The sequence below is a fragment of the Acinetobacter sp. genome (assembly GCF_039596015.1).
Taxonomy (GTDB): domain Bacteria; phylum Pseudomonadota; class Gammaproteobacteria; order Pseudomonadales; family Moraxellaceae; genus Acinetobacter.
In genome coordinates, this window is record NZ_JBCNKN010000003.1 from 115344 (window position 1) to 173014 (window position 57671).

Genomic DNA, 57671 nt, shown 5'->3' on the forward strand with positions numbered 1-57671 from the left:
TTATGTTGTCAGTATCGAAGATGAAAATTCTCCTCGACTAAAAAAATTCTTGAGCCAAACTTTTTTTCAAGGCAACAATCCAACTTTTACTAAAGTTGGAATTAAAGGCGCAGAGTTGAATGCAAAAGAATATTTTGAGCTGGCAGTTAAAGGGCGATCTAAACCACTTTCTCCAAATATGGTGGGATGTACGCTTTCACATTTAGAAGCATTAAAAAAATTTTTAAAAACAGATGATCGATACGCATTAATTTTAGAAGATGATGCAATTCTTCCAGATAATTTTTGTGTTGAAAAATTAGAACAAGAATTAAATCAGATGCAATTGAGTCCCCAATTTTTATTTAGTATTGGTGGTATTCAAATGAAAGAATGCCGTAAAGTACGCGGTGAAATTAAAAAAGAGCAACTATTAAATACACCAGTGCTTGAGGTACATCCCGATTTTTATCATCGTATTTGTTATACGGTTTCTTATATTGTAGACCGTGGAATGGCACAAGTATTACTTGAGTATCACAAAAAACTACGTGCCGCAGATGATTGGCGCTATATTCCAGATCTTTATCCAACGTCTAAAATTTATATGGCATTTATTGTAGAGCATCCTATATTAGAATCAGGAAAACAAGACGCCTTTTTTAGTACGATTGAGACAGAGCGTTCAGGTTGTTGTGATGTGCCTGTTAGTAAGTATGGAACATTTTTAAGATATAGTATTAGTAAGTTCTTTAATAGAAAGTATCCACTGTGAGAATTTTATTTTATATATAGTATATCTATCAATTAATTTTGATATTGTTATTTTATAAAAGGTAGTATGTGAAGAAAATTGTTTTAATTGCTAATTCTGATGATATTAAAAATATTAATGACGTGATTGATGAGGGTGATCTTATTGTAAGATTTAATGTTCCTAGCTCTGAAAACATTAATAGAACAGGGGGAAGAACAGACATCTTATTTTTAGCGAATACTGTAGACTTAATGGAAGATCGGCTTATTGAAGGTAGTAAATTTTTAGAGTATTTAAATGGTTTAACTACTGTTGAAATAGTTTTTTCTTATGAAGATAAACTTATAAAGAAAATCAACCCATTATGCAAAGTTGTAAATAAGATTTTTTTTATTAAATTTAAAAAATTTATAAATAATTGGGATAATTCAAAATATATTTCTTTTTTTAAAGAGAGAAATATTAATGTAGAAGTTGTACCAGAGTGTGTTTATTGGGATGCTCAAATAAAGTTGAATTTAGAGGGTACTTCATTTATTGTTAGCTCTGGACTTTTAGCGACATTATTTTTCTTAAATTCTGAAAAATATAAAGATTTTGATATTTATTTACATGGATTTACTTTTGAAGGGTGGTGTGGACATGCTTGGAGTAAAGAAAAGCATTATATTCTTCAATTACTAGAAGATAATAAGATTTATTTTTTTGATAAGAAATAAATTTTTATGTAAGTGTATAATTGATAAAAAAGATAACCCTAAACACTAAAGATAGTATTTATATGTGTCTACATTGAAAATTTTAGTATTCTAATCGAATGGTAGTGAACTACTTATACAAATATATCAAAAATTAGTATAATTATAACGATTTATAATTTTTAAGTATTGTGTATGTTGACGGTTTTTGGTTTCTATACAAATGATTGGCAGTCTATCCTACAGATGAAGAGTTTGTACGTTGAAAATTTATATTATTTTAGGAAAAATTTAATAAAGTTGTTCAAAATTTTGGGAAGAAATTATCAATTCATATAATAAAGTTGTAGAATGTTACAATATAATTTGGGTTGTAAAATTGTAACCATACTATTTGATAATCTATTCTGGAAACATCATCTTAGCTACGATTTTATTTTTATCTCATTTGATCTTCATCTTAAAGCAATATAGTACCTTGAGATGGAGTTGGGCATATGGGTTTTTATGTTTGAGCAGAAATACCATTCTATAAAATGGTTAATATTTAGAAGTAAAAGAGGGGTGTGAAAATGACTTCATTAAATTTACCTATAATCCATGCTTTATGGATAGGGACGAAATTAGGTCCGATTTCTCGAAGTTGTCTTTCATCTTTTATCATGAGAGGACATGAAGTTCATCTACATTCTTATGGTGAAATTGAAGATATCCCTTATGGCGTGACAAAGGTCGATGCGAATAAAGTTATTCCAGAAGATAAAATAATTAAACATAATAAAACAGGTAGTTATGCTTTATTTTCTGATATTTTTCGTTATGAATTAATGCGAAAAGTGGATGGAATTTATGTGGATTGTGATGTTTATTGTTTGCATCCATTAACAATTCCAGAACATGGCTACGTTCTGGGATTTGAGGATGAAAGTTTAATTAATGGTGCTGTGTTAAGAATACCTGAGGATAGTATCCTTTTGCGGAGTCTGTTAGATGCTGCATATAGCTCTAAATTTATACCTCCATGGTATTCGAGTAGTCGTAAAGTTAAATTAAAAATAAAGAAATTCTTTGGTAAGGGAAAGAATATTGCTGATATGCCTTGGGGCGTAATTGGTCCTAGAGCAATTACACATTATGTTCATGATTATGATCTAATCAAAAAAATACAACCTATTGATATTTTCTATCCAGTTCATTATCAGTCTATTCATAAATTATGTGATTCAAACCTGACCATTCAAGATGTTATAAGTTCAAGAACATTGGCTATACATTTATATAATGAAGTATTAAGAAAAGTTGATTTAGAAAAGATAGATCCAAAATCTATATTGGCTAGATTATTAAAGAATGAAATATAGGAATAAAAGTTCAGATGATTAAGGTTGGACTAATTGTAGATGAATTCTTTGGTGGTGCGGGTACTGCATTCGGCGGTTATGGTTTTTTAGCGCGGAAATATATTGCCAAATATATACCTAATCAGGAGATTCAAATAGATGTTTTGCTAGGAAAAGGTAAAAGAAAGCTTTTTGTAGAAGAATATAAAGTTGATAATATAAGGGCTTATCGTTTACCAAGACGTAAATGGTTTGCAAAAAGATGGTTAAGAAAAAAAAATTATGATATCTATTTAAGTATTGAGCTTACAGACAGTTATATTCTAATGAATGAGCCAGATAAAAATAAAAAGCTAATCTTATGGATACAAGATCCTAGGCCTAAATATGAATGGGATGAAATTGGTACTGTGAAGTTATTTCCAGAATATAACTATTATAATCAGGATATTTATGACTTAGTACATGCTTGGTATAAGCAGGATCGTGTGAGATTTATATCTCAAGGATATTTTCTTAATCAGAAGGCCATTGATTTATATGCTTTAAATAAAGATATTGATATTCAGTATGTGCCAAATCCTATTGAAATAGATCATGATTTTCATGTTGAAAGTTTTCAGAAGAAAAATACAATTATCTTTTTAGGTCGAATAGAATCAGTTAAACGAGGTTGGTTGTTTTGCGAAATTGCTAAGAGAATGCCTAATTATGAGTTCTATGTTTTGGGTAAAACTCATCGTGAGCAAAGTAAAAACTCAGAAATCATGTCGGATTACTATTCTATTCCAAACTTACATTTTGTTGGACATGTAGAGGGTGATGAAAAGATAAGGTACTTAAAAGAGGCAAAAATATTAGTTAATACTTCAATTCATGAGGCATTGCCTATTTCTTTTTTAGAGGCTCTATCTTATGGTACGTTATTAGTAAGTAATAGAAATCCTGAAGATCTAACCTCGAAATTTGGTATTCATGTCGGCGATGTATTGGGAGATGGCTTCGATAAAATAGATCTTTATGTTAATGCTATTAATAAACTATTAACTAATGAGAATATCAGGGCTGAATTATCTCTAAAAGCTATTGAGTACATTAAGCAGATTCATGATATATCTAAAGTTATACCAACATTAAGAGAAATTATTCTTGATGAAGTGAAAGAGATAAAATTATAAACTTCTATAAAAATGAGCTGTATAAGGCTCATTTTTATCTATCCGCATTACCCTTCAGTACCATATAAATTAAGGCACAGAAAATAAGCAGGGCAGCAGAAAGGCTGCTGATACAAAAGTATAAAATACGTTGGTATGTGGTGAAGTTCATTAGCTCATTATGAATGATATAGTTCATAACAGCCCATTGTACTAATGAGAATACAATGACAACTAACGAACGTCGGCGTACTTCTGGGCGCATTGCCATGGCCATTTCCTATATCAAAAATGCAGCTTATTATGCCACTCTTGGTTACCAATCTCAATTGGACAGATCATTTTTACAGGTGCAATTTTATGTTTTTATAATATCATATTGAATAAATATTCAACATTCCCTGCATTCTGCGAAAACGCTTATATGACCAAATGTATTGACTAGGTGAAATATTAATCATTTTTTCAATGCTGGCATTGAGATAATCGACCGAAACTTGAAGGTCTGTACTCGAGATCTCGCTAGACAGCGGTTGACAGACAACATTGAATTGAGATGAAGAATTGCGTAGGCAACTCGCACTCAGCACAGCGCACTGTGTTCGACCTGCCAATTTAGAGAGTAAGGTTGTGCTGAGAACCTGATGACCAAAGAAAGATGCCTCTATACCCCCCGATGCTTTAGGTAGATGATCAGGTAAAATAACGGTAAGTCCACCCTGACGCAGATGCCGAATAATATCTCTGACGCCATGCATATTTGTCGGGACTAAAACGGCATTAAAACGCTCTCGGGCTTCAAGAATGAAGCGGTTGACGGCATTATTTTTATTGGGCTTGTACATAATCATAGGAGCGGCATGTACATTGAGCCAAGCGTTTAATAGTTCCCAGCAGCCTAAATGGGCAACCACAATAATTACCCCTTTTTTTTGGGCAATCGCATCAGTTAAATAATGTTCACCTTGAATAGATTCAATTAAATTTAAACTGTAACTTGCAGGCATACCCCAACATTTTATAGATTCGATATAAGTTAGACACTGGCTTTTTAAAGTGTCACGAAGTAAATGATGCAGTGCCTGAGCTGGTAAATGAGGGTAAACAAGTTTTAAATTGGTATGACTAATGCGCTTCATTGAAGACGGAAAATAGTACAAAAAGAATGCAATAAATAAGGCAATGTATCTTAAAACGGATAATGGCAGCCATGCAAAAAATTTAAGGAGAAGATTCATAATTTTATCACTGCAATAGCGCCTGAAAAATATAAACAATTGATTAATAAAATTATTTAAATAATTCTACAATAAGTCGAAATTAAAACTGAGACAATAAAAAGCAATGGAGGGATTTAAAATCAGAGTATTAATGTTTACAACGAAATGAAAATCAAGTGCGTAAAGAGGGAATAAAAAACACCCTAACATTAGAACAAAGATATTCCAATGATTAAGGTGTTTTAAATTGAAGCGAAATGTTAAAAATTAAGCTTCTTTTTTCGCTTGTTCGCGTAAACGAATGCCCAAGTCACGAAGCTGGTTTGCTTCAACTGGTGCTGGTGCTTGAGTCAATGGACATTCAGCAGTTTTGGTTTTCGGGAACGCAATAACGTCACGAATAGAAGACGCACCTGTCATAAGCATAATCAAGCGGTCTAAACCAAATGCCAAACCACCGTGAGGAGGCGCGCCGTAACGAAGTGCATTTAACAAGAAACTGAATTTTTCTTCGGCTTCTTCATCAGAAATGCCAAGCGCTTCAAAAATCGCTTTTTGCATTTCTAATGTATAAATACGCAGTGAACCACCACCAACTTCTGTACCGTTTAACACCATGTCATACGCAACAGAAAGCGCTTCGCCTGGGTTCGATTTTACATCTTCAACAGAAGATTTTGGTAGGGTGAATGGATGGTGAACAGAAGTCCATTTGCCATCGTCAGTTTCTTCAAACATTGGGAAGTCAACAACCCAAAGCGGTGCCCACTCACATGTTGCAAGGTTCATATCGTGACCGATTTTGACACGAAGTGCACCCATCGCATCGTTTACAACTTTGGCTTTATCTGCACCAAAGAACACGATGTCGCCATTTTCAGCGCCAACACGTTTTAATAGGTCAAGCACGATTGGCTCGATAAATTTAACGATAGGAGATTGAAGACCTTCAATGCCTTTTTCAAGTTCATTGACTTTGATGTATGCCAAACCTTTCGCGCCATAGATGCCAACAAACTTGGTGTATTCATCAATCGCACTACGTGGCAAAGCACCAGCGCCCGGTACACGAAGTGCCACAATACGACCTTTAGGGTCTTTTGCTGGACCTGCGAATACTTTGAATTCAACATCTTGCATTAAATCAGCAACGTCAACTAATTTTAATGGAATACGTAAGTCTGGTTTATCCGATGCATAGTCACGCATTGCTTCGCTATATGGCATGCGTTGGAATTTATCAAACTTAACACCAAGCAATTCGTTAAATAATTTAACGGTCATGCCTTCCATTAAATCCATAATGTCATCGTCATTTAAGAACGATGTTTCAATGTCGATTTGAGTGAATTCAGGTTGACGATCTGCACGTAAGTCTTCGTCACGGAAACATTTTGCAATTTGGTAATAACGATCAATACCGCCCACCATCAACAATTGTTTAAACAATTGTGGTGATTGTGGAAGTGCGTAGAAGCTACCATTTTGTACACGACTTGGAACTAAATAGTCACGTGCGCCTTCTGGTGTTGCACGCGTCAAAATAGGCGTTTCAACGTCTAAGAAACCGTGATCATCTAAGTAGTTACGGATCAAGTTGGTTACTTTAGAACGGAAACGTAAGCGTTCTAACATTTCTGGACGACGGATGTCCAAGAAACGGTATTTTAAACGATGTTCTTCTGACACGTTGATGGTGTCATCATTCAGTGGGAATGGTGGAGTTTCAGATTGTGCAAGCACTTCAATGTCTTTGCCCAATACTTCAATCTGACCACTGACCATATTCGCATTTTCAGTGCCTTCGTAACGACGACGTACACGACCTGTAATTTTTAATACAAATTCTGAACGTGCTTTATCTGCTGTTGCAAATGCTTCTGGGGTATCAGGGTCGATGACAACTTGCACAAGACCATCACGGTCGCGCATATCAAGGAAGATGACACCGCCATGATCGCGGCGACGGTGTACCCAACCGCAGAGAGTAACTGTTTGATCAATTTGAGCTTCTGTTAAAGAGCCGCAGTAATGAGTTCGCATCATGGCGTACTAAGTCCAACTTCTATTCTTTAAAATCTGATAATAAATTAAGCGTTGCCCTTAAAGTTTAGGCGAACACTTATGCTTGAAAACACTCAATTATGCCTTTTTAGGGCTATTCGCTCAAGGATTAGTTCAAAAAAGCAAGTAAAAGCTGCCGATTAATGGTTTTAATTGTTGCGATCTTGGGCTGAAATATATAAAAATCATTTATTTATTGGTTTTGCAGTGGTTTGAATTTTCAGGTTAGATTCCTAAATTTATGCATTGATGAATGCTTTTTTTCAGCAGTATTTAAATAAATTGAAAAAATGACTTGCCTTGGTTTTGATTTGTTATGTTATATTATAACTAATTTGATTGGGGTAGAGATATCATGTCGGGGTATAAACATTGGTGGGCGCTTTCGTTACTCCCACTTTGCATTCAGCAGGTCATGGCAGATCAGGTTGCATCTCCCGCAACGTCTGATTTACCGACCTTAGTGATTCATGCACAAAAACAGAATGGATCACAGCTCAATAGTACGGCAGGCGATCACAAAGTGACGCAGCAGCAGTTACTTGAAGGGGCAACAACGATAGGCAATGCCTTGAATGGTCAGGCTGGTGTTTATACGGCACAGTATACGGGCGGAGTGAGTCGTCCCGTAATGCGTGGGCAAGATGGTGCACGGGTGAAAATCACTCAAAATGGTGGAGATGCACTGGATGTATCATCGGTTTCACCAGACCATGCGGTTACGGTTGATCCAAACTCTGCTCAGGAAATCCAGATTTTAAAAGGCCCTGAAGCATTGTTGTACAGCGCGGGTTCAGTGGGTGGACTGATTAATGTCGTAGATGACAAAATCCCAAGTCAAATGCCAGAAGGCGGTTATACAGGTCGTGCTGGTGTCCGTTATAACTCGGGAAGTGATGAGTTACTTTATTCGGGAAATGCCACCATCGGTTTGGGGGATCAGTTTGCCTTACGTTTAGGTGGTTTGAAGCGTGATGCAAATAACTATATTTTGCCGAAAGATTTACAGCAAAATGACCGTCGTCAGGACAGTACTTTTGCCGACTCGAAAGACTACAATGCGGGTTTATCGTGGATTTATGACCGTGGTTATACTGGTGTTTCATTTAGCCAACGCCATGATAAATATGGGATCCCTGCCGATAACGAACTGTATGGCACGTGTGAACGTGTAGGAAATACGCTTGCCAGTTGTGGTACGGGTGCAAGTGGTGGAGATGACGCACAAGGTTGGATTAACCTGAAAGAAAAGCGTTATGACTTTAAAACTGAGTTGAATGATCCTTTTGCAGGGTTTAATAAACTGTCTGCTCAGGCGAATTATACCGACTATCAACATACAGAAATGGCTGGGGATACACCAGATACCACGTTTAAAAGTAAAGGTGCAGATGCTCGTATTACTTTAGCCAATAACCCTTGGGCTGGTTGGTCAGGGCAGATCGGGACGCAATTTACCCAACAAAAATTGCGTATCGAAGGTGATGAGTCATTGATGAATCCGAACACCACCAAAAAATATAGTTTATTCGCACTTCAACAAAAACAGGTCGATAATCTGAATTTTCAGGTGTCATCCCGTATAGACCATCAGACGATTAATATTGACTCGAACCAGAAAGATTATCGTGGAACGGCATATTCTGTAGCAGGGGCGACCAGTTGGGAGTTTATTCCAGACTATAAATTGTCACTCACTGCATCGCATCAGGAACGCTTGCCTGTGGCTCAAGAGCTATATTCTGATGGTAAACACATGGCGACCAATACCTATGAAGTGGGCGATGACACTTTAAGTAAAGAGAAATCAAACAATCTTGAGTTGGGTTTACACTTTGATAATGATCGTTTGAAATACAATGTCAGTGTGTTCCACAACTGGTTTGATAACTTCATTTATGCCCGTACTTTGGATCAGTTTGATGACTTCCGTTTAATCCAATATAGCCAAGTCAAAGCTCGTTTTTATGGTGTAGATGGTGATGTGAGCTATCAATTCACACCTGTTTGGAAAGCAGGTTTGTTTGGTGACTATGTGCGTGGAAAACTGGATAACGCAGGCAATGCACCTCGTATTCCGGGTGGGCGTTTAGGTACACGGATCAATGCCGATTTTGGTGATGGTTATAGTGCAGATGCAGAGTATTATCATGTGTTTAATCAAGATGATATTGCCAATTATGAAACTGACACCAAAGGCTATAACATGTTGAATTTGGGCTTGGCCTATAGTGGTAAAGTGAATAGCAAAACAGGCTATCGACTTTATGCAAAAGCCAACAATGTGTTAGATGCTAAAATTTATCAACATGAATCATTCTTGGCGAATGTGCCACAGGTTGGACGTAACTTTACTGTTGGGGTCGATTTTAATTTTTAAATTTTCTCTCCTTTCGTGTCGGGTATCATGCTTCCCATCACTAAATTACTCTTGAAAAACTTGAAGAGAAAACCTAGCCTGAGTGTATTGGACTAGGTTTTTTTTTATGCGTATATTTCAGCGATTACATCAAAAATTAAATTGGTCAAAGCGCCGCTATTTAGGGTTGGTGATTGGTGCATTGGTGGTGGGTTATGTGTCATCTGCAATTTATCAGACTCTAAAACCGTTACCGCAAGGACTCGATTTTACAGGCAAACTGCGCCCGACACAGGTGCAGTTTATTGCAGATCAGACGTATCTGGATGCTCTGGGGAAACAACAGCAGGATCATCATATTTTTGATGAAATGTTGTCTTTGATTCAGCAAGCTCAGCATACCATTGTGCTCGATATGTTTTTGTTTAATGCCGAAGTGGGTGATTCTAAACAAAGCCATCGTGCATTGATGCAGGAATTGACCCAAGCATTGATTCAAAAACGAAGCCAAAACCCGAGTATTGATATTCAGTTGGTCACTGATCCGATTAACTCGGTTTATGGCGGAATTGCCCCAGAACAATATCGCCAGTTGCGTCAGGCAGGGGTGAGTGTCATTGAAACCAATTTAGTACCGTTACGTGCCTCTAATCCTGCATGGTCTGGTTTTTGGTATTTATGCTGTCAGGATATTGGCAATAATCCTGAAAAAGGCTGGTTGTATAATCCTTTTGGGAAAGAAAAAATTACCTTACGTAGTTATTTTTCTTTGTTTAATTTTAAGGCAAATCATCGTAAAACCCTTGTGGTGGACACGGTTGATGGCTGGAAAGGTTTGGTGACTTCAGCAAACCCGCACGATGGCAGTTCACGACATGACAATGTGGCGCTACTGGTTTCGGGGCAAACCGCAGTGGATGTGTTAAACAGTGAACAGCCTGTGGCATTAATGTCAAAAGCAGATGAGTTTCCAGCAGTGATTTTAGGTGCTGAACCAGACAACAAACAGTTACCACAGGCACAAGTACTCACAGAAAAAGCCATTTATCGCACAGCATTAAATATCATTGATCAGGCACAATCGCAGGATCGGTTAGACCTTGCTATGTTTTATTTGTCTGAGCGACAGATTATTGAATCGCTTAAACAGGCAAAAAAACGTGGGGTTAGCATTCGGTTATTACTTGATCCGAACAAAGATGCATTTGGTCGCCAAAAAAATGGCATTCCTAACCGTCAAGTTGCATCAGAGTTACACGATGCAGGTGTTGATATTCGCTGGTGTGATACGCATGGCGAGCAATGTCATAGTAAAATGTTGTTGAAACAAGGCAAAAGCAATAGCGAACTTTTGGTTGGCTCGGCTAACTTTACTGCTCGAAACTTGAAAAACTATAATTTAGAAACGGATATCCATGTGGTCGGTGCACCATCGCAACAGGTATTTGCAGATGCATCTGCTTATTTCAATACTGCTTGGTCAAACCAAAATGGTCGGCAAATGAGTGTGGATTATGCAAAATATGCAGATGATTCAAAACTCAAATATGCTTTGTATCGTTTTATGGAATGGTCAGGGTTGTCGACTTTCTAACTCTAGCTTTATATAAATTCTGAGGCTATAGCGTTACGACGGAGTTTTACCTAGTTTGCTTCTAAACTTGGAGCTTATCCCTTATCGTGATTTTGTATAAAACTGGCAAGGTGGTTGGCGACATGGATGTTGCCGTTTCACTGTGTGGCAAGGAAGCCACATCAGTGGAACTGACCTCTCAAAAGTGAGGCATTAGCCTATACAAAAGAAATTAGAACATCACTGTAAGTAAAGGCTGTACTATAAGTTCTATTTAAGACGCTGGCGGAATTAATTGATCCAGTGCTTTGTCATCTAATTTTTCCAATTCACTCAAATCAGTTTTAATCTTCCATTGAGACTCGTCATCTACAGGGGTAGGCAAACGCCCTTCAAGCCAGTCACAGACGACATCTGGCGAAAAGTCAGGATGGTTACATTGAATCACCCAAGCCAAAAAGTCTTTAGCTTCTCCATTCATATATGGCGGTGGAGAAACAGGCAAAAACTGTGTCGGCAGGCGTTCATTGGTCGAAATATAATTGAGCACATGTCCAAGTTCCTGCACCGTTTGCCATGCAAGAGGATGTTCGATGTTGATATGAAATTTAAACCACCACGCATGTTCACCATCTGTACCATGTGCCACGATACGTTGTTCCTGAACACTTGGTACTTTGCTAAAAAACTGATAAAGCCGTTCAAAATTTAATTCAGACACAGCAATCGACCTCAGCATGAAAATGTTGATTTTAGCATAGGGAAGGGGTGTTGATGTTTCATTTCTAAAGGGTGTTATACGCTCAATATGAAGAGGTTAAAGTATTGTAAGGTAAGTAATTAAAGTGAATAAATGTTTACCTTTTGTTCAACTTCTCCTGATACAAATTCTTCATATTCCCTTTATAGTCATTACAAACTTTAGCAATGATGTCGATTTTATTCATGGTTTATCCTGAACTGTCGCTTAATCTAGTTCCAGATCCCGATAAAAGGAATACCATATGAAAAAGCCTCTTATTTTTGCACTTTCAGGTCTTATGTTAGGTATGTCAGCGACAGCTATGGCTGATGACCATTGGAGACATGATCATGATGCACCACGTTGGTCGAATTCTGACCGTGGTCATCACGGTGAATATGTAGTATTTAAACGTGGCGATCGTATTCCTGTCGAATACCGCAGTAGCCGCTACTATGTGTCAGACTGGCGTGCGCACCGTTTGTATGAACCACCGCGCGATAGCCGCTGGATGTTTGTGAATAACCACTATGTATTGGTGTCCCGAGATCATTTCGTCCGTTATGTTCGATAAAGACACAAAAGCAGGCTTCAAGCCTGCTTTTTTTAGCATGTTTTAAGCCAGTTCATCATCCTGAGGCTGTAATTTTCTACTCGGTGCTTCATTTTTTTCTTTAATGGCAGACGGGTAATGCCATGAAGAATAACGCACGATAAAAATTGCCAAAGACAAAATAAGAATCGAACCTGTGACAATGATCAAATCAAGTGATGCTTTATGGTCATGCTGAATAACGGAAATGAGCAGGCGAGTGAGCGCCGTGATGGCGACATAAATGAGGAAGCGAACGGGCATGTGATTGGTTTTGAAATAAATCCCCACCATTGCACCAAGTTCTAAGTAAATGAAAAGTAATAAAATATCGTCAATGCTGGCGTACTTTTTTTCGGTAAAAATATCGAATGTCGTGTGTACGGCAGACCATGCAATCATACAGCCGATAATAAACAGTGCAAGGTAATGAAAACTTTCAACTGCAAGGTTTCCAATACGGTCTAAAGTTTGCTGTAGCTTTTCAGTTTTATCTTTATAATCAGACATCTGGCTGGCTCTCATGATGCTGTAGGTATAGAGATATCATCATGCCGATGCATTATGTCAAAGTAAAGTGATCTGAATGAATAAATCATGAAAAGCAAACAGACCCAGCGGTAATGAGCCGAGTCTGTTTGGTTTTAAGTGTTCAATGTGTCTAGTTTTGTTGGGTAAAGTATTCGGCACTAAATTGCATGATTGTGTCTGACCCTGCACGAATACGTGTAAAACGTGTGTTTAAGTCAGGTAAGATTTTTTCACAATAGTATTGAGCCAAAAGCAATTTATTTTGATAGAAATCGCCAGCTTGGTTTTGTGCTGCTTTGGCAATTCGCGTAAACATATAAGCAAAGCTCAATAAACCAATCGCATGTAAATAATCGACTGCTACACCGTTTGAAAAATCTGGATTTTCTTGTGCTTGCTCTAAAATAAATTGGGTAATCGCTTCGACTTCGGTACATGCGTCTAGGGTACAGTCTTTGATATATTCTAGTTCAATATCAAGGTCTTGCACAAAGTTACAGATTTCTGCCGTATATTCGTATAAGGATATGCCTTTATCTTTAATGACTTTGCGTCCAATCAGGTCTTGCGATTGAACGCCGTTTGTTCCTTCATAGATTTGGGCAATGCGTAAATCACGTACACATTGTTCCATACCCCATTCGGCAATATAACCATGTCCGCCAAAACACATTTGCGCATCAATAACGGCATTAAATGCGGTATCGGTTAAAAATGCTTTGGCAACGGGGGTTAGCAAGGCAACACGATGGTTGGCTTTTTTGACTAACTCTGGGTCATCTACAAATTTAGTGATGTCAAGCTGCTGACCAACATACACGGCAAAAGCCCGAGAGGCTTCATTGTTGGCACGGGCATTGAGTAACATGCGACGTACATCACCATGTACTAAAATGCTGTCCGCTGCTTTGTCAGGTTGTTGTGCACCTGTTGCACTGCGTCCTTGTAGGCGGTCAGTGGCGTATTGGGCTGCATTTTGATAGGCAAATTCAGAAGCGCCGAGTCCTTGAATACCCATCGATAAACGCTCGTAGTTCATCATCACAAACATGGCAGCCAAGCCTTCATTTTCTTTGCCCACCAGAAAACCTTTTGCTGCATCGAAGTTTAAGACACAGGTTGCAGAGGCTTTAATGCCCATTTTATGTTCGATGGAACCTGCACTGACTGCATTGCGTTCGCCCAACGAACCATCTTCATTGACCAGATATTTGGGAACAATAAACAATGAAATACCACGTGAACCCGCAGGGGCGTTTGGGGTTTTTGCTAGTACAAGGTGGATGATGTTTTGTGATAAATCGTGTTCACCGCCCGTAATAAAAATTTTGGTGCCTGTGATTTTGTAGCTATCATCTGCATTGGGTTCGGCTTTGGTTTTAATAATGCCGAGGTCTGTTCCTGCATGTGGTTCAGTCAGGCACATGGTACCTGTCCATTCACCAGAATAGATTTTAGGTAAATAGGTTTGTTTTTGCTGTTCCGAAGCGTAGCTGTTCAGCGCCATGCCTGCGCCAACAGAAAGTAACGGGTAAAGCATAAATGCGGGGCTTGTTGCAAAAATCATTTCATCGGCAAGTACGGTGAGCATTTTTGGCATACTTTGCCCACCCCAACGCTCATCTGCACCTAGACCAATCCAGCCACCTTCGGCATATTGCAAAAAAGCATCTTTATAACCCTTCGGTGTGGTGACTTCACCATTTGCATAATGTGCGCCTTCTTCATCGCCTGAACGGTTAATTGGTAGCGTGACATTTTTTGCAAATTTTGCCATTTCCTCCAAAATTGCCTCTGCCGTGGCAGCATCAATATGTTGCAGTTTTTGATGGCTTTGCCAAAATTTTTCTGCATTGAACACATCATTTAAGATAAAGCGCATGTCTGCGAGAGGGGCATTATAGATTGGCATGGAAGTTCACCTTTTTTATCTATTCCGTGAGTATTATTTAATTTTGTTTTTACTTTAGCACTGAGGATTTATTTATATCTTAAAACATGTTTGTTTCAAGGTTTCAAGATATTTCATAACCTCAAGACCCTGCTAAAGCCAATCATCTTGAGGTTAATTGTAACATTGGATTAGAATGCGAAATCTGCTGCATCTAACTGCATCAGTGGCTCTAAACCGCCCGCAATAATGTCAACATGGGCACGTGTTCTAGGTAAGATTTTCTTAAAGTAGAACTCGGCTGTTTTGAGTTTTGCCTGATAAAACGCGGTTTCAGTTGTGCCTTCAGCCAATTTTTGTTGCGCCACAGCCGCCATGCGTGCCCATAAATACGCCAAAGTGACATAACCCGAATAGAATAGGTAATCCACCGCAGCAGCACCAACTTCATCAGGGTTTTGCTGTGCACGTTCTGCAATTTGGGTGGTTAATTCTCCCCATTCTTTGAGGTGCTGACCCAATTGTGAGGTGTAGTCTTTGAGTTCTGGATGATTGGCGTTTTCCTGAATAAATCCAGTCATAATTTTGCTAAATGCTTTGAGCATTTCACCTTTACTTTGCAGGACTTTACGACCTAATAAATCTAACGCCTGAATTTCGGTTGTGCCTTCATATAAACATGCAATACGGGTGTCACGTACAATTTGTTCCATGCCATGTTCAGAAATAAAGCCATGCCCACCAAACACTTGCACACCTTTATTTGCTGCTTCATAACCTGTTTCAGTCAAGAATGCTTTGGCAATTGGGGTAAGCAATGACAAAATATTGTCGGCATCTTGTTGCTGTTGTTCGGTTGCGCCACGTTCCACAATATCGGCATAAAATGAAAGCAGATACACTAATGCACGACCACCTTCAGCAAAGGCTTTTTGAGTGAGTAACATGTTGCGTACAGCAGGGTGAACAATAATTGGGTCGGCTTCTTTTTCTGGTGCTTTTGCGCCAGAAAGTGAACGCATTGCAAGGCGTTCTTTGGCATAGGTCAATGCCCCCTGAAAAGAGGATTCCGATGCAGACAGTCCTTGTACGGCTGTACCGATACGTGCGGTGTTCATGAAGGTGAACATGCAGTTGAGTCCACGGTTTTCAGGGCCAATGAGGAAACCTTTTGCCTGATCAAAATTCAAGACACAAGTGGCATTACCATGAATCCCCATTTTGTGTTCAATCGAACCACATTGAATGCGGTTACGTTCGCCTAGACTACCATCATCATTGACAAGGAATTTTGGCACAATAAATAGCGAAATGCCTTTTGTCCCTTTAGGTGCATTTGGCAAACGTGCCAAAACGATATGAACAATGTTTTCAGCCATATCATGTTCGCCTGCCGAGATAAAAATTTTCTCGCCAGAAATGGCAAAGCTACCGTCTGCATTGGGTTCAGCCTTACTGCGGATGATGCCCAAATCTGAACCTGCCTGTGATTCAGTCAGGCACATGGTACCTGTCCATTCACCTGAAACCAGCTTTGGCAAATAAGCATTCTTTTGTTGGTCAGAGCCATGATGTTCGATGGTTCTGACGGCACCATGTGATAAGCCTGGATACATGCCCCAAGCCCAGTTTGAACTACCGACCATTTCAGAAATCACGGTTGCCAACGAATTCGGTAGGGCTTGCCCGCCGTATTGTTCTTCGGCAGCGAGTGAAGGAAAGCCCAGTTCGATATATTTTTGATAGGCTTCTTTAAAACCTGTTGGGGTGGTCACAACGCCATTGTCCCATTTACAGCCTTCACGGTCACCGACTGCATTTAACGGTGATAATTCATGTTCACAAAAGTCTGCAGCAGCATCTAGGTATTGATCTATGAGTTCACGACTTACGGTATCCTGAAAAGCAGGCAGTTGAGCATAGTGTTGCTCTGCATTTAATAATTCATGTAATACAAACTGCATATCGCGTAAGGGTGCTTTATATTGTGGCATGTTTGCTTCCTCTTGCTCTGGTTTTTTGTCCAGTTTTAAATGTCCTAAATATTGGCAAAACGTGTGTTTGATAACACATCAGTTATAATTACATCGTGCTACAAGAACGTGTCAGGGACAAGAGCCTAGTCGTTGTTTCTGTGTGACTGTAAAGTCAAAAAATATTGGGAATAATGCTATAACTTATGAATATTTATTCAGATTTTGTGCTTTGTTTTCGGTATTTTAGTCAACCAGGCTATGCATGGTCGAATGACCAATGCTGCTTAAAATAAAAAACCACTTTTCTTGTTGGGGAAAAGTGGTTTTTTATGTTTAGAACACAAATATGGTGTTAAGCGGCTGCTGTAGAAACCGCAGGTGCATTTTTTGGTGCTTCATGTTTAAAGAAATGTTTGTGGTGGTGGTCTGGACGGAATTTAACTTCACAGGTACCAAACACAGTTTTGTCTTTAAAGGTCACTTTTAATGCCTGACCAGCAGTGCGTCCATCACATACGTGTTGGAAGACTTTAAAGTCACCACGGTGTTTGTGATGTCTCATCATGGCTTGATCTTTAGGTGGCATCGGTGGTTGATCACCAGTTACATTTGGTGCAGGCATTGGTGGCTGATCACCAGTTGCATTTGGTGCAGGCATTGGTGCATTTTGAGGGGCCATTTGACCTGCTGGAGGTGTTGGTCGGAAACCTAATTCACATTGACCTGTAATCGTTTTGCCATTATTAAATGTTACTTGGGCACTGTCTCCAACTGATTTTCCATTACATGCTTGTTTTATTTGTTCGAAATTTGCACGGCGTTGTTCTTTTTCCTGATCAGTGAGTGGATGATGGTGCGAACCTCGTGTTGGTTGGTCTGGGCGGTTTGCAGTAGATTGGCAGGCTGTTAAAGCACCCATACTTAGCAATGCTGCTGTAGCGATTGTAATTTTGCTTAAAGTATTCATATTTTTTCCTTTATGCTCAAGTCGAGGGGAGGCAAGTGAGTTAACTTTAACCAACCAACATGGAGGAACAATGGAGAGTTTTTTATGTACATGTTGATTACAATAGGGATGAAAATCCATTGACCGAGATTTTATTTTGAAACATTATCGATTCCCAATCGCCTTACGTCTGTTTTTCACAGTGTTATTTACCAGCGTTGTGATTATTACAATTAGTCTGGGGGTTTTTCAGTGGACGATGAAAGCAAATTTCTCGAAATATGTCGCTGATGTTGAAATGCAAAAGCTAGATCATTTGGTTGAAAATCTGGCTGGGGTATATAGCATTTATCATGACTGGGGGAATGCTATTCAGGCACAGATTCTGCAAATAGAAGGGACGCCTGCGCCCAATGACTTCGATCATCTATCTCATATTTGGTTGCGTCGACAATATGACATTGCCTTGCAGCAGCGCTATTTAAAAGACAATACCATGTTAAATGTATCGACAGGGATTGAGCAGCATAGTACTTTAAAAAAACAAGTACCTACGAGCCAAGAAATTCACTTGGTTCAGCAAAATTTGCCTTCAGAATATCAACCGTTTGAGGGGCTTTCTTTTCCTTTAAGACATGATCTGTGGGAAGGTGCTGCACGTAAAAAAATGGAAAAATCGGATAAGGATACGGCACATAAAAAACAATTTATTCCGATGCAAGACAAGTTGGGGTTAAGTGATCGATTATCACTTTATGATGCCAAAAAACGCTTTATTGTCGGAGTACCCTCTACAGGAGTCGTTTCGCTTCGTCCGATTATCGTCAACTCACATATTGTAGGGTATTTAGGATTAAAACCTGTAGTTGATGAAGATGATATTTTAAGTATTAATTTCTTTAGTAGTCAGCAAAGAGCACTGATTTTAATTTATGCTGTAACGGTGCTTGCGAGCCTGATTTTAGCTTTATTATTGGCGCATTATTTTAGAAAACCGATTCATCGTTTATTACAGGCAAGTATTGAATTAACACAGGGAAATTATGAATATCAAATTCAGGAAAAACGTAACGATGAGTTAGGGGATTTGGCGCAGCAGATTAATCAGTTGGCGAAGATTTTACATCAGCATGAGCAGTCACATCGTCAATGGGTGGCAGATACATCGCATGAATTAAAAACGCCTTTAGCAGTGTTGCAAGCCCAAATTGAAGCGATGCAAGATGGGATTCGTAAGGCATGCCCTGAGCATTTAGCGGCAATGATGAGACAGATCAGTTGCCTGAAAAAACTGACACAGGATTTGGCTGATTTGGCGCAGGTTGAAGCACAACAACTCAGTTGCTACTTTGTAGAAAGCGACCCGTGGCAAGTGGTGATTCAGGAAGTAGAAAATTTTAATATGAAGTTTGAGCAGGCTCAACTGACAGTAACCTTAGAAGGTGAAGGAATACCTCTGTTCATTGATATTGACCGCTTTAAACAGATTATGGTGAATTTACTGGGAAATAGTATTCGCTATACGCAGTCAGGTGGACAAATCCATATTCATACCTTACAGGATGAAAAGACTTGGACAGTGTATGTAGATGATAGTCCTTTAGGGTTAAGCGATGAGCAGTTAAAACATCTGGGCGAGCGTTTTTATCGTGTGGATGATTCTAGGACACGAAGCACGGGCGGCACGGGATTAGGACTGGCACTTTCTGTCAATATTGCAAAAATTTTAGGTGGAGAATTAACTTTTGATCACTCTCCATTGGGTGGTTTACGCTGCCAATTAACTTTTCCAAAAACGGTTGAGAAACATGAAACAAATTATTTTAGTTGAAGATGAGGTTGAGCTTGCGGGCTTGGTAAAAGATTATCTGGAAGCTGCGGGTTATGAAGTAAGTGTATTTCATGATGGTCAGGAAGCCTATAACAGCTTCTTGCAACATAAACCGAGTCTGATGATTTTAGATTTAATGGTGCCACGTATGGATGGTTTAACCATTTGTCGAAAAGTACGGGAACAGTCAAATCTACCGATCATTATGGTGACTGCACGAACAGAAGAAATTGACCGTGTGCTCGGGCTGAACATGGGGGCAGATGATTATGTGTGTAAACCGTTTAGTCCGAAAGAACTGGTTGCTCGTGTACAAGCCGTATTACGCCGTTTAGAACGTAAAGCAGAAGCGACTGAGGAAACTGGCGCATTTCGTATTGATAAATCACAACAACGAATTTGGTATAAACAAAAAGCGCTCAACCTAACGCCTACAGAGTTCCGCTTAATGGAATTATTTTTAGAGCATTTAGGGCAAGTGTATTCTAGAACGCAGTTGTTAGACCACATCAACCCAGACAGTTTCGATGTTGCTGACCGCGTGATTGATAGTCATATTAAAAATTTACGTCGCAAAATTATGGATGTCATTGAAACTGACTCACATCACGAATGGATTCAGGCGGTGTATGGGGTGGGGTATCGTTTTGAGTATCCAGACGAATAACATCAAGCACATGGATGTTTCAGGGCAAGATGATTTTGCCCTGAACAAAAGAATGTATACGTTGACAACCCTCTATGCTATGTAAGTTCGACACATTCTAGATTGATGAGCATAAAGATAATGGCTAACTATGATGAACAACTGACTGCAACTTCAGGGACATCACTTGGTAGCGGTGCTAAATCTTCAGGTCGTTCTAACACATGTTGTTCAAATGGCGTTGCCAGAATTTGAAATAACCGATCTACTTCTGAAAAATCATCTTGTTCTGCCGCTTCAATCGCACGTTGCGCCATGTGGTTACGCAAAATATAACGTGGGTTATGGTGTTGCATAAGTTGCTGTAGTGCTTCAAGGTCTTGATGTTCACGAATATTGTGATAGTGCTGTAAGAACTGGTCAAACTGGCGCACATCTAGACAATCATCACGAATGAGTTGATATTGTTGTTGCTGTAAGCGAATAAAACTTTGGGTATAGTCGAGCTGTTCACTTTGTAAAATGTGTAGAAACTGCATCGCACAATCAAAACTGTCTTTATGAAAATCGGGTAGCCCCATTTTATATGCTAGACCTTGTTGATAATGTTTCAGGAAGGTCGGCTCATATTGTTCTAAAGCAGTTGCTAATGCTTCTTTAAAGTTTTCTTTGTCATCAGGCTGGGCAAGCGGAATCAGGTTATTTAGCCACATCCACAAGTTCCAGTGTCCAATACTGGGTTGGTTTTGGTAGGTATAACGTCCCTGATGGTCGGAATGGTTGTTGATCCAGTTTGGACGGAAACGCTCCATAAATCCAAATGGGCCAAAGTCGAGGGTCGATCCTGTAATATTCAAATTATCGGTATTCATCACACCATGTGCAAAACCGACCAGTTGCCAGTTGGCAATCATGATTGCGGTGCGTTCAATAACTTTTTCTGCAAATGCTAAAATTGGATTTTGTTGTTCAAGGCATTCTGGATAATGCCATTCGATACATTTTTGCGTAAATTCAGCGAGTAACTCAGGCGCGTATTGATTGATCCATTCAAAATTCCCTAAACGGATATGGCTATCAGCAGTGCGTAAGAGCATTGCACCAGATTCAGCTTTTTCACGCTGCACGGTCTGTGTTGAACTGGTAAAACCAACAGCATTGCTTGATGCAATTCCGAGTCCGTTGAGCGCATGACCTGCCAGATATTCCCGAATGACCGAACGAAGCACGGCTCGACCATCGCCCATCCGTGAATACGGAGTTTTGCCTGCACCTTTTAAATGCAAGTCGATGGTTTGTCCATCTTTGTTGAGGACTTGAGCAATCAGTAAACCACGACCATCACCGAGTTGTCCTGCCCAGTGGCCAAATTGATGACCTGCATAGACCATTGCAAGTGGAGAAAACCCGTCTAATGTGTGTTGCCCGCTACAGATTGCAATCCAGTCCTTTTTTTCCTGTTCTGTCCATTGCAGTTCATCTGCCAAAGCAGCATTAAAATGCCCAGCCTTTGCACCTTGCAACGGATTAGGTAATTGCTGGTGATAAAGTTTGGGATTTAAAAGCGGATAACGGGCATTTAGGATCATAGCGTTCAGTACAGGGGAAATAGAGTTTTACTATAACAAAGTTGTTTGTGCTGCGAAGATCAAGATAACAACGATGTGGTAAAAAAAATCAGCTACCGAGGTAACTGATTTTTTGACTTACTTCATCAAGTCTTGGAACTTACTGCGAAGTTTGATCAATTTAGGTGGAATGGAAAAATTACAGAAGCCTTGTGTTGGATTCTTTTCATAGTAATTTTGATGATATTCCTCGGCAGGGAAGAATGTTGGAACAGATGTTAATTCTGTCACAATATTCAGATCTTCAGCTTTAAGTTCATCAATAAATGCCTGAGCTTGCTGTTTTTGATCTTCATCATAGTAATAAATGACAGAACGATATTGTGTTCCAATATCATTGCCTTGACGGTTTAACGTAGTTGGATCATGCGTTGCAAAAAACACACCGAGCAAATCGTTATAGCTGATCTGGTTTTCATCATATTCAATATGGACTACTTCAGCATGTTGAGTGTCGCCTTTGCAGACCTCTTCATAATTTGGGTTTTGTGTGATTCCACCAGCGTAACCGCTTGTTACTTTTGTTACGCCACGAAGCTCTAAAAATACGGCTTCGACACACCAAAAGCAGCCACCGCCAAAAAGTGCTTGTTGCATATAGATATCCTTAGGTTAAAGCATGATGAGTAAATACAGCTTTTATTTCATGCTGTATCCTCAAAAGGAGGATTTGGTTAGTTATCTTGGTGGCGATGAGAATGTAATTCAACCACAACCTGATTATTTCGATCTAATAATTGTAAAATACGATGACGTTCGACGCGGAAATGGTCAACATTTCTCATGGCAAGGTGAAATTGATCACTGAGTTGTTGATTTCCTATACATGCCATTCGTGTTGAGGCAAGTGGGCTGATCTGGATTCGATGCCCCTGAATTTGATAATGACCAAAAATACGGTTACAACCATCTGTTCCAAATACACGGTGAGTGTTCGAATCAAAAGTGAGCTGTGGTGTAGTTCGATTTGCAATGATGGGTTGACCATTGAGCTTGGTCACTTGCCATGTTTGTTGTTGAAGTTGTTGCTGTTGTGCAATGGCATCTGCCGAATTATTGGGTGTTAAATTAATACAAGCTGTGAGTAGCGTCACGCTACTTCCGACAATTAAGGCTGCTAAAAACTGTCTCATCTTGATTATCCTTAAAAATATACTGACGAGAACTATAAAAGCACATGCTTATAAAGATTTTCTGAGAGGACTGTATGGCAAACAGGAGAGATTTGTGAGAATTTGCAACAAATTGGTGCGATGCGAATGATCTGCTTTGGCTTGTTGATTGGTGTGAAGATCTACATAATTTTTTTAATTTTTAATTTTTAATTTTTAATTTTTAATTTTTAATTTTTAATTGATTCACTCTTTGGCTCTACAAAATCGGTCACTATTTTTAAGTCGATGATACAAAGACCCATGAGTTGAGCCTTTGTATATCTGTTTCAGGAGGGCTTTAAACTATTATTTTTCCAGTTCTAGAGAAAGAACTGATTCATTCGTAGCATCTTCACTCTTGGTTTCACGAATACAGACAAAAGCCAGTAAAGACAGGAGTGCCGCACCACATAAATAATAGCCGACAGCACCAATTCCATAGTTCTGTGCAAGTTTGGTTGCAATTAAAGGTGCAAAAGATGCGCCTAAGATACTGGCTAAATTATATGCCAAGGCTGACCCTGTGTAGCGTACCGAAATTGGGAAAATTTCCGATAGAATTGTGCCGATTGGCCCATAGGTTAAGCCCATGATGCTCAGACCAAGACATAAAAAGATCAGTACAGAAAGCGCATTATTTGCCACAAAAAACACAGAAAAGAAAAGACCAAAAATAATGGTAATGATACAAATACCAATAGAGGTGTTTTTTCGACCAAATTTCTCAGCTAACTGTGCTGAAACTGGAATACAAATGGCAAAACATAAGGTTGCAACCAATTGTAGTTTCAAGAAAGTATCTCGTGTATAACCCAGTGCAGTGGTTCCCCAATTAAGAGAAAATACGGTCATTAAATAAAACAGCACTAAGGTACAGACGGTTGCCAAGGTGCCAATCACTAACTTGGGTATGTGGTGAGAAATCACTTCTTTAAAAGGGGCTTTGGCAGCTTTTTGTTTATCAAGCACTTTTTGAAATGCTGGGGTTTCATGTAGTTTTAAACGAATATATAAGCCCAAAAGCACGAGCAATGCACTCGTAATAAACGGAATACGCCATCCCCATGCCAAGAAATCGTCATTTGACATCAACGCGCCCAACAACAAAAAAGAACCTGCCGCAAAAATAAAGCCAATCGGTGCGCCTAATTGTGGGAACATGCCGTACCAAGCACGTTTACCTTCGGGTGCATTTTCTGTTGCCAGCAATACTGCGCCGCTCCATTCTCCACTGAGTCCTAAACCTTGTCCCAAACGACATAGCGCCAACAATATCGGTGCGAAAACCCCGATTTGTGCATAACTCGGTAACAGACCAATACTGACTGTCGAAACGCCCATTAATAATAATGCAGCCACCAGTGTTGCTTTACGACCAATTCGATCTCCTAAATGCCCAAAAATTGCTGCACCAATCGGACGGGCAATAAATGCGATTGCAAATGTCGCTAACGATTGCAGTAATGCAGCGCTGCCACTACTTTCTGGGAAAAATAAATGCGGGAAGACCAGTACCGCAGCCGTAGCATAAATATAGAAATCAAAAAATTCGATTGTTGTACCAATCAAGCTTGCTAACAAGACACGGGTCTTGGAGTTTACCTGAGGCGAAGAAATCGCGTGTGCAGTATATTCCATGAGAAACCATCATATTTTAGAGAGCAAGACAACGACATATTGAAAATAAAATCTTCAATTTTATTGGCTTGTCTTTATCTCTCATTATTCGTTTGGAAAATCATTTAGGCTGTTGATGTCAAATGCCCAAAGCATGTTTTAGATGTTGTGTAAATTTTATTGCTGCCGTTCAGCACAGACCCAGTTTGCAATATGATTGGTGATGAATGATGATTTTTATCAAAATCAATATTTTTCACCATAATGCAGATACTTGGCTACATTGTGATTGAACACGTTGATTTCTAAAACATGATGACTATGTGGTTATTTATACCTGAATAGATACATGAATAAAAATGATTCTTTCTAATTAGAAAGTGAATAGAATTCATGATAGTAAGAGTGATCAGAAATGAAGCACTTTAGAGCGGTGAAAAAAGATGATGGATAAATTACTTTAAATAAAATTTTGAGCACATACGGTTTCTTTTATAAGGCCCAATTATCAAGTATGCTGAAGGTGAAATTGATTTCACTCCACATCACTTCAAGTCTATTTTTATTGTCGATTCCATTTTAATTAGGGAAATCTTATATGGCTAATAATCGTCATTATTACACAAGAACTGCGCAGCTTTTACACTGGATCATGGCGATTATTTTTATTGCAGCATGGCTGATTGGTTTCTATAGTGGAAATTTTTTAACCTTTGAAAATAATGAAGCTTTAAAAAGTGATGCAATTGATTTACATAAAAATATTGCAACAACAATTATCTTTTTAATCGTGATTCGTATTTTCTGGCGTTATACCCATCCTGCACCACAACTGCCTGACAGTATGTCTCCAGCCATGAAAAAATTTGCACATTTAGGGCATTTGGCGCTGTATTTGATTTTAGTGGCATTGCCAATTAGTGGGTGTTTATATAGCTGGAGTGCAGGGCATCCCGCGCCTGTATTGTATTTATTTGAGATTCCAAGACTTGTAAATCCAGATCCAGCATTAATGGCGATTACTCATCCAGTGCATGTTTATCTATCTTGGTTTGCAGGGTTAGTTGTCATGGGACATCTTCTGGCTGCATTGAAACATCATTTTATTGATAAAGATCGTGTACTTGAAAGTATGACGAAACAACCGAAATAATTTGATCTGTCATGATATAAATTTCTGTTTAGATTTAACCATTAAAAGGCAAACGCCCAATGAAATTCATTGGGCATTTTTTGAAATCAGTATCCGCCTAGTTCAGTGAAAAACTGATGAAATGGGCTTTAAACTTTTTCGTAACGAGCAAATTCAAACTGAACTTTTGACGCTTCATCTAGATGCTGTTCACTCATAGTTTTGGTAAATGTTGCAGGAATTTCAGGATAGAAGGCATCACCTTGAACATCAAGTTCAACATGCGTCAATTCTAAACGGTCTGCAATATCGAGTGTTTGCTTGAAAATTTCACCGCCACCAATAATGAAAATACTGTTCGGTTTTTCACTGTTTGCAGCATCGAGTGCAGCCTGACTGAGGGCATCTTCAATGGTATGGGCAATTTTTGCGCCTGCAAAATTCCAAGAGGCATCACGGGTAATGACCCAATTGACACGTTTAGGTAGTGTGCGTCCCATCGATTCTAGGGTTTTTCGCCCCATCACCACCACACCACCTTGTGTGATTTCTTTAAAGTGTTTGAGGTCGGCAGAGATATGCCACGGCAACGCATTACCTTTACCAATGCAGTGCTGTTGATCCATCGCGACCACATGTACAATTTCTAGTCCTTGAAAACTCATACAGCAACCTCTGCTTTAATTCCAGGGTGAGATTGATAATTGACGATTTCGATATCTTCAAATTTAAAGTCAAAAATATTGTCAATTTCTGGGTTTAATTTTAATTGGCACAAAGGTAGTGGTTCACGGGTTAACTGAAGCTTGGTTTGTTCAAAATGGTTGGCATACAGATGCGTGTCACCACCTGTCCAGACAAAATCACCGACACCTAATCCGCAGACTTGCGCAATCATGTGGGTGAGTAGGGCATAGCTAGCAATGTTAAACGGAACCCCTAAAAAGACATCGGCACTACGTTGATAAAGCTGGCAAGATAGTTTTCCATTTTGCACAAAGAACTGGAACAGGGTATGGCATGGCGGTAGTGCCACTTGTCCTGCTTCATTTGGGTTCCAGCCTGAAACGATTAAACGACGTGAATTGGGGTTGGTTTTTATTTCGTTGATTAACCAAGAAATTTGGTCAAAACCATCTTGCTGATAGCTATTATCTGCATTTTTAGTTGCACCAAAGTTACGCCATTGATGACCATAAACAGGCCCAAGCTCTCCCGCAGGACGACCAAAACGTGCTGTTTGTTCGGCTGTAGACCACTCATCCCAAATACTGACTTTGTTGTCTTGTAAATATTGGACGTTGGTATCGCCTTTTAAAAACCATAACAGTTCGATCACAATTGAACGAAAATGCACTTTTTTAGTGGTTAAAAGTGGAAAACCCTTTGAAAGGTCAAAGCGCATTTGATGACCGAATACTGAACGTGTACCTGTACCTGTACGGTCACCTTTGTCACCGCCGTTATCAAGGATATGTTGTAAAAGGTCTAAATAAGCGCGCATAAAACTCTCTAAATTTGGAACTGGATATGTCACCGTCTGCATTGTTAAAACAGAGCAGATGTGGATGTCCATCATAGCAGAAAGCAGTAATTTTTCGCTATGCCGAATCAGTGCCGTTTCGCTCGGTACTGTAGGGTTGAAACCAGTACGAAACCTAAAAAGCCAAAGCCAATGATTTGTCCAACATAGATAAGACGGTGATCTTGCGGTAAAAATGTATAAAGTAGCAAGAGTCCGACAAAGGGTAAAATGGCGAGTATGTGACTGATGAAAGCCAATTTATTTTTTAAAAATCGTTGTTGTAGTTCTCTTAAAAGATGAACGCTTATTCCCAAGCCGAGGCTACAAATGACGATCCATTTTGGTAGTTCAGCAATTTTAGACAGCCACATCAAACAGACACAAATTATAATGCTCAGGATAAATTTATGTTGGCGATGCAAGCGTTCTGAGTACCAAAAATTAAGTAAATTAAACATGAGATGGTTTTTTGAATAAGACTTGAGGTGAAAAAATGCAAATGGTCACGACCATGATCGCAATGCCTTGTACACCCCATTCAAGTAGGTGATTCATGGCTTTCATAAAGATCAGCGCGCACAGTAATGCCAGTGGAATCCAGGTAAATACACGATACAGCAGCTTGCGTGGGTCGTTGTCAGTTAGGTGTAATTTACAGAAACGGCAGACCAGAAAAACCAGTCCAGTCATTGCAAATAGTCCCATTAAGGCAACAGGCATTGGTGCTTTTAAATGCAGTCCAACCATAATGGTAATTGCAATCAGCAAAATCCATAATTTACGGGCAAATGAGATGTCAGGATTAAACCAGAATTCGAGCATAACGATTTTATCTTTATTAAACGGTTTCACTTTAGCATGAAAAAGGGAGCATTCGCTCCCTTGAATTTAGTTGTTTTTATTTGGGCCCCAGTCGTAAATTTTACGTTGATAGGCGATAAGTAAAAGCAGTAAACCAATAATAATCATTGGGAAAGATAACATTTGTCCTTTGGTCACCCAACCTAAAAGGATAAAGCCCTGATCGGCATCGGGTTCGCGGAAAAACTCCATAAAGGAACGAGCCAAGCCATAACCAATCAAGAATAAAGCAGAGACTGCCATTCGTGGGCGTGGTTTGCTACTAAACCACCACAGCACAAGAAACAGCAATAAGCCTTCGCAAAGTGCCTGATAAATTTGTGATGGATGACGTACCAGATGCAACGGGTCAGTTGGGAAAATCATCCCAAAAGGATAGTTCGGATCGGTGACAGCACGGCCATAGAGTTCACCACCAATAAAGTTACCGATACGACCAAACATGAGTCCTGTCGGAACGCAAGGCGCAACAAAATCCATGGTTTGGAACCATGTTTTTTGGTATTTTCGGCACCATAAAATCATGGCGACCATGACACCGATAAAACCACCATGGAAGCTCATGCCACCAGTCCAGACCTGAAACAGCCAGAGAGGATGCGCTAGAAATTGGTCAAACTCATAAAATAGGACATAACCAATACGTCCACCAATTACAACACCTAAAGCACCATAAAAGACCAGATCGGAAACCATTTCGGAAGTCCAGTCTGTACGTTGTTTTGCTCGATAAGTTGCCAAGCCCCATGCGCATAAAAAAGCGAGGAGATACATTAATCCATACCAGTGTACCTTGAGCGGGCCAAGGCTTACGGCAATGGGATCGATATTTGGATAGGTCAGCATAGTGCTCCCTTCTATTCATATTTGGCGTAATTTTATCTGAATCTTGAAGAAAATGTTGTACATTCAATGTGTAAAGAATTGTAGGAAAGAACATGTGTATTGTCGCAATTGCATGGCAAGTCGTGGATGACATGCCACTGTGCATGATTTCAAATCGGGATGAGTTTTATCATCGTCCTACACGCAATGTTCATTTTTGGGAAGATTCGCCCATTATTGCAGGGCAAGACTTACAATCTGGCGGAACATGGTTGGGTATCACCCAAACAGGTCGTTGGGCGGTGATTACCAATTATCGAGATGGACAAGACTCACGAAAATTTACCACTTCACGTGGGCAGATCGTGACTGACTTTTTAACAAGTGATCTTGCTCCGATTCGTTTTGCTCAGCAGCTCGAAGCGGTACAACAACACTATGCAGGGTTTAACCTGATCGTGGGGACACGAGAGCAAGCGGTTTATATGAGCAATCGGGGAGAAGCTCCGCAAGTGTTGCCACATGGGGTTTATGTGTTGTCTAACACCAATATGGGGCAGTTCTGGCAGAAAACCCAACATTTTCGGACACGCTTTACACAGGAACTTTTACCTTTGTTGCAACTCAAAACGGACGAACCAACACTTGAGCAAGTGGTGTGGGATATTTTACAAGATGATCGTCAGGTAGATGAATCACAATTGCCAGACACAGGCATTGCAACGCAACTCGAATATCTTTTATCTTCTACGTATATCCAAAGTCCCGAATATGGAACACGTAGTTCAAATTTTTTACGGATTTATGCAAACCATGCAGATTGGTTTGAAAAGGTTCAACCAATGCAGCAGCCACTACAACACCTAAATATTGCATTTTGTCAGCCACCCGAACATGGCCTATGAATAATCAAGGAATTTAAGTGATGACGATAAAGTTCGTGTTAGCATAAATCGACTTATCACACAGGGAAATGGAGTTGTGACTTTAATTCTTCCATTTATCGCATTTCTTTCAGGATGGTTATTGGCTTCGACGCCATATGTGGGAAATCTTAAAAAGATATTTTCAAGTGTACTTGCCCGCTTTTTTATTCCATTTGTGATCATTTACAACATGGTGTATTACCAGACAGGTAGTCTGGGACTGATGTGTTTTAGCTTTATTTCTGCGATTTTGGTCTATGGTTATTTTGTCTATCGCTTTAAAGACCGTTTAATTGCGCTGTGTGCCAGTTATATCAATTTAGCATGGTTGGGTTTTCCATTTGCATTGGCTATTTTTGGGCACGAAATTAGTTCTGCCATGATTGCGTTATATGTTGGCGGCTCAATTTTTGGAAACGTATGGTCGGTGACCGCCGTGAGTCAGGAAAAACAGTCACCTTTGGCAATCTTGAAAAAAGTCATGCAATCTCCGCCTGTTATTGCACTGATCATTGCGGGGATTTGCCGCTTATTTCACTTGCAGGATTTTGCCGAACCCAAATGGTTAGAACAACTGTATCAAGTGTCTAAGATTGGGATGATTTTTACAGGGATGAGTGTTTTAGGCATGTGGTTACGCCATACGCAGGTGTCTAAACAGGACTTAATTCATAGCTGTAAGGTGATGTTACCCAAGTTGGTTTTGGGAGCAGTGATTTGTAGTTTTACTTATTTTGTAATTGCCAATCCGTTTATGAACCATTATATCGGGTTGATGTTTTTCTTATTCTGTTTACCGCCTGCAGCCAATATTGTGGCACTTGAAACCCATTATCAGGGTACAGGATATTCAGCGCGTTATATTGCAGCAGGGACAATCATCAGTATATTGATGATTGCCATCTACGGTGTGATTTGGCAGTTTATTAAAAGATAAAGGAAGCGTACTTTCTTTATCTTTTTTTGATTATTTTGCCAGACTTTGACGGAACAATTGCATGGCTTGCCCACGATGGCTGATCAGGTTTTTCTCTTCTTTAGAAAGTTCTGCGCTACTTTTTCCAAGTTCAGGTAACCAAAACAGTGGGTCATAGCCAAAACCGTTTGCACCACGAATTTCCTCTAAAATTTGACCTTTCCAAACGCCCTGAAAAATTTGAGGCAACGGGTCATCGGCATGGGTGACTAAAGCCAACACACAAACGAACATCCCTTCGATGGTTTCGCCATCTTTACGAAAGGGGATCAGGTCTGCCAAAAGTTTTTCATTGTTGGCTTGATCGTTACCGTGGTCGCCTGCATAACGTGCCGAATAAATTCCTGGCGCACCACCCAGTACTGGTACACAAATGCCCGAGTCGTCTGCCATTGCAGGTTTACCTGAAATACGGGCAGCATGGCGCGCTTTAATAATGGCGTTTTCTACAAAACTTAAACCATCTTCAATAGCATCTTCAATTTGAAGTTGACCTTGTGGAATAACCTGTACGGGTAAGTCGAGTTGTTGAAACAACTTTTCAAATTCAGCAAGTTTCCCTTTGTTATTGCTTGCGAGTACGAGGCTACCGTGTTCTAACCATGTTGGCGCTGACATATGAAATTACTCAAAGGCTAAAAAATTAAAGGAATTATGCACAAAGTTGGGTTTAAAAACAAAAAAGACACCGTGTTGGTGTCTTTTTCATTCAAGATTTAATTTACTTATTGTGCCTGAATCCATTTGTCTGCACGGTCAACCGCTTGACGAATTTGTTCAGGTGTTAAGTTTGCAGCCAAAGCCGTTTTTTTGGTTTGTGACATGTCGATAACGCGGTTATCTAACATACCATCACGTGTTGAAAGCTCATACCACTGATAAGCACCAACATAATTCTTTTTATGTTCATCCATCAATGCAAGGTTAAAGCTGGCACGGTTGTCACCATGACTCGCAGCTTTTTCAAGATAGCGACGTGCTTGAGATTCATTTTTTGAAGTACCCAAACCATCCGCTAGCATACGCCCAACATTTAATTGTGCTGCTGAAACGCCTTGATCAGCGGCTTTTTTGTACCAAGAGAAAGCTTGACCAAGATCTTTAGGAACTTCTTTACCAAACTGATAACGTGTTGCAACGTAGAACTGTGCTGCTGGTTGTCCGGCTTTTGCTTCGCTTAACAACTGGTTAAAGCCCATTGTTGAATAACGAGCAGCTAGAGATGAAGTAGATTGTTGTGTCGGGAGATAATCTGCATGGACTTGCGTACTAATAATTCCAAAAAGAATTGTACTTAAAACGATTTTTTTCATAGGGCGCTTACTCGATAAATTGCGACTTCACCAAATAAATTTGGAATATGTTTACTGAGTAAACTATCTTTCTGATTCCCATTCACGGCGAGTCGATTAATAATCTTAATCTGATTTTCTGCACACAGTGCTTCAAAATCCCGAAAAGTACATAAATGAATATTCGGGGTGTTATACCACATGTAAGGTAGAGCTTCTGAAACAGGCATCATCCCTTTTAAGGCAAGGAAAGAACGCGTCTTCCAATGCGCAAAGTTAGGGAAGGTAATAATGGCTTGTTTCCCCACACGAACCATATCGCGTAATAAAACATCAGGAGCATCAACAGCTTGCAACGCCTGAGCCATGACCACATAGTCAAAAGACTGGTCAGCAAAGCGGTGCAAACCTAAATTTAGATCCTGTTGTATAATATTTAACCCTCGACTGACCGCAATTGCAATCTTTTCTTGATCAATTTCTAATCCATAAGCACGAATATGGTGTTTTTTGCTCAAATGAGCCAAAAGTTCACCATCACCACAGCCTAAATCCAGAATACTTGAACCCGGTGTAATCCATTTTTCTGCGAGTTGCTGATCTAAACGCATTACACAATCTCCTTAGGTGTTGCCGCAAGGTGTTGTTCACCACCTAAAAATGCACGTAATGTTTTCACATAGAGTGGGATTGGGAACAAGAAAGAGTCGTGACCTTGTTCAGCTTCAATGTCCAGATAAGTGACAGGCTTATGGTTGCTAATCAGCGCATTGACAATTTCTTGTGAGCGTTCGGGGCTAAAACGCCAGTCGGTAGTAAAGGACACCACCAAGAAACGGCATTTGGTATTTGCCATGGCTTTTTGGAGTGACTGTTCGTATTCGCGAGACGGGTCGAAATAGTCCAGTGCTTTGGTCATGATCAGGTAGGTATTGGCATCGAAGTTACGGCTGAACTGTTCGCCCTGATAGCGTAAATAACTTTCGACCTGAAATTCGACATCGAAGCCATACATAAATTTGCCTGACTTTAAGTCTCGTCCAAATTTTTGTTTCATGGCTTCTTCGGACAAATAGGTAATGTGTCCGACCATACGCGCTAAAATTAAGCCACGTTTTGGATAGCTGTCGTTTTCTAAATAACGCCCATGATGAAAATCTGGGTCAGACAAAATAGACTGACGTGCCACTTCGTTAAACGCAATGTTTTGTGCAGAAAGTTTTGGTGCGCTGGCGATAATCACACAATTTTTTAAACGGTCAGGGTAATCAACCGACCATTGTAGTGCCTGCATGCCACCGAGCGAACCGCCGACAATCGCATACCAAACATCAATGCCCATTCGGTCAGACAGCATGGCTTGGGTTTTGACCCAGTCACGCACTGTCACTAAAGGAAAATCTGGACCGTAAGGCAAATTACCGTTGTCTGGGTTGGGTGAAATCGGGCCTGTAGAACCACTGCATCCCCCAATATTATTGAGCGCGACAACAAAGAATTTATTGGTATCAATCGCCTTGTTGGGGCCAATGCATGCATCCCACCAGCCCGCTTTTTTATCATCTTCATGATGATAACCAGCAGCGTGATGATGACCTGAAAGTGCATGGCAAATTAGAATGGCATTGGATTTGTCGGCATTAAGATGACCATAAGTTTCAACCATGATCTCAAAACGAGGTAGAACCCGACCACATTCGAGTTCAAGTGGCTCTTCAAAAGCGTATTTTTGCGGGGTGACTAAACCCACCGAGTCAGCGGAAGAAAAAGACACGAGTATAAATCGCCTTATTTATTTTGAATCTCTTAAGAGCAAAAAGGATACCAGTTTAGGTATCCTTTTTAAATGATTTTTAAAGATTAAACAGCTTCAGAAACGATATCTTCTGTGCTAAGTAAGCCTTGTTCAATTAAACGATTGGTACATGCGAAGATTGCTTCAATTGAAGAGGTGACAGTGTTGTCATGAATCCCTGCACCAAATGCGCTTTTGCCTGTGCCTTTAACTTGTAATTCAACTAAGGTCAAGGCTTTGGCATGTGCACCTGAACTAATGCTACGTTCTTCATAGTTCAAGACATCAATTGGCAATTGAAGTGCATTCACGATTGCAGAGATTGGGCCGTTGCCTTCACCACGTAAATGCTGGGTTTCGCCATCGACTTCAATTTCTACATCAATGATCTGGTTGCCATTTTCGTCAGACAATTTGTAGTTTTTAGCGACATAGTTTTTGTCTTTAATGCCAACATACGTGTCTTTAAACAAGTCCCAGATTTGTTCTGCTGAAATTTCTTTTGCCGTGGTATCGGTATGTTCTTGAACCACTTGGCTAAATTCAATTTGTAAACGACGAGGCAACACCACACTGTAGTTTGACTCAAGTAAGTATGCAATACCGCCTTTACCTGACTGACTGTTGACACGAATCACTGCATCGTAGTCACGACCTAAATCTTTCGGGTCAATTGGCAAGTAAGGCATATCCCAAATTTCTTGGTTTTTCTGGAATTCAAAGCCTTTTTTAATGGCGTCCTGATGCGAACCAGAGAAAGCTGTGAACACCAAATCACCTGCGTATGGATGACGAGGATGAATCGGTAAACCTGTACATTCTTCAACAGTTGCAATGATTTCGTTGATATTGGAAAAATCAAGATTTGGCGCAACGCCTTGGCTGTACATATTTAATGCCATTGCCGCAACATCGACATTACCTGTACGTTCACCATTCCCAAACACACAGCCTTCTACACGGTCTGCGCCTGCCATAATCGCAAGTTCAGAAGCGGCAATTCCACAACCACGGTCATTGTGGCAGTGAACCGAAATCAACACACCATCACGACGTTCGATGTTGCGGTGCATCCATTCGATTTGGTCGGCATAAACATTTGGTGTTGAAACTTCAACGGTTGCAGGCAAGTTCAAAATCACTTTTTGTTCTGGACGTGCATCCCAAATTTTGGTGACTGCATCACAAACATCTTTAGCCACTTCAAGTTCTGTAGCAGAGAAACATTCAGGGCTATATTGGAAAATCCACTGCGTTTCAGGCTGTTTTGCTGCGTATTCTTTCACTTTTTCAGCAGCATTGATTGCAAGTTGTTTTGCCCCAGCAATATCTACATTTAATACTTTTTGACGGAAGGTTGGCGAGTTTGAATTATAAATATGGACGATGGCACGTTTTGCGCCTTCAAGTGCTTCAAATGTACGTGCAATCAAATGATCACGTGCTTGTACCAAAACTTCGATGTATACATCTTCTGGAATGTGATTTTCTTCGATTAATTTACGGGTAAAGTCAAAATCAATTTGAGATGCCGAAGGGAAACCAATTTCGATGTGTTTGAACCCAATTTTAACCAGCATTTGGAACATCTTAAATTTTTGTTCAAGATCCATTGGTTCAAAAATGGCTTGGTTGCCGTCACGTAAGTCGGTGCTCATCCAAATCGGGGCTTGGTTAATTTCGTTATTTGGCCACTGACGATCAGGTAAATCGACTCGTTGGTACATGCGACGGTATTTCTTACTTGGGTCTGCCAACATCATGGGATTGCTCCTTGCTCGTAGTTTTGCGCTGGGGTAATGGCAACGTCTACTTTAAATATGGTGTGTTAAATCAAGATTTCAATTGCTTAAATTGTTGATGAATCAAATAAAAGTTAATTACTCAGTCGCAGATGTCCAAGGGTATTGGGCGTTATATGAGTGATTGGGTCGATCAATAAAACTTTCATTTTGTAATCCATAGGCAATCATGGCACAGGTGTTTTGAGTACGTGTGATGCCATCGCAACAATTTGAGTGCAATACATCGCTGTACACTATGTATTGTTATATTAATCGCATTGATTGGAAAATATTTACCGAATTTTAGAAGAAAGTCCATATTATGGAAAAATTTTCTCATACTTCGGTTTAACTTCGGTAAATATAGTCACGATTGATCTCTTTTAAGGTAGCTGTTCCCATTAATGCCATCGTAACTTCAAATTCTTCTAATAGGGTACGAATGACATGTGCGACACCTAAAGCACCCGCAGTGGCGAGTCCGTAAATATAAGGTCGTCCAATTAAAACGGCTGACGCGCCAAGTGCAAGGGCTTTAAAGACATCGGTTCCTCGGCGGATACCACCATCATAAAGCAATGGAATATCTGCTGGCAGATGGTCTTTAATTATTTCCAATGCGGTAAGGGGAGAAATGCTGGTATCTAAAATACGGCCACCGTGATTTGAAATAATTAAACCTTGAACACCAAGTTCAATGGCCTTTTTTGCATCGGCAGGGTGTAACACGCCTTTTAACAACACAGGTAATTGGGTGTTTTTGACGAGCCATTCAATGTCATCCCATTTGGGAGAAACCTTCATTAACCCATTAAACAGTTTGTGTTCAGATGGTGACACATCGGGAAAACTGATATGTGTTGGTGTGTGTGGATGCTGCATGTCATTGGGTAAATGAAAAGCAAGTTGTCGTTCTCTGTCACGAATCCCGACATGTGGAGCATCTACCGTGATGACAATGGCTTTAAAACCATACTGTTCGGCCTGTCCAATCAGTGGATAGGATTTTTCCCGTGACCCTTGCCAATACAACTGAAACCATTTGTAAGGATTGTGCGGGTTGAGCTGATCCATTGCCGTATTGGTAAAGGTACTGAGCACATAATTACTTTGCATGACTTCAGCCGCAAGGGTAGTGGCGGCTTCACCTTGAGGGTGAAAAAGTTGTTGATGACCAATCGGGGCTAAAAAAATGGGGTGTGGATAATGCTGTCCAAAGAGTTCAAGCGAGGTATTGCCTTGAGTCAGGTCATTTAAATGTCTGGGAATCAGTTGGATTCTTTCAAATTGTGAAAGGTTTTGTCCCACACTAATTTCACGCATTGCACCACCAGACAAATAGCCCCAAACATCTGGAGCTAAGTGTTGTACTGCCTGTTTTTCATAGTCGAGTAATGTCTGTAAATAGGCTGGAATCTCATTTAATGCAGCCAATGGTTGGGTGGATGTCATTAAACGTCTCCCCATTGGCGCAGTAGGTTGTGGTAGTGATTGGTGAGGTTAAGGACTTCTTCACAATCACCGATTTTTTGTTTTAGGCTCATAATGGTCATATCAAGATTAAACAACATGGAACGCTGCCAGTCATCCTTGACCATGCTTTGCATCCATGTAAATGAAGCAATACGTACCCCCTTAGTGACGGATTCTACTCGGTGCAAACTGGTTGCAGGGTAAACAATGGCATCGCCTGCATCAAGTTTAACCTCATGGCTACCATAGCAATCTTCAACAATCAGTTCACCACCTTCATATTCATCAGGTTCAGATAAGAAAATGGTGATTGAAACATCGGTTCGAATGGCGGTTTGATCAAGTTTAGACCACTGCACAGCGTTGTCGACATGATTGCCATAATGCCCGCCATCTTGGTAACAGTTAAACATAGGCGGAAGAATTTTTTTAGGCAATGCAAAGGATTGAATGAGAAGGTTACTTTGGATAGCTTGGAAAATGAACGTATTGAGATCTTTATATAAATCGCTATTGGCATCAATTTGGAGATTATTTTTAATTTTTGTCGCTTGATGTCCAGCAGTTTTACTTCCAGAAATCCACTGGTCATTTTGCTGCATGGCTTCTCGAATTTGGGCGACTTGAGTCTTGCTTAAGACGTTGGGAACATGAAGCATCATTGTGGATTTGTCCTACCTCAAGATCATTTTAATGTCAAAAACCAACGAATGATGAAATTCGCTGGTTATTACAAATAACAATCATTTACATGGATGAAAGAGGGTTTGAATTAATATTTAAAATTCACAGCCAAGACCGCATTACGACCATCACCTTCAAAGGCATAGTGTGCTGCATGGGCACTGGTGAAATAACGCTTGTCTGAAATGTTATTCACATTGAGCTGAAGGTTTACATTCGGATTAACATCGTATTTCATCATTGCATTGTAAATGGTGTACGCAGGCATATATTTCTCAGCAGTGGCGCTTGAGTTTACATAAGCACGGCTTTTGTATTGAGCACCTGCACCTACAGTCCATTTTGGTAAAACTTTATAGGTTGACCACAGTGTCGCACTATTTTTGGCAACATATGGAATTGGACCACCTGCCGGTGTGACAGTACATGTGGTGCCACGGCAACTATAACCAGGGGTTTTTAGTTCACTGTCTAAATAGCTATATCCAGCAGCGATTTCCCATTTTGGGGTTAAGTGACCATTTAAGCCCAGTTCAAAGCCATCCACTCGGCTGTCACCTACATTGGAATATAAACCACTGGCATCTTGAATACGGGTATTTTGTTTTTCGGTCCGAAAAATAGCGGCTGTAATATTGGCACGTTTATTGAAAATATTCCATTTGGTTCCAATTTCATAAGTACGTGATTTTTCAGGCTTAAGGTCGGCAATAGCCGTACTGACAGAAGATTCGCTACTGTCACCTTGACCAATTCCCACAGGATTGGCGGACGTTGCAATGCTTGCGTAGATGCTACCATTTTCAGTTGGTTTAAAGACTAAACCAGTTTGATAAGAGAGGAAATCACTATCACTTTCTGCATTTACACCGACTGATGAAACACCAGCATAGGTCATTGATGCTTTATTATATTTTAAACTGGTATCAAATTTGTCCCAACGTAGCCCTAAATTCAGTAACCATTGTGGTGTAAATTCAATACTATCTAAAGCATATAGCGAAGTTGTTCGACTTCTTGTTGTGTTCATATTGCTATAAGGCGTAATTGTACCTGTATAGGCTGGATTTGTTGGATGGTATAAATCTGTACATTGGTAGTTAGATGCTGTACATGTACTGCTTGTTGCGGGCGTAATGTACAAACCTAGATCTGTAGTTTGATAACTCCATTCTGCACCTACATTAAAACTGTGTTTGAGGAAACCAGTATTGAATTTTCCAGTCAAGGCAAGCTGGTCACCATAAGCATCGGTATTCGAAATACGGCTTAAAGAATGTCCACGCCAGACACTACCATTTACCACGTTTCCTTTAGAGTCATCGGCATTGGTATAAATATAATTGGTTTTTGATTTGGTATAGGTCGCAGTATTGGTCAAGGTCAGATTGTCATTAAAATCATGCTCTAACTTAAATGTCCCAATATGATTTTCTCGTTTATCAAAATCGCGATTTTTCCAACCATAGTATGTGCCTTGTTTAACCGAGATTGGTTTTCCGCCTGTTGTGGGGAAAGGAATTCCTGCATCGGGTTCATCATCACTTTTTAGGAAATAATAGCTGAGCGTACCACGTGTTGCAGTACCCAACCCCCATGCAAGACTTGGGGCAATGCCTACACGGTTATATTCAGCACCATTCGTTTCACCGGGTTTATCATTTTGATGCCCCATAACCACAACACGACCTGCTACGCTATTGCCAAAATCTTTGTTGGCATCAAGCATGATATGCCGATAACTGTCTGTACCACCTGCTACGGTTCCCTGATATTGATCGCCTTGATGGGCAACTTTTGTAATCAGGTTAATACTTCCGCCAACACCGCCACCGCCTGAAAGGGCAGAGCTAGAACCTTTGGTGACTTCAACTTGTTCAACAGCGAACATATCTCGGTTTTGTAGTGTTGAGTTACGAACCCCATCGACATAGATAGAAGATTGAGCACTGTACCCTCGGATATAAGGTGTATCACCAAATGGTGTACCACCTTCACCAGCAGCGAAGGTAATGCCAGGAACATTTTGTAAGGCTTGTGTTAAAGAGTTTGCACTGGTTTCTTGTAAAAGTTTTTGCGACACAACAGCAACAGATTTAGGTGTATCTAAAAGTGCGGCAACATATTTGGTATTTGCTGAGTGATCGACCTTGAAACCCTCCTCATTTTTTTGTGCTTGGGAGTGAATTGTGGGGAGCACAGTGCTTTCATCTTGCGCAATTGCTGCTGTTGCGAATAAAGAGAGAGAAGAGGCGAATGCAGAAGAAACAATCTTCTTATGAGTTTTGATACGTGACATAGTAAATGCTTCTAAAGGAGGCTAATTGTAAAGATTTTTTAAATGTTAATAATTATTGTTATTAATATCACTATATTTTGATAGAAAAAACCGATAAAGAATATGTATTTATTATGAATTTTTAGAAAGAATTTATGAAAAGTATATTAAGTAATTGAATTTAATATTAATTGATAAATTGAATAATAATAACTTACTCAATTGTAAATAATAATTATTACTATTTATGAGTATAAAAATGATCGATATCAGGGGGATGCTAGTTTTAAAAGACAGTTTTGGTGAAATTTTGATCACTATTGTTAGATTGATTAAGTGTTTATATATTATTTTTTAAAAAATATAATATGCGGTTTGATTTTTATTAAGCGCTATATGGGGAAGGTCTGTAATAAAGAACCTACATTGGGATGAAGTGAATCTTTGCATTTAAAAAATCTAATGACTAAAAATGAATTTAGCAGATCTGGTGAAATTATTTTTGATGATTTGTTTGGGGATGCTAGGAGGATTCTTGGGTTTAGAGAACTGTTTTAAGAATCCGTGAGGGTATTGGCATTTCATTTATCATCCATTGAAAGCAGACTATTTTTGGTATTTATTTGTGGACAATGATTTATATTTAGAGCGGCTAAATTTCATCATTTGAATTTTAAAATACTTAAAAACTTTTGCATTAAAAATACACAGTCTGCATTGTCGGTATGAGTGAAATGCCAACAGCCTCTCATCAGAATCAGATTATGAAAAATTAAGATTCATCATCAGAAGGTTGTTGCTCATCATGATTTTCTAATTTTTCTTCTGCAATTTTGGTCGCTTCATAACCTGCAAAAGCACTTGCGGCTTTTTCTAGGAGACCTGCATCTGGATCAAGCTTATCAACAGCTTGTTCAGCAACAATCGCACCGGCAATTTTTCCTACTTCATCTAAAAAACTCATCGCCTTTCTCCAAAAAGGTTTTTTGAGGTTTCAGTTTAACGATAGGTTTTGTAAATCGTGATGTAGAAATGTTTTTCTTTAACGTGATTGTATGATCTATAAGAAATTTTTTGTATTTTTTTATTCGGTTTAAGCTTGCGTTAATGCTTTTGAAAGTCAAATTTAAATCTATAAAAATAGTATCACTTTGTGACTTGATGCTTAAGTTCTTTGTCAGAAGATTTTTTAACTATATTGTTTTTTTCACAAAATGATCAATTCTGAATCATCAGCTTGATAAGGTGAAATAGGTTAGAAATGTAAATTATTGGTGAGTTTTTAATAATCTCGAGCCAAAATTTTGTATATCTTGCAATGATGGCTTATAATACACGACTTTAAAAATTTGCTACTACTAACTAGATAATTGAGGAAGCCATGCAAGTAACGACTGAAGCGGTTTCGGGCGTTGCCCGTCGTTTAAACGTATCTGTACCGACGAGCCGTGTTAACGAGCAATTTGAAGCTCGCTTAAAACGCACTGCCAAAACTGCGAAAATCAACGGCTTCCGCCCAGGTAAAGTACCTGTAGATGTTGTACGCCGTGAATATGGTGCTGGTATCTATCAAGAAGTTGTAAACGACATTATTCGTGATAGCGTTTTTGAAGCAATTCAACAAGAAAAAATCAATGCTGTTGGCATGCCAAACATTGAAAAAGTTGAAAACAAAGATGATGCTTTGGTTTTTGAAGCGACTGTAGAAGTTTATCCAGAAGTTGAAGTGAAAGCATTTGATGGTTTAGAAGTTGAACGTAAATCTTCTGAAATCACTGATAAAGATGTCGATCAAATGATCGAAAACTTGCAAAAACAACGTCAAACTTGGGCTGTAACCAAAGGCATGGCGAAAAAAGACATGCAAGTAACTTTCGACTTTGAAGGTTCTATTGATGGTGAGAAGTTTGAAGGTGGTTCAGCAGAAGACTTTAAACTTGTGTTAGGTGCTGGTCGTATGATTCCTGGTTTTGAAGACGGAATCGTAGGTATGAAAGCAGGCGAAGAAAAAGTAATCGATGTTACTTTCCCTGAAGATTACCAAGCTGAAAACCTTGCGGGTAAACAAGCGCAATTCAAGATCACTGTTAAACAAGTTGAAAAAGCGAAATTACCAGAAATTGATGCTGAATTCTTAAAAATCTTTGGTTTAACTGAAGAAGAAGGCGTTGAAAAATTAAAAGCTGACGTTCGTAAAAATATGGAACGTGAAGTGAAAAATGGTCTTCGTAACCAAGTTAAATCAGCTGCATTTGATGCGTTGGTTGCTGCTAACGAAATCGAAGTACCAGCTGCAATGGTTGCTCAGGAAATTGACCGTCAACGTCAACAAATGATCCAACAATTCACTCAGCAGTTTGGTGCACAAGGTGCGAAAGCATTTGACTCTAGCATGCTTCCAGATGACTTGTTCAAAGAACAAGCTGAAAAATCAGTAAAACTTGGTGTATTGGTCAGCAAAGTATTGGCTGATGCTAACCTTGAAGTTGATCAAACTCGTGTAGAAGCTTACATCGAAGATATGGCTTCTTCTTACGAAGATCCAACTGAAGTGGTTGAATACTTCAAAAATGACAAACAGCAACGCGCTCAAATCGAAGCTGTTGTTTTAGAAGATCAAGTTGTAGATCACATCTTGGCTTCTGCTAAAGTAACTGATAAAGCTGTATCTTATGAAGAATTGTTGAAAGAACAACAAGCTCGTCAACAAGGCTAATCAAGTTCTTTAAAAAAGGCGCGTTAACGCGCCTTTTTTTATGCAACGAAAAGACAGTTCAAAGCATCACTATTTTTTAAGTATTTATCTGTTAATTAAATCAGGAATAGTTTTGCAATTTTGACTTTTATCCCTCATATTGTTGCTATGGTTTAGGTCATAAAAATTTAGGAATAAATAAACGTATGTATGTTCCAGATATTGAAAATGCTTTAGTTCCTGTTGTTGTAGAGCAGTCCTCTCGTGGTGAACGTTCATTTGATATTTTTTCGCGTCTTTTAAGAGAGCGTGTTATTTTTCTGACAGGTGAAGTTGAAGATAACATGGCAAACCTCATTGTTGCGCAAATGTTATTTTTAGAAGCAGAGAACCCTGATAAAGATATTCATCTTTATATTAACTCACCGGGTGGTTCTGTGACTGCGGGTATGGCAATTTACGATACGATGCAGTTTATTAAGCCTGATGTTTCAACCATTTGTATGGGACAAGCGGCTTCAATGGGCGCATTTTTATTGAACGCAGGTGCAAAAGGCAAACGCTATTGTCTTGAAAATGCCCGTGTAATGATCCACCAGCCTTTAGGTGGTTTCCGTGGACAAGCGTCAGATATTGAAATTCATGCACGTGAAATTCTATTTATTAAAGAACGTTTAAATCGTTTAATGGCAGAACATAGCGGTCAGGATTTTGAAACTGTTGCGCGTGATACCGATCGTGATAACTTTATGACAGCACAGGCTGCAAAAGAGTACGGTTTGGTTGATGCTGTATTGACAAAACGTCCATAATTTAAAAAAGATTAAATTGGAGAAAATATGTCCAATCATCCTCAAGGACAAAAACATTGTTCATTTTGCGGTAAAACGCAGTCTGAAGTCGGGAAACTGATTGCAGGTGAGGACGCCTACATTTGTAACGAATGTGTGGATGTATGCTTAGACTTGGTACAAACCAGTCAGCAAGTAAATTCTGGTGACTGGGCAAACCGTCCATTGCCAAAACCTCATGAAATTCGTGCTGCACTTGACCAATATGTGATTGGTCAGGACACGGCCAAGAAAACCTTGTCAGTTGCAGTTTATAACCATTATAAACGCTTAAAAACGGCCCATACGGGTCGTAAGCATGATGATGTTGAAATTGCGAAAAGTAATATTTTGCTGATCGGACCAACAGGTTCGGGTAAAACATTGCTTGCGCAAACTTTGGCACGTTTGCTAGATGTTCCTTTTGCAATGGCAGATGCGACAACACTCACCGAAGCAGGTTATGTTGGTGAAGACGTTGAAAACATTGTACAAAAGCTTTTGCAAAAAGCGGATTACGATGTCGAAAAAGCACAAAAAGGCATTATTTATATTGATGAGATTGATAAGATTACGCGTAAATCTGAGAATCCATCAATTACACGTGATGTGTCTGGTGAAGGTGTACAACAAGCCTTGCTGAAAATGATTGAGGGAACAGTTGCCTCAATTCCACCTCAGGGTGGGCGTAAACATCCACAGCAAGAATTTATCCAGATCGATACTTCGAATATTTTATTTATTTGTGGTGGTGCGTTCTCTGGTCTGGAAAAAATTGTTCAGCAGCGTCAGGAAAAGGGTGGCATTGGCTTTAATGCAGAAGTGAAGAAAAAGGATGATACTAAAAAAGTATCTGAACTTTTCCGTCAAGTTGAAGCGAATGATTTGGTACGTTTTGGTCTTATTCCTGAATTTATCGGACGTTTGCCTGTCATTGCCACTTTAGAGGAACTAGATGAAGAAGCACTTGTGCAGATTTTGACAGAACCAAAGAATGCTTTAACACGTCAATATGAACATTTATTCGATATGGAAAATGTTGATTTGGTGTTTGAATCTGAAGCATTACGTGCAGTTGCCAAAAGAGCATTGGAACGCAATACAGGGGCGCGTGGTTTACGTTCGATTTTAGAGAATGTACTCCTTGAAACCATGTATGACTTACCAAGCCGTAGCGATGTAGGTACAGTGGTTGTGACAAAAGCAGTGATTGATGATCAGGCTGCGCCTGAGTTCAAAGCTGAACGCACCAACAAACCTCATACTGCAACAGAAGATAAAACAGAATTGAAAGTTGTCGATTCTAAATCAGCCTAGTTTTATTTTTAGTTAAAAAACGCGCATTTTAATGCGCGTTTTTTTATGGGATTGGATTTAACTTTCTTTTTATTTGGTTTTTGCTTGCTTTGGTAATGGTTTTAAGATGTCTTGGATCTGTTGTTTATATTTTTCTTGTTGCTGTTGGCTGAACTCACCTTTTTGAGTGAGTTTTGCTACATCCTGACCTATTTGGTTCATGATCATGGGTGTTTTCTGTGTAATTGAACGACCTTCAGGTGTGTTTAAAAAACGAATATAAGCTTGAACTTCCTCTTCAGTAAAATTCTGCTGATAAATATTTCGAATCATTTCATCTATATTGGCATTTTTTAAGCTTTCAGCCGTCATATTTTGCAGTACTGTTGTAAGTTGTTGGCTTGCTGTTAAATCTTGGGCTGTTAAGGTCTGATGTCCTGTATATCTTTGAATTGTTTGAACAGATTTTTGTTGAAAAACAGGACGCATGGCTTGAATAGAGTCTTGTACTGTTTTATGGACCTGCGCAAGTTGTACCAACTGTTCGACAGAACTTGGTTTTGCTGGTGTTGCAAACGCAGCAGAGCTTAAGCAACCAAGAGTGAGTACGAAAGGTAAGCAAAGATTTTTTAATTTTAACATGAGATTATTTCCGAAATTGGTATTTCATTTTTTTTACTGGTAGAACGAAGTCTGTTGATATTTATTGTTGCTATTTTATCCAAAATGATTCATTTAGAATGACTAAACATCATCATATTTGCTTTTGTATCATCTGTAAATTGCACACTATTGGTTTAAGTTGTAAGTGTAAAATATCAACAGATCTGAATATATCAAAACTTCATTACATCTATATTAATGAATGAAAATACTCATAATATTTGAGTATTTCAATCATGTGGCGCAAATGTGAATTTGAAATTAATTGTTTTCTAGGCCTAAAACTTTAAATAATCCGTTACTTAAACTACTATTATTCATCATGTTTTTAATCACAACTTCATAAGTTTGTTGACTTAAGTATGGCATTTTTTGCGAAAGAGATTGTCCTTCAGGTGTTTCATAAAAACGGTTGAGTGCTTGAATTTCTTCTTCGGTTAAATTTTGTTGATAGAGTTGTTTCAGTTGAGGCTCAACGGATGTCCAAAATTGTTCTTTATCTAAACCAAGCATTTTTAGTTGTTGCGGTTTAACCATAGCTTGTGTGTTTTGTTTAATTTGTAAAACATCGAAGAGTTTGTTAATTGAAGTTGGAGAGGCGGGTGTTGCATGACTCGCATTAAAGAAAAAAAATCCACCAAGTAAAGCAATAATCTGGCTGATGCTTTTGAGTTGCATGCCTAAAACCCCTATGAAAAAGATAATAGCTTGCTAATGTAAATAAAAAACACGCCAAGTGGCGTGTTTTTTTGATGTGTTTCAGTTACGACAGTTATGCCGTTGCATCAGTCACAGGAATTTTTCCAATTTTTGCTTGCCAGATTTTGGGTGCAATCGCATGAATAGATGTGCCATTCACATCTACAGCAACAGAAACAGGCATATCTTCTACAACAAATTTGTAGATTGCTTCCATTCCTAAATCAGCAAAGGCAACAACTTCTGCTTGGCGGACTGCTTTAGATACAAGATACGCAGCACCACCAACAGCCATAAGGTAAGTTGCTTTGTTGTCTTTAATTGCTTCAACCGCAGTAGGGCCACGGTCTGCTTTACCAATCATGCCGAACAGGCCTGTATGTTCAAGCACTTTACGTGTGAATTTATCCATACGTGTTGCAGTAGTCGGGCCAGCAGGTCCAACGACTTCATCACCTACAGGATCAACAGGCCCAACGTAATAGATAAACTTACCTTTTAAGTCAACAGGAAGTTCTTCACCATTGTCGATCATTTCAACAAGACGTTTATGCGCAGCATCACGGCCTGTATACATAGTACCGTTGAGCAATAATGTATCGCCTGGTTTCCATGAGTCCATTTCTTCTTGGGTAATCGTGTCTAGGTTAACACGTTTAGATTTTGAAGAATCCCAAGTGACTTGTGGATAGTCTTCAAGTTTTGGCGCTTGAATATGTGCTACACCTGAACCATCAAGTTGGAAATGTGCATGACGAGTCGCTGCACAGTTCGGAATCATACCCACGGGTTTACCCGCAGCATGGCAAGGGTAATCTTTGATTTTAATATCAAGAACTGTGGTTAAACCGCCAAGACCTTGAGCACCGATACCGAGCGCATTTACTTTTTCAAAGATTTCGATACGAAGTTCTTCGATTTTATTTTCAGGGCCGCGACGCAGAAGTTCATCCATGTTAATTTCTTCCATGAGTGCTTCTTTTGCAAGCATCATGGCTTTTTCGGCAGTCCCACCAATCCCGATACCGAGCATACCTGGTGGACACCAGCCTGCACCCATTGTCGGTACAGTTTTAAGTACCCAATCGACAATAGAGTCAGATGGATTTAGCATTGCAAGTTTAGATTTGTTTTCTGAACCACCGCCTTTTGCTGCAACGGTAATATCGACTTTATTCCCTGGTACGAGTTTGTAGTGAATAACAGCAGGGGTATTGTCTTTAGTATTTTTACGACCAAATGCAGGATCAGCAAGCACCGATGCACGTAGTACGTTACTGTTTTCCAGATAACCTTGGCGAACACCTTCGTTAATGGCATCATCTAGGCTCATGGTTAAATCGAATTTAACATCCAGACCCACGTCAACAAAGACATTCACAATCCCTGTATCTTGGCAAATTGGGCGATGGCCTTCTGCACACATACGTGAGTTAATCAGAATCTGTGCAATGGCATCTTTCGCAGCTTTGTTTTCTTCACGATCATACGCACGACTCATCGCCTGAATAAAATCTTGCGGATGGTAGTATGAAATGAATTGAAGTGCATCCTTGACTGATGTGATCAAGTCATCTTGTTTGATAATTGTTGTCATATCAAATTTCTCTTGAGCGGGCTGTTAGCTAGCGGGCTAAATTATATGACAAAATTACACTGCTGTGGGTAGTTTCGCCGAGATTTTGATCCAAGTTTAAAATGAATCCGGTAAGAAAAAATCAAATTTCCAATAGCACTAAAACGGATATTGCTCTATGACCCAGAAAAATCTTGCTGAAAATATCATACATATTTACCAGAAACATGGCAGAGTATGGACAGATTTACGGGGAGTTTTTATCAGAATATCTAAAAAATAATCATCAAAAATTTTGTAGCCGAAATATCTAAAAATCAGCTTATGTTCATTTAATGCCATCTATCATGATCATTTTAACAATGAAGAGTACTTGGATAATTCATGGTGTATTTGTTCAAAATGAATTTTTGACGATATATGTAAGACAAACTTTAATAAAAAATAGGATTGAATTTATATACAAATAGTGTGATATAAATCACTTTATGTAATTAAAGTGAATTTTGCTTCATAAAAAATAATTAAAAATGAGGGATGTTGGTGAATTGAATATATCATTTTTATCGATACCGTTGATAACGGGAAAAGATAAATCGTATAAATAAGGTGGTGTTCAAATCTTTACCAATTGTTATGTTAAATATTTTATTAAATATGTTTAATTAATGTTAATTTTATTTGCAGACTAAGATAGTCAATAACATTTGATCGATTAAAAGTAAAAAATTTGACATGAGTTTAGTTTACATTTTTGATTATTTTTGAAAAATAACCGATATCATTGTACCCACACAACTTAGCGATGTCTTTAATTTTTAAATTGTTATAAATCAGTAGTTTTTTTGCTTCTTTGAGTTTCATGTCTTTGATGTAGGTTCCAATGGTTATCCCCATTTTATCTTTAAATTCTTGCCTTAGATAAGATTCATTTGTTCCAGCCAATTTTGCTAGGTCATTAATAGAAATATCCATAAATGGATCATGATGAATAATATCTAAAATATTATCAATTTTATTTTGATATATTTTAACATCTTGTATGGATAAAATATTTGAACATAAGTTTAAAACCAGACATTCAAAATCTAAAAAATTAAAGTTATTAATTGTTTTAAATCTTAATATTTCCATTATGATCATAATGATTTTTTTTTGACTTATATTTATTGATAATTGATTTGTTTCTTCTGATAATAAAAAATCTAAATCTATCCATTTAGGTATTTTAAAATAATTCTCCCATTTGTTTAATATGTTTTTAGGGATTTGTATTAATAAACTATACTCATTAAAAGTATCATTTTTTTGATTTATATTTAGATGCTCTGTTTGGTTTTTATTAGATTTTTGATAAATTTTTTCTGAAAATATAAATTCGGATGTGATAGGGTGAAATGATGGTGTGTAATCTGAACTTATTGTTAAGTATAAATTTATTTGTTCTTTTTTATCATTGATATAGTTCTCTTTTACATCGATATCTTGGGAGGAGTAAATCCTATGTACAATTATTCCATTGCTTAATTCAATCGTATCAATATTTCTTTTTATAATTTTTTCAGGAGGAAAAGTCACGGTTGCAGCCCCGTATTTTAATTACAGTAATAATTGAGCGTGAATTTTATTCACTATATCTACTTAGATCAATTGCGAATAAATTTTATTTTTATGAATAAAATTTAAATATGATAACTACATCTACTAATTTTATTTTTTTACGTTATTTTAGCGATCTAATTTTATACGAATAGAGCGTTGTTGTGAAAATAAATCATATTTATAAAGTTATATGGAATGTCTCACTTGGAATATGGGTTGCAGTATCTGAAATTGCTAGAGGTAATAAAAAGACAAAAGTGGGTACTGTAATAAAAACTATTAGTATTATTACTTTTTCCTCGAATGCTTTTGCTGGATATGAGGCTTCTGATAACGGTACTGCAACGACCTCTATTAACTGTACAACCACAGCAACAGCAAGTGTTAATACGAATACATTAACTGGTGGTGCAAAATCTACTAATTCATTGGCTTTAGGAAATACTGCCTGTGCACCGACAACATCAAGTATTGCTATAGGTTCAAATTCTTCGACATTTAATCCAACAAATTCAGCATCAAATCAGTCTATTGCGATTGGGGCAGAATCGTGGGCGAGTGGTGACCAAGCAATCTCATTAGGTGCGAATACACGTGCATCGGGTAATTCATCTATTGCTATTGGTGGCGATGATGTTCGGCAAGTCGTGAATGGTATAGATGCAAAATCAGGAAAAACTATAGGAGCACTTTATGCTGCTTTAACTGGAGATACTTTAAACCCTAATGACTTTACACCAACCACAGCAAGTGGTGGTGCATCAATGGCTTTGGGAATGCAGAATCAGGCAAGTGGTGCATTTGCTACGGCAATGGGTACTCGCTCTTTGGCGAGTGGTTTAGCAAGTATTGCATTAGGGACGCATACCCAAGCTTTAGGTGATGGTTCTCTTGCATTTGGAGCAACCGCAATTGCAAATGGATATCGTACTATTGCGTTAGGAAGTAATACGAATGTCAATGGAGATTATAGTGTAGCCATTGGTGGTGATACATCCGTGTTGGCAAAACAAGGCGTAGCGATTGGAGCTGGTTCAACTGTTAACCATAATGGTGGTGTAGCGATTGGCTATCAAAGTGTTGAAAATACTTTGGCTGGAGTAGCTGGTTATAATCCAAATTCTACGACGCTAACGACTCCAGCATGGCAGTCTACTGCCGCTGCACTTGCAGTCGGTGATGTATCTAACGGGATTACACGTCAGATTACAGGTGTTGCAGCAGGTAGTGCGGATACTGATGCGGTAAACGTCGCACAGTTAAAAGCAACCCAAAATATGACGAATACTGCACAAGCAACAGTGAATAAAGGCATTAAATTTGGTAATGGCGGTGGTGCCAACCAATATGCTTTAGGCGACACCATCAATGTTAAAGGTGACAGTAATGTCACTAGCACCACTACAACAGATGGCGTACAACTTGGTTTGGCGAAGAACATTAGTGTAGATAGCATCAATGCGGGTGGCAGCAAGCTAGACAGTAATGGTTTAAGCTTTGTGGATAACACAGGTGCAGCACTTGCCAATAGCCCAGTGATCTCGGCAGCAGGCATTAATGCGGGTAATCAAAAGATTACAAATGTTAAAGCGGGAGATATTACTGCAACCTCAACGGATGCAATAAATGGTAGCCAACTTTACAACACCGCCAACAATGTTAAAAACATCATGGGTGGTGCAACTACCATTGATGCAACAACAGGTGCAGTCACCACGACAAATATTGGTGGCACAGGGCAAAGCACGGTGAATGATGCCATTCAAAGTGTTAATACCACAGCGAAAGCGGCCAAAACAGAAGTCAAAGCTGGGGATAATATTGATGTCACATCAGCAGTTGACGGTACAGATGGACATACCACATATACAGTGACGACAGCCAAACAAGTTGCCTTCGACAAAGTATCGGTGGGTAATGTTGTTATTGATAAGAACAGCAATGACATTCAAGGCTTGAGTAACACCACATTAGGTGGTACAGGTTTCGCAACGTCAGGTCGTGCAGCGACAGAAGAACAGTTGAACTCGACACAAGGCAATCTTGCGAACCTATTGGGTGGTAATGCAACCAATAATGGCGGCACTGTCAGCATGAGCAACATTGGTGGTACTGGTAAAAACACCGTTGATGATGCGATTGCATCGGTTAAAACTACGACAGACAAAGGCATCAACTTCGGAGATGGAACGAGCAGCAATAATTACAAATTGGGCAACACCATCAATGTTAAAGGTGACAGCAATGTTACCAGTACAACCACAGCAGATGGTGTCCAACTTGGCTTGGCGAAGAACATCAGTGTAGATAGCATCAATGCGGGTGGCAGCAAGCTAGACAGCAATGGTTTAAGCTTTGTGGATAACACAGGTGCGGCACTTGCCAATAGCCCAGTGATCTCGGCAGTAGGCATTAATGCGGGTAACAAAAAAATTACGAATGTAAAAGCTGGAGATATTACTGCAACCTCAACGGATGCAGTAAATGGTGGCCAACTTTACAACACCATCGATAGTATTAAAAACATCATGGGTGGTGCAGCCACCGTTGATGGCACTACACGTGCAGTCACCACGACGAACATTGGTGGCACAGGGCAAAGCACGGTGAATGATGCCATTCAAAGTGTTAATACCACAGCGAAAGCGGCCAAAACAGAAGTCAAAGCTGGGGATAATATTGATGTCACATCAGCAGTTGATGGTACAGATGGACATACCACATATACAGTGACGACAGCCAAACAAGTCGCCTTCGACAAAGTATCGGTGGGTAATGTTGTTATTGATAAGAACAGCAATGACATTCAAGGCTTGAGTAACACCACATTAGGTGGTACAGGTTTCGCAACGTCAGGTCGTGCAGCGACAGAAGAACAGTTGAACGCGACACAGGGCAATCTTGCGAACCTTCTTGGTGGTAATGCAACCAATAATGGTGGCACTGTCAGCATGAGCAATATTGGTGGCACAGGGCAAAGCACGGTGAATGATGCCATTCAAAGTGTTAATACCACAGCGAAAGCGGCCAAAACAGAAGTCAAAGCTGGGGATAATATTGATGTCACATCAGCAGTTGATGGTACAGATGGACATACCACATATACAGTGACGACAGCCAAACAAGTTGCCTTCGATAAAGTATCGGTGGGTAATGTTGTTATTGATAAGAACAGTAATGACATTCAAGGCTTGAGTAACACCACATTAGGTGGCACAGGTTTCGCAACGTCAGGTCGTGCAGCGACAGAAGAACAGTTGAACTCGACCCAAGGCAATCTTGCGAATCTTCTTGGTGGTAATGCGACCAATAGTGGTGGCACTGTCAGCATGAGCAATATTGGCGGTACTGGTAAAAACACCGTTGATGATGCGATTGCATCGGTTAAAACTACGACCGACAAAGGCATCAACTTCGGAGATGGCACAAGCAACCACAACTACAAGTTGGGTGACACCATCAATGTGAAAGGCGACAGCAACGTTACCAGTACCACTACAACAGATGGCGTACAACTTGGTTTGGCGAAGAACATTAGTGTAGATAGCATCAATGCGGGTGGCAGCAAGCTAGACAGTAATGGTTTAAGCTTTGTGGATAACACTGGTGCGGCACTTGCCAATAGCCCAGTGATCTCGGCAACAGGTATTAATGCGGGTAACCAGAAGATCAGCAATGTTGCAAATGGTGTTAACGCAAATGATGCAGTGAATATGAGTCAGTTAAATACCAGCACAGCATCAGCGAAAACAGAAGTTAGAGCGGCAAGTGGTGACCAAAATGTTGCAGTAGCATCACAAACTGCGCAAGATGGACACATGATTTACTCGGTAGGTGTAAATCGAGCGCTCAATTTAGACAGTATTACCTTGCCAAGTACAACAGGTAACGCAACACAATTAACAGCGGATGGATTACATTTTACTGATCAAAATGGTAATGCTACAGGTCCATCTCTATCAGTTAATGGTGTTGATGCTGGAAATGAAAAAGTGACTCATGTGCAAGCAGGTGATGTATCTCAAAATTCAACAGATGCAATTAATGGTAGCCAGCTTTACGGTTTAGGTCAAAATATCACGGGCCTATTGGGTGGTAATGCACTTTACTTAGGTAATCAGATTACTTGGACAAATATTGGTGGTACGGGTCAAAACACGATCAATGATGCTATTCAATATGTGAACAGTATGGCAACCAGTGCTAATCAGGGCTGGACTGTTGCAACAGATCATGGTGCAACATCCACAGTGAAGCCTGGTGATACTGTGAATATTAATGGTAATCAGGCCAATGGCATAACTGTTAGCAATGTTGGAAATACGGTGACTGTCGGTCTAAGTGACAAAGTGAATATTGGCAATAAAGTCTCAATTGATGGTACAACGGGTACGATTAATGCTGGTAAAGTGACCATAAATGGAAATACTGGAACAGTCAATGGTTTGAGTAATACAACATGGAATGGTCCAAATAATATTGTATCAGGACAAGCTGCGACTGAAGATCAATTAGCACAAGTTGCACAAAATGCAACAAGCTCTGCAAATGCTGCGAAGACAGAGCTAAAACAAGGTGACAACATTGTTGTAACTTCAGCCAAAGATACAACTGATGGGCATACTGTTTATACTGTAGCAACTGCAAAGGATGTTAACTTTAACAGCGTGGCATCTAATACCGTAAAAACAAATAGTCTTGCGGTTGGTCAGGTGAATATTGACCAAAATGGAATCAATGCTGGTGGTCAAAAAGTAACAAATGTCGCTACGGGCCATGTGTCATCAACATCTACCGATGCGGTGAATGGTTCACAGTTGTATACAACTAACAGCAATATGGCAACTTATTTAGGTGGTGGTTCAACAGTTGATGCAAATGGAACTACAACTGCTCCAACATATAATGTTGCGAATAGCTCTTATAATAATGTAGGTGATGCTTTAGGTGCGGTAGATAAAAGAGTTTCAAATGTTCAGAACAATTTAGATCAGGCATTTACGTATACCAATAATCGTATCAATAAACTGGAAGACAAACTTTCAGCAGGTATTGCCGCAACAGCAGCACTTGAACAAGCACCATTTGTTGCGGGTAAATGGACGTATGCAGCAGGCGCATCTTATTACAATAACCAAAGTGCTCTAGGCGCTACACTCCGTCGCACAGCAGATAACGGTCGTTGGTCATTGACGGGTGGTGTTGCTGGAGGAACGACTGGATCTCCATTGTTCCGTGTTGGTATCTCAGGAGTAATTGACTAATCCATTTTGAATAGAGCAAATAAGAGGCATATGAAACGATGTCTCTTATTTAAATATCTGAAAAATATTACTTATGAGATTGAATTAAATGAAAAAAATATCATTTTTATATAGTGCAGTGATTGGCTTGATCCTAATGCCGTCATCATTTGTTTATGCGGAACCATCGACTGATCCAGAAATTCATTTTCCTGACATTCAGCATAGTTATTTAAAAGAGGTGTTACGTTATGAGTATGGTACAGTGGCTAACCTCAGTACAGGATTAACCAAAGATCAATACCGTCATTTACTGGGGAACCCACAGTTTAGTGAAGGCTTATTCTTTGTACAGACATGGAATTATGTACTCGATATTCGTGTCCCGAACACACAAACTTACCAACGCTGTCAATTAAGAATTGACTTTGATAAGCATGATTTGGGGCAGCGTTTAAGTTGGAAGGAAGAAGAATGTAGTAAATTAATGGACTCGGGAATTAAGCGTTAGAGTCCGACATAAAAATACATTCAAGAAAAGCCTTTGATTTGTAATAATTTGATTTTAATGAATAATTTTACAAAATGAAGGCTTTTCTATGTGTGCTATAAGCATTGCTAATGTATTCTAGGTTGTGGGTAATTTTTATAAAAAACCAAATTTCCAATGGTACTAAAACGGATATTGCTCTATGACCCAGAAAAATCTTGCTGAAAATATCATACATATTTACCAGAAACATGGCAGAGCATGGACGGATTTACGGGGCACATTTTTGTATGAAAAAGTATGGTTAGACCGTTTTTTGCAATTACTACCGACTTCTACTCAAGTACTCGATTTAGGCTGTGGTTCAGGCAGAACAATTGCTGCATATCTGATGAGTCAAGGTTGTCAGTTAACAGGAGTTGATAGTTCTCCTGTGATGATTGAAATGGCGCAACAACAATTTGCTGATCATACTTGGATTCTGGCGGATATGCGTACATTTGAAACACAACAAAAGTTTCAGGGTATTTTAGCGTGGGATAGTTTCTTTCATTTAACCCCGTCAGATCAGCGAAAAATGTTCGCTCAATTTGCCCGTTATGCTGAAACTGGTGCAGTGTTGATGTTCACTAGTGGCCCTGAAAGTGGAGAAGTCATTGGAGATATGTTTGGAGATGCACTATATCATGCCAGTTTATCAGGGCATGAATATCGATCTTTATTGAAGCAATACGGTTTTGATGTTATTCAGGTTGTTTTAGAAGACCTAGAATGTGCTGGTCATACGGTTTGGTTAGCACAGCGCAAAGTATAAAAAGATAAATTTGGATGTTAAGTAGAAAGCATCGACAAGTTCAGGTCTATATTCACTCAAAATATCTATTGTTTATCAGGATAAATAATCACATAGCCATCTGTTTTGAATTAATTCGACTGAATGATGGCTAAAACATGGTTGCCAAATAAGTCTGATTTTTCAGCAATGTTTAGAAATTGATATAAATCTTGTGATCATTCACAGAGGAATAATCACAAGAATAATGATTGAAATGATTAACTAACTTTCACAGCTTTTTCTTCTAATTGTTGCTCTGCCTGAATAGCAGTTAATGCGATAGTAAAGACAATGTCATCAACCAAAGCGCCACGTGATAAGTCATTTACAGGTTTATTTAAACCTTGCAACATTGGCCCAACACTAATGACATTTGCTGAACGCTGAACTGCTTTGTAAGTAGTGTTGCCTGTGTTTAAGTCTGGGAAAATAAACACATTGGCACGGCCTGCAACAGGTGAGTTTGGTGCTTTAGAACGTCCGACACTTTCAACCGAAGCGGCATCATATTGTAATGGGCCATCAATCAATAAATCTGGACGGCGTTGCTGGGCAATTTGAGTCGCCTGAGAAACTTTCTCTACATCGGCACCCGCGCCAGAAGTCCCTGTTGAGTAACTAATCATGGCGATACGAGGTTCAATGCCAAATGCTTTTGCCGAGTCTGCTGATTGAATCGCAATTTCAGCCAATTGTTCAGCCGTTGGGTCTGGGTTAATGGCACAGTCACCATAGACATAAACTTCATCGGGTAACAGCATAAAGAAGATTGATGAAACCAGTGAATATTCAGGCGCAGTTTTAATGAGCTGAAAGGCAGGGCGGACGGTGTTTGCTGTGGTATGTATTGCGCCTGAAACTAGACCATCAACATGGTTTAAAGCCAGCATCATGGTGCCTAAAACGACAGTGTCTTGTAGCTGTTCCGCAGCTTGTGCATCATCGAGTTTACCTTTACGAAGTTCAACCATTGGGGCAATGTATTGCTCACGGATTGTATCTGGATCGATAATTTCTAAATTTTGAGGTAAAGAAAGATTACGTGCTTTGGCAACTTCAATCACAGATTCTGGTTTCGCCAACAAAATACAATCTGCCAGACCACGTGATTGACAAATGATTGCAGCCTCAACAGTACGTGGCTCATCACCTTCGGGTAACACAATGCGTTTTCTTGCAGCAATTGATTTTTGTACCAGTTCATAGCGAAAAGCAGCAGGTGACAGGCGTGGTTTTGCTGAGTTGACGCTGTTTTGATGTAACCAGTCTGGGTCGATGTGGCTTGCTACAAAACGGCAGACGTGTTTGGCACGTTCCAAATCACTTGCAGGTACCTCATTGTTTAAATTGGCTAATCGCTGGGCAGTTTCTAAGGTGTTTAATGGGGTATGTAAAATGGGTAACCCGTGTTGAATGGCCTGATGACAGAAATCTAGCACCTGTGGGGTTGGTGCTTCGCGTTCAGTTAAAACTAAGCCCGCTAAAGGAAT

General features: G+C 39.4%; 48 protein-coding genes and 1 pseudogene (2 of these 49 cut by a window edge). 18 read left to right on the forward strand and 31 right to left on the reverse strand.

Annotated features, from left to right (window positions below; translation table 11 throughout):
* The 4 genes from ABDV70_RS04150 to ABDV70_RS04165 form a co-directional block, all read left to right on the forward strand.
* Window positions 1–754, forward strand: the 3' portion of a protein-coding gene (locus ABDV70_RS04150) for a glycosyltransferase family 25 protein (RefSeq protein WP_343595656.1). Its footprint begins 8 nt before the window's first position; 754 of the gene's 762 nt are visible here — the last part of the coding sequence; its start codon lies beyond the left edge, outside the window; the stop codon is at window positions 752–754.
* Window positions 755–822: 68 nt separating this feature from the next.
* Window positions 823–1455, forward strand: a complete 633-nt coding sequence (locus ABDV70_RS04155; protein WP_343595657.1) for a hypothetical protein — start codon at window positions 823–825, stop codon at window positions 1453–1455.
* A gap of 551 nt (window positions 1456–2006) precedes the next feature.
* Complete coding sequence (locus ABDV70_RS04160) at window positions 2007–2795, forward strand: galactosyltransferase Lgt5 (protein ID WP_343595658.1); 789 nt, start codon at window positions 2007–2009, stop codon at window positions 2793–2795.
* Between the two features lie 14 nt (window positions 2796–2809).
* Window positions 2810–3952: a glycosyltransferase family 4 protein gene (locus tag ABDV70_RS04165; RefSeq protein WP_343595659.1), complete on the forward strand. Its 1143-nt coding sequence runs from the start codon at window positions 2810–2812 to the stop codon at window positions 3950–3952.
* Between the two features lie 34 nt (window positions 3953–3986).
* On the opposite strand, the gene ABDV70_RS04170 is transcribed toward ABDV70_RS04165, so the two are convergent.
* The 3 genes from ABDV70_RS04170 to aspS form a co-directional block, all read right to left on the reverse strand.
* A complete protein-coding gene (locus ABDV70_RS04170; RefSeq protein WP_343595660.1) occupies window positions 3987–4202 on the reverse strand; it encodes a hypothetical protein in 216 nt (71 codons plus the stop codon).
* A gap of 103 nt (window positions 4203–4305) precedes the next feature.
* On the reverse strand, window positions 4306–5202 hold the full coding sequence (locus ABDV70_RS04175; protein ID WP_343595965.1) for a lysophospholipid acyltransferase family protein: 897 nt from the start codon (window positions 5200–5202) through the stop codon (window positions 4306–4308).
* Between the two features lie 216 nt (window positions 5203–5418).
* A complete protein-coding gene (aspS, locus tag ABDV70_RS04180; protein WP_343595661.1) occupies window positions 5419–7197 on the reverse strand; it encodes an aspartate--tRNA ligase in 1779 nt (592 codons plus the stop codon).
* 373 nt (window positions 7198–7570) lie between these two features.
* Here aspS and znuD point away from each other — a divergent pair, with 373 nt between their 5' ends.
* Together znuD and ABDV70_RS04190 are read left to right on the forward strand one after the other, a co-directional pair.
* Entirely contained in the window at window positions 7571–9595 is a 2025-nt protein-coding gene (gene znuD / locus ABDV70_RS04185; RefSeq protein ID WP_343595662.1) for a zinc piracy TonB-dependent receptor ZnuD, read from the forward strand.
* A 106-nt stretch (window positions 9596–9701) separates the two neighbouring features.
* Window positions 9702–11168 carry a phospholipase D family protein gene (locus tag ABDV70_RS04190; protein WP_343595663.1) on the forward strand — a complete coding sequence of 489 codons (1467 nt, stop codon included), beginning with the start codon at window positions 9702–9704 and terminating at the stop codon, window positions 11166–11168.
* 253 nt (window positions 11169–11421) lie between these two features.
* On the opposite strand, the gene ABDV70_RS04195 is transcribed toward ABDV70_RS04190, so the two are convergent.
* The gene (locus tag ABDV70_RS04195; RefSeq protein ID WP_343595665.1) at window positions 11422–11868 is read right to left on the reverse strand and encodes a hypothetical protein; all 447 of its coding nucleotides are present in this window, start codon (window positions 11866–11868) and stop codon (window positions 11422–11424) included.
* A gap of 283 nt (window positions 11869–12151) precedes the next feature.
* Here ABDV70_RS04195 and ABDV70_RS04200 point away from each other — a divergent pair, with 283 nt between their 5' ends.
* Window positions 12152–12463, forward strand: a complete 312-nt coding sequence (locus ABDV70_RS04200) for an RcnB family protein (protein ID WP_343595667.1) — start codon at window positions 12152–12154, stop codon at window positions 12461–12463.
* 42 nt (window positions 12464–12505) lie between these two features.
* Here ABDV70_RS04200 and ABDV70_RS04205 read toward each other — a convergent pair whose 3' ends face one another.
* The 4 genes from ABDV70_RS04205 to ABDV70_RS04220 all read right to left on the reverse strand — a co-directional run bounded on the left by ABDV70_RS04205 (window position 12506) and on the right by ABDV70_RS04220 (window position 17846).
* A complete protein-coding gene (locus tag ABDV70_RS04205) occupies window positions 12506–12991 on the reverse strand; it encodes a phosphate-starvation-inducible PsiE family protein (RefSeq protein WP_343595669.1) in 486 nt (161 codons plus the stop codon).
* A gap of 151 nt (window positions 12992–13142) precedes the next feature.
* On the reverse strand, window positions 13143–14924 hold the full coding sequence (locus ABDV70_RS04210) for an acyl-CoA dehydrogenase C-terminal domain-containing protein (protein ID WP_343595671.1): 1782 nt from the start codon (window positions 14922–14924) through the stop codon (window positions 13143–13145).
* Window positions 14925–15094: 170 nt separating this feature from the next.
* Window positions 15095–16897, reverse strand: a complete 1803-nt coding sequence (locus tag ABDV70_RS04215) for an acyl-CoA dehydrogenase C-terminal domain-containing protein (RefSeq protein ID WP_343595673.1) — start codon at window positions 16895–16897, stop codon at window positions 15095–15097.
* 334 nt (window positions 16898–17231) lie between these two features.
* Window positions 17232–17846 carry a hypothetical protein gene (locus ABDV70_RS04220; protein WP_343595675.1) on the reverse strand — a complete coding sequence of 205 codons (615 nt, stop codon included), beginning with the start codon at window positions 17844–17846 and terminating at the stop codon, window positions 17232–17234.
* Between the two features lie 136 nt (window positions 17847–17982).
* Here ABDV70_RS04220 and baeS point away from each other — a divergent pair, with 136 nt between their 5' ends.
* Window positions 17983–19656 carry a sensor histidine kinase efflux regulator BaeS gene (gene baeS, locus ABDV70_RS04225; protein WP_343595677.1) on the forward strand — a complete coding sequence of 558 codons (1674 nt, stop codon included), beginning with the start codon at window positions 17983–17985 and terminating at the stop codon, window positions 19654–19656.
* Window positions 19634–20323, forward strand: coding sequence for a response regulator (locus tag ABDV70_RS04230; protein ID WP_343595678.1), 690 nt, complete (start codon window positions 19634–19636; stop codon window positions 20321–20323). The genes baeS and ABDV70_RS04230 overlap by 23 nt, the downstream gene beginning before the upstream one ends.
* 128 nt (window positions 20324–20451) lie before the next feature.
* Here ABDV70_RS04230 and ABDV70_RS04235 read toward each other — a convergent pair whose 3' ends face one another.
* The 4 genes from ABDV70_RS04235 to ABDV70_RS04250 all read right to left on the reverse strand — a co-directional run bounded on the left by ABDV70_RS04235 (window position 20452) and on the right by ABDV70_RS04250 (window position 24722).
* A complete protein-coding gene (locus ABDV70_RS04235) occupies window positions 20452–21891 on the reverse strand; it encodes a YdiU family protein (protein WP_343595679.1) in 1440 nt (479 codons plus the stop codon).
* A 117-nt stretch (window positions 21892–22008) separates the two neighbouring features.
* Window positions 22009–22527: a peptide-methionine (S)-S-oxide reductase MsrA gene (msrA, locus tag ABDV70_RS04240; RefSeq protein WP_343595680.1), complete on the reverse strand. Its 519-nt coding sequence runs from the start codon at window positions 22525–22527 to the stop codon at window positions 22009–22011.
* A 77-nt stretch (window positions 22528–22604) separates the two neighbouring features.
* Window positions 22605–23063: an META domain-containing protein gene (locus tag ABDV70_RS04245; protein ID WP_343595681.1), complete on the reverse strand. Its 459-nt coding sequence runs from the start codon at window positions 23061–23063 to the stop codon at window positions 22605–22607.
* A 327-nt stretch (window positions 23064–23390) separates the two neighbouring features.
* On the reverse strand, window positions 23391–24722 hold the full coding sequence (locus tag ABDV70_RS04250) for an MFS transporter (RefSeq protein ID WP_343595682.1): 1332 nt from the start codon (window positions 24720–24722) through the stop codon (window positions 23391–23393).
* 577 nt (window positions 24723–25299) lie between these two features.
* Here ABDV70_RS04250 and ABDV70_RS04255 point away from each other — a divergent pair.
* Complete coding sequence (locus ABDV70_RS04255) at window positions 25300–25854, forward strand: cytochrome b (protein WP_343595683.1); 555 nt, start codon at window positions 25300–25302, stop codon at window positions 25852–25854.
* Window positions 25855–25982: 128 nt separating this feature from the next.
* On the opposite strand, the gene ABDV70_RS04260 is transcribed toward ABDV70_RS04255, so the two are convergent.
* The 5 genes from ABDV70_RS04260 to lgt form a co-directional block, all read right to left on the reverse strand.
* Complete coding sequence (locus ABDV70_RS04260) at window positions 25983–26498, reverse strand: dihydrofolate reductase (RefSeq protein WP_343595685.1); 516 nt, start codon at window positions 26496–26498, stop codon at window positions 25983–25985.
* Window positions 26495–27337, reverse strand: coding sequence for a thymidylate synthase (gene thyA, locus ABDV70_RS04265; protein ID WP_343595686.1), 843 nt, complete (start codon window positions 27335–27337; stop codon window positions 26495–26497). Before thyA ends, ABDV70_RS04260 begins: the two co-directional genes overlap by 4 nt.
* A gap of 107 nt (window positions 27338–27444) precedes the next feature.
* Window positions 27445–27729: a hypothetical protein gene (locus ABDV70_RS04270; RefSeq protein WP_343595688.1), complete on the reverse strand. Its 285-nt coding sequence runs from the start codon at window positions 27727–27729 to the stop codon at window positions 27445–27447.
* Between the two features lie 79 nt (window positions 27730–27808).
* Entirely contained in the window at window positions 27809–28180 is a 372-nt protein-coding gene (locus tag ABDV70_RS04275; protein WP_343595689.1) for a hypothetical protein, read from the reverse strand.
* Window positions 28181–28246: 66 nt separating this feature from the next.
* Window positions 28247–29065: a prolipoprotein diacylglyceryl transferase gene (gene lgt, locus ABDV70_RS04280; RefSeq protein ID WP_343595690.1), complete on the reverse strand. Its 819-nt coding sequence runs from the start codon at window positions 29063–29065 to the stop codon at window positions 28247–28249.
* A gap of 92 nt (window positions 29066–29157) precedes the next feature.
* Between lgt and ABDV70_RS04285 the strand changes: the two genes are divergently transcribed.
* On the forward strand, window positions 29158–29949 hold the full coding sequence (locus ABDV70_RS04285; RefSeq protein ID WP_343595691.1) for an NRDE family protein: 792 nt from the start codon (window positions 29158–29160) through the stop codon (window positions 29947–29949).
* Window positions 29950–30025: 76 nt separating this feature from the next.
* Window positions 30026–30907 carry a permease gene (locus ABDV70_RS04290; RefSeq protein ID WP_343595692.1) on the forward strand — a complete coding sequence of 294 codons (882 nt, stop codon included), beginning with the start codon at window positions 30026–30028 and terminating at the stop codon, window positions 30905–30907.
* A gap of 30 nt (window positions 30908–30937) precedes the next feature.
* Here ABDV70_RS04290 and rdgB read toward each other — a convergent pair whose 3' ends face one another.
* From rdgB to ABDV70_RS04335, 9 genes are all read right to left on the reverse strand, one after another.
* Complete coding sequence (gene rdgB, locus ABDV70_RS04295; RefSeq protein ID WP_343595694.1) at window positions 30938–31564, reverse strand: RdgB/HAM1 family non-canonical purine NTP pyrophosphatase; 627 nt, start codon at window positions 31562–31564, stop codon at window positions 30938–30940.
* Between the two features lie 107 nt (window positions 31565–31671).
* Window positions 31672–32259: a tetratricopeptide repeat protein gene (locus tag ABDV70_RS04300; protein WP_343595696.1), complete on the reverse strand. Its 588-nt coding sequence runs from the start codon at window positions 32257–32259 to the stop codon at window positions 31672–31674.
* Window positions 32256–32849, reverse strand: a complete 594-nt coding sequence (gene metW / locus ABDV70_RS04305) for a methionine biosynthesis protein MetW (protein WP_343595697.1) — start codon at window positions 32847–32849, stop codon at window positions 32256–32258. The genes ABDV70_RS04300 and metW overlap by 4 nt, the downstream gene beginning before the upstream one ends.
* Window positions 32849–34012 carry a homoserine O-acetyltransferase gene (locus ABDV70_RS04310; protein ID WP_343595698.1) on the reverse strand — a complete coding sequence of 388 codons (1164 nt, stop codon included), beginning with the start codon at window positions 34010–34012 and terminating at the stop codon, window positions 32849–32851. The genes metW and ABDV70_RS04310 overlap by 1 nt, the downstream gene beginning before the upstream one ends.
* An 86-nt stretch (window positions 34013–34098) precedes the next feature.
* Entirely contained in the window at window positions 34099–35796 is a 1698-nt protein-coding gene (leuA, locus tag ABDV70_RS04315) for a 2-isopropylmalate synthase (RefSeq protein WP_343595700.1), read from the reverse strand.
* Between the two features lie 369 nt (window positions 35797–36165).
* Window positions 36166–37269, reverse strand: a complete 1104-nt coding sequence (locus ABDV70_RS04320; protein ID WP_343595702.1) for an alpha-hydroxy acid oxidase — start codon at window positions 37267–37269, stop codon at window positions 36166–36168.
* Window positions 37269–37952, reverse strand: a complete 684-nt coding sequence (locus tag ABDV70_RS04325) for a Fe2+-dependent dioxygenase (protein WP_343595703.1) — start codon at window positions 37950–37952, stop codon at window positions 37269–37271. The genes ABDV70_RS04320 and ABDV70_RS04325 overlap by 1 nt, the downstream gene beginning before the upstream one ends.
* A gap of 110 nt (window positions 37953–38062) precedes the next feature.
* Window positions 38063–40273 (reverse strand): TonB-dependent siderophore receptor, encoded by a 2211-nt coding sequence (locus tag ABDV70_RS04330; protein WP_343595704.1) that lies wholly within the window; start codon window positions 40271–40273, stop codon window positions 38063–38065.
* 751 nt (window positions 40274–41024) lie between these two features.
* The gene (locus ABDV70_RS04335; RefSeq protein WP_343595706.1) at window positions 41025–41216 is read right to left on the reverse strand and encodes a hypothetical protein; all 192 of its coding nucleotides are present in this window, start codon (window positions 41214–41216) and stop codon (window positions 41025–41027) included.
* Between the two features lie 417 nt (window positions 41217–41633).
* Here ABDV70_RS04335 and tig point away from each other — a divergent pair, with 417 nt between their 5' ends.
* The 3 genes from tig (at window position 41634) to clpX (ending at window position 45094) form a co-directional block, all read left to right on the forward strand.
* Window positions 41634–42968 (forward strand): trigger factor, encoded by a 1335-nt coding sequence (tig, locus tag ABDV70_RS04340; protein WP_343595708.1) that lies wholly within the window; start codon window positions 41634–41636, stop codon window positions 42966–42968.
* Window positions 42969–43153: 185 nt separating this feature from the next.
* Entirely contained in the window at window positions 43154–43759 is a 606-nt protein-coding gene (gene clpP, locus ABDV70_RS04345) for an ATP-dependent Clp endopeptidase proteolytic subunit ClpP (protein ID WP_343595709.1), read from the forward strand.
* A 27-nt stretch (window positions 43760–43786) separates the two neighbouring features.
* Window positions 43787–45094 carry an ATP-dependent protease ATP-binding subunit ClpX gene (gene clpX / locus ABDV70_RS04350; protein WP_343595711.1) on the forward strand — a complete coding sequence of 436 codons (1308 nt, stop codon included), beginning with the start codon at window positions 43787–43789 and terminating at the stop codon, window positions 45092–45094.
* Window positions 45095–45163: 69 nt separating this feature from the next.
* Here the strand turns inward: clpX and ABDV70_RS04355 are convergent, their stop codons facing one another.
* From ABDV70_RS04355 to ABDV70_RS04370, 4 genes are all read right to left on the reverse strand, one after another.
* Complete coding sequence (locus ABDV70_RS04355; RefSeq protein WP_343595713.1) at window positions 45164–45715, reverse strand: DUF2059 domain-containing protein; 552 nt, start codon at window positions 45713–45715, stop codon at window positions 45164–45166.
* A gap of 282 nt (window positions 45716–45997) precedes the next feature.
* Window positions 45998–46414, reverse strand: a complete 417-nt coding sequence (locus tag ABDV70_RS04360; protein ID WP_343595715.1) for a DUF2059 domain-containing protein — start codon at window positions 46412–46414, stop codon at window positions 45998–46000.
* A 94-nt stretch (window positions 46415–46508) separates the two neighbouring features.
* Window positions 46509–48032 carry a fumarate hydratase gene (locus tag ABDV70_RS04365; protein WP_343595716.1) on the reverse strand — a complete coding sequence of 508 codons (1524 nt, stop codon included), beginning with the start codon at window positions 48030–48032 and terminating at the stop codon, window positions 46509–46511.
* A gap of 720 nt (window positions 48033–48752) precedes the next feature.
* Entirely contained in the window at window positions 48753–49589 is an 837-nt protein-coding gene (locus ABDV70_RS04370; protein WP_343595718.1) for a helix-turn-helix transcriptional regulator, read from the reverse strand.
* A gap of 185 nt (window positions 49590–49774) precedes the next feature.
* Between ABDV70_RS04370 and ABDV70_RS04375 the strand changes: the two genes are divergently transcribed.
* The 3 genes and pseudogenes from ABDV70_RS04375 to ABDV70_RS04385 all read left to right on the forward strand — a co-directional run bounded on the left by ABDV70_RS04375 (window position 49775) and on the right by ABDV70_RS04385 (window position 56160).
* Entirely contained in the window at window positions 49775–54877 is a 5103-nt protein-coding gene (locus ABDV70_RS04375; protein WP_343595720.1) for an ESPR-type extended signal peptide-containing protein, read from the forward strand.
* Between the two features lie 136 nt (window positions 54878–55013).
* A pseudogene (bamE, locus tag ABDV70_RS04380) lies at window positions 55014–55346 on the forward strand (outer membrane protein assembly factor BamE); the annotation flags it as partial.
* A 202-nt stretch (window positions 55347–55548) separates the two neighbouring features.
* Window positions 55549–56160 carry a class I SAM-dependent methyltransferase gene (locus ABDV70_RS04385; protein ID WP_343595722.1) on the forward strand — a complete coding sequence of 204 codons (612 nt, stop codon included), beginning with the start codon at window positions 55549–55551 and terminating at the stop codon, window positions 56158–56160.
* A 239-nt stretch (window positions 56161–56399) separates the two neighbouring features.
* Here ABDV70_RS04385 and pta read toward each other — a convergent pair whose 3' ends face one another.
* Window positions 56400–57671, reverse strand: partial view of a phosphate acetyltransferase gene (gene pta / locus ABDV70_RS04390; protein WP_343595724.1) — the 3' portion only. It continues 888 nt past the right edge of the window; only the last 1272 of its 2160 coding nucleotides appear in the window; its start codon lies beyond the right edge, outside the window; the stop codon is at window positions 56400–56402.

What these genes read in the sequence shown, in the direction of transcription:
- ABDV70_RS04160 (WP_343595658.1), top strand. Translation starts at nt 2,007, where the DNA reads ATGACTTCATTAAATTTACCTATAATCCATGCTTTATGGATAGGGACG.
- ABDV70_RS04165 (WP_343595659.1), top strand. Translation starts at nt 2,810, where the DNA reads ATGATTAAGGTTGGACTAATTGTAGATGAATTCTTTGGTGGTGCGGGT.
- ABDV70_RS04170 (WP_343595660.1), bottom strand. Translation starts at nt 4,202, where the DNA reads ATGGCAATGCGCCCAGAAGTACGCCGACGTTCGTTAGTTGTCATTGTA.
- aspS (WP_343595661.1), bottom strand. Translation starts at nt 7,197, where the DNA reads ATGATGCGAACTCATTACTGCGGCTCTTTAACAGAAGCTCAAATTGAT.
- znuD (WP_343595662.1), top strand. Translation starts at nt 7,571, where the DNA reads ATGTCGGGGTATAAACATTGGTGGGCGCTTTCGTTACTCCCACTTTGC.
- ABDV70_RS04190 (WP_343595663.1), top strand. Translation starts at nt 9,702, where the DNA reads ATGCGTATATTTCAGCGATTACATCAAAAATTAAATTGGTCAAAGCGC.
- ABDV70_RS04200 (WP_343595667.1), top strand. Translation starts at nt 12,152, where the DNA reads ATGAAAAAGCCTCTTATTTTTGCACTTTCAGGTCTTATGTTAGGTATG.
- ABDV70_RS04205 (WP_343595669.1), bottom strand. Translation starts at nt 12,991, where the DNA reads ATGTCTGATTATAAAGATAAAACTGAAAAGCTACAGCAAACTTTAGAC.
- ABDV70_RS04210 (WP_343595671.1), bottom strand. Translation starts at nt 14,924, where the DNA reads ATGCCAATCTATAATGCCCCTCTCGCAGACATGCGCTTTATCTTAAAT.
- ABDV70_RS04215 (WP_343595673.1), bottom strand. Translation starts at nt 16,897, where the DNA reads ATGCCACAATATAAAGCACCCTTACGCGATATGCAGTTTGTATTACAT.
- ABDV70_RS04220 (WP_343595675.1), bottom strand. Translation starts at nt 17,846, where the DNA reads ATGAATACTTTAAGCAAAATTACAATCGCTACAGCAGCATTGCTAAGT.
- ABDV70_RS04230 (WP_343595678.1), top strand. Translation starts at nt 19,634, where the DNA reads ATGAAACAAATTATTTTAGTTGAAGATGAGGTTGAGCTTGCGGGCTTG.
- ABDV70_RS04235 (WP_343595679.1), bottom strand. Translation starts at nt 21,891, where the DNA reads ATGATCCTAAATGCCCGTTATCCGCTTTTAAATCCCAAACTTTATCAC.
- msrA (WP_343595680.1), bottom strand. Translation starts at nt 22,527, where the DNA reads ATGCAACAAGCACTTTTTGGCGGTGGCTGCTTTTGGTGTGTCGAAGCC.
- ABDV70_RS04245 (WP_343595681.1), bottom strand. Translation starts at nt 23,063, where the DNA reads ATGAGACAGTTTTTAGCAGCCTTAATTGTCGGAAGTAGCGTGACGCTA.
- ABDV70_RS04250 (WP_343595682.1), bottom strand. Translation starts at nt 24,722, where the DNA reads ATGGAATATACTGCACACGCGATTTCTTCGCCTCAGGTAAACTCCAAG.
- ABDV70_RS04255 (WP_343595683.1), top strand. Translation starts at nt 25,300, where the DNA reads ATGGCTAATAATCGTCATTATTACACAAGAACTGCGCAGCTTTTACAC.
- ABDV70_RS04260 (WP_343595685.1), bottom strand. Translation starts at nt 26,498, where the DNA reads ATGAGTTTTCAAGGACTAGAAATTGTACATGTGGTCGCGATGGATCAA.
- thyA (WP_343595686.1), bottom strand. Translation starts at nt 27,337, where the DNA reads ATGCGCGCTTATTTAGACCTTTTACAACATATCCTTGATAACGGCGGT.
- ABDV70_RS04270 (WP_343595688.1), bottom strand. Translation starts at nt 27,729, where the DNA reads ATGTGGCTGTCTAAAATTGCTGAACTACCAAAATGGATCGTCATTTGT.
- ABDV70_RS04275 (WP_343595689.1), bottom strand. Translation starts at nt 28,180, where the DNA reads ATGCTCGAATTCTGGTTTAATCCTGACATCTCATTTGCCCGTAAATTA.
- lgt (WP_343595690.1), bottom strand. Translation starts at nt 29,065, where the DNA reads ATGCTGACCTATCCAAATATCGATCCCATTGCCGTAAGCCTTGGCCCG.
- ABDV70_RS04285 (WP_343595691.1), top strand. Translation starts at nt 29,158, where the DNA reads ATGTGTATTGTCGCAATTGCATGGCAAGTCGTGGATGACATGCCACTG.
- rdgB (WP_343595694.1), bottom strand. Translation starts at nt 31,564, where the DNA reads ATGTCAGCGCCAACATGGTTAGAACACGGTAGCCTCGTACTCGCAAGC.
- ABDV70_RS04300 (WP_343595696.1), bottom strand. Translation starts at nt 32,259, where the DNA reads ATGAAAAAAATCGTTTTAAGTACAATTCTTTTTGGAATTATTAGTACG.
- metW (WP_343595697.1), bottom strand. Translation starts at nt 32,849, where the DNA reads ATGCGTTTAGATCAGCAACTCGCAGAAAAATGGATTACACCGGGTTCA.
- leuA (WP_343595700.1), bottom strand. Translation starts at nt 35,796, where the DNA reads ATGATGTTGGCAGACCCAAGTAAGAAATACCGTCGCATGTACCAACGA.
- ABDV70_RS04320 (WP_343595702.1), bottom strand. Translation starts at nt 37,269, where the DNA reads ATGACATCCACCCAACCATTGGCTGCATTAAATGAGATTCCAGCCTAT.
- ABDV70_RS04325 (WP_343595703.1), bottom strand. Translation starts at nt 37,952, where the DNA reads ATGATGCTTCATGTTCCCAACGTCTTAAGCAAGACTCAAGTCGCCCAA.
- ABDV70_RS04330 (WP_343595704.1), bottom strand. Translation starts at nt 40,273, where the DNA reads ATGTCACGTATCAAAACTCATAAGAAGATTGTTTCTTCTGCATTCGCC.
- ABDV70_RS04335 (WP_343595706.1), bottom strand. Translation starts at nt 41,216, where the DNA reads ATGAGTTTTTTAGATGAAGTAGGAAAAATTGCCGGTGCGATTGTTGCT.
- tig (WP_343595708.1), top strand. Translation starts at nt 41,634, where the DNA reads ATGCAAGTAACGACTGAAGCGGTTTCGGGCGTTGCCCGTCGTTTAAAC.
- clpP (WP_343595709.1), top strand. Translation starts at nt 43,154, where the DNA reads ATGTATGTTCCAGATATTGAAAATGCTTTAGTTCCTGTTGTTGTAGAG.
- clpX (WP_343595711.1), top strand. Translation starts at nt 43,787, where the DNA reads ATGTCCAATCATCCTCAAGGACAAAAACATTGTTCATTTTGCGGTAAA.
- ABDV70_RS04355 (WP_343595713.1), bottom strand. Translation starts at nt 45,715, where the DNA reads ATGTTAAAATTAAAAAATCTTTGCTTACCTTTCGTACTCACTCTTGGT.
- ABDV70_RS04360 (WP_343595715.1), bottom strand. Translation starts at nt 46,414, where the DNA reads ATGCAACTCAAAAGCATCAGCCAGATTATTGCTTTACTTGGTGGATTT.
- ABDV70_RS04365 (WP_343595716.1), bottom strand. Translation starts at nt 48,032, where the DNA reads ATGACAACAATTATCAAACAAGATGACTTGATCACATCAGTCAAGGAT.
- ABDV70_RS04385 (WP_343595722.1), top strand. Translation starts at nt 55,549, where the DNA reads ATGACCCAGAAAAATCTTGCTGAAAATATCATACATATTTACCAGAAA.